The organism is Niallia oryzisoli (assembly GCF_036670025.1).
GTDB classification, from domain to species: domain Bacteria; phylum Bacillota; class Bacilli; order Bacillales; family Cytobacillaceae; genus Bacillus_BD; species Bacillus_BD oryzisoli.
Map to the genome: position 1 here is coordinate 1,915,244 of NZ_CP137640.1, position 57,671 is coordinate 1,972,914.

At 37.8% G+C, this 57,671-nt stretch carries 54 protein-coding genes and 2 other annotated features (2 of these 56 running past the window's edge); of the genes, 44 read left to right on the forward strand and 10 right to left on the reverse strand.

The window, feature by feature from the left end:
• The 18 genes from yfmH to mutL form a co-directional block, all read left to right on the forward strand.
• Positions 1-1,220, forward strand: the 3' portion of a protein-coding gene (gene yfmH, locus R4Z09_RS09655) for an EF-P 5-aminopentanol modification-associated protein YfmH (RefSeq protein WP_338452111.1). 70 nt of this gene lie to the left of the window's left edge; only the last 1,220 of its 1,290 coding nucleotides appear in the window; the start codon falls outside the window, past its left edge; it ends in the stop codon at positions 1,218-1,220.
• 71 nt (positions 1,221-1,291) lie between these two features.
• The gene (gene ymfI / locus R4Z09_RS09660; protein WP_338452112.1) at positions 1,292-2,014 is read left to right on the forward strand and encodes an elongation factor P 5-aminopentanone reductase; all 723 of its coding nucleotides are present in this window, start codon (positions 1,292-1,294) and stop codon (positions 2,012-2,014) included.
• Positions 2,015-2,105: 91 nt separating this feature from the next.
• Complete coding sequence (locus R4Z09_RS09665; RefSeq protein ID WP_338452113.1) at positions 2,106-2,366, forward strand: DUF3243 domain-containing protein; 261 nt, start codon at positions 2,106-2,108, stop codon at positions 2,364-2,366.
• Between the two features lie 359 nt (positions 2,367-2,725).
• On the forward strand, positions 2,726-3,517 hold the full coding sequence (locus tag R4Z09_RS09670; protein ID WP_338452114.1) for a DUF3388 domain-containing protein: 792 nt from the start codon (positions 2,726-2,728) through the stop codon (positions 3,515-3,517).
• Between the two features lie 11 nt (positions 3,518-3,528).
• The gene (locus R4Z09_RS09675) at positions 3,529-4,437 is read left to right on the forward strand and encodes a helix-turn-helix domain-containing protein (protein ID WP_338452115.1); all 909 of its coding nucleotides are present in this window, start codon (positions 3,529-3,531) and stop codon (positions 4,435-4,437) included.
• Between the two features lie 123 nt (positions 4,438-4,560).
• On the forward strand, positions 4,561-5,139 hold the full coding sequence (gene pgsA / locus R4Z09_RS09680; RefSeq protein WP_338452116.1) for a CDP-diacylglycerol--glycerol-3-phosphate 3-phosphatidyltransferase: 579 nt from the start codon (positions 4,561-4,563) through the stop codon (positions 5,137-5,139).
• A gap of 220 nt (positions 5,140-5,359) precedes the next feature.
• Positions 5,360-6,592, forward strand: a complete 1,233-nt coding sequence (locus R4Z09_RS09685) for a competence/damage-inducible protein A (protein ID WP_338452117.1) — start codon at positions 5,360-5,362, stop codon at positions 6,590-6,592.
• 343 nt (positions 6,593-6,935) lie between these two features.
• On the forward strand, positions 6,936-7,985 hold the full coding sequence (gene recA / locus R4Z09_RS09690) for a recombinase RecA (RefSeq protein WP_338452118.1): 1,050 nt from the start codon (positions 6,936-6,938) through the stop codon (positions 7,983-7,985).
• Positions 7,986-8,241: 256 nt separating this feature from the next.
• Positions 8,242-9,804, forward strand: a complete 1,563-nt coding sequence (gene rny, locus R4Z09_RS09695) for a ribonuclease Y (RefSeq protein WP_338453239.1) — start codon at positions 8,242-8,244, stop codon at positions 9,802-9,804.
• An 83-nt stretch (positions 9,805-9,887) separates the two neighbouring features.
• A complete protein-coding gene (locus tag R4Z09_RS09700) occupies positions 9,888-10,685 on the forward strand; it encodes a TIGR00282 family metallophosphoesterase (protein WP_338452119.1) in 798 nt (265 codons plus the stop codon).
• Positions 10,686-10,900: 215 nt separating this feature from the next.
• A complete protein-coding gene (spoVS, locus tag R4Z09_RS09705) occupies positions 10,901-11,161 on the forward strand; it encodes a stage V sporulation protein SpoVS (RefSeq protein ID WP_071395267.1) in 261 nt (86 codons plus the stop codon).
• 505 nt (positions 11,162-11,666) lie between these two features.
• Positions 11,667-13,436 (forward strand): 2-oxoacid:acceptor oxidoreductase subunit alpha, encoded by a 1,770-nt coding sequence (locus tag R4Z09_RS09710; RefSeq protein ID WP_338452120.1) that lies wholly within the window; start codon positions 11,667-11,669, stop codon positions 13,434-13,436.
• Complete coding sequence (locus R4Z09_RS09715) at positions 13,423-14,289, forward strand: 2-oxoacid:ferredoxin oxidoreductase subunit beta (RefSeq protein WP_338452121.1); 867 nt, start codon at positions 13,423-13,425, stop codon at positions 14,287-14,289. The genes R4Z09_RS09710 and R4Z09_RS09715 overlap by 14 nt, the downstream gene beginning before the upstream one ends.
• 214 nt (positions 14,290-14,503) lie before the next feature.
• Complete coding sequence (gene miaB / locus R4Z09_RS09720) at positions 14,504-16,024, forward strand: tRNA (N6-isopentenyl adenosine(37)-C2)-methylthiotransferase MiaB (RefSeq protein ID WP_338452122.1); 1,521 nt, start codon at positions 14,504-14,506, stop codon at positions 16,022-16,024.
• A gap of 24 nt (positions 16,025-16,048) precedes the next feature.
• The gene (locus tag R4Z09_RS09725) at positions 16,049-16,477 is read left to right on the forward strand and encodes a RicAFT regulatory complex protein RicA family protein (RefSeq protein WP_338452123.1); all 429 of its coding nucleotides are present in this window, start codon (positions 16,049-16,051) and stop codon (positions 16,475-16,477) included.
• A gap of 274 nt (positions 16,478-16,751) precedes the next feature.
• A complete protein-coding gene (locus R4Z09_RS09730) occupies positions 16,752-17,294 on the forward strand; it encodes an outer spore coat protein CotE (protein WP_338452124.1) in 543 nt (180 codons plus the stop codon).
• A gap of 154 nt (positions 17,295-17,448) precedes the next feature.
• Positions 17,449-20,109 (forward strand): DNA mismatch repair protein MutS, encoded by a 2,661-nt coding sequence (gene mutS, locus R4Z09_RS09735; protein ID WP_338452125.1) that lies wholly within the window; start codon positions 17,449-17,451, stop codon positions 20,107-20,109.
• A 16-nt stretch (positions 20,110-20,125) separates the two neighbouring features.
• Positions 20,126-22,096: a DNA mismatch repair endonuclease MutL gene (gene mutL / locus R4Z09_RS09740; RefSeq protein ID WP_338452126.1), complete on the forward strand. Its 1,971-nt coding sequence runs from the start codon at positions 20,126-20,128 to the stop codon at positions 22,094-22,096.
• Positions 22,097-22,171: 75 nt separating this feature from the next.
• Here mutL and mreBH read toward each other — a convergent pair whose 3' ends face one another.
• Positions 22,172-23,179: a rod-share determining protein MreBH gene (gene mreBH / locus R4Z09_RS09745; RefSeq protein ID WP_338452127.1), complete on the reverse strand. Its 1,008-nt coding sequence runs from the start codon at positions 23,177-23,179 to the stop codon at positions 22,172-22,174.
• A gap of 318 nt (positions 23,180-23,497) precedes the next feature.
• Between mreBH and miaA the strand changes: the two genes are divergently transcribed.
• From miaA to spoVK, 3 genes are all read left to right on the forward strand, one after another.
• Positions 23,498-24,460: a tRNA (adenosine(37)-N6)-dimethylallyltransferase MiaA gene (gene miaA, locus R4Z09_RS09750; protein ID WP_338452128.1), complete on the forward strand. Its 963-nt coding sequence runs from the start codon at positions 23,498-23,500 to the stop codon at positions 24,458-24,460.
• A gap of 31 nt (positions 24,461-24,491) precedes the next feature.
• Positions 24,492-24,731, forward strand: a complete 240-nt coding sequence (gene hfq / locus R4Z09_RS09755) for an RNA chaperone Hfq (RefSeq protein ID WP_338452129.1) — start codon at positions 24,492-24,494, stop codon at positions 24,729-24,731.
• 263 nt (positions 24,732-24,994) lie between these two features.
• On the forward strand, positions 24,995-25,942 hold the full coding sequence (spoVK, locus tag R4Z09_RS09760; protein ID WP_338452130.1) for a stage V sporulation protein K: 948 nt from the start codon (positions 24,995-24,997) through the stop codon (positions 25,940-25,942).
• Between the two features lie 65 nt (positions 25,943-26,007).
• Here the strand turns inward: spoVK and R4Z09_RS09765 are convergent, their stop codons facing one another.
• Genes R4Z09_RS09765 through R4Z09_RS09775 form a run of 3 tightly spaced genes read right to left on the reverse strand, consistent with a single transcriptional unit; the run spans position 26,008 to position 29,196 of the window.
• Positions 26,008-26,877, reverse strand: a complete 870-nt coding sequence (locus R4Z09_RS09765; RefSeq protein WP_338452131.1) for an STAS domain-containing protein — start codon at positions 26,875-26,877, stop codon at positions 26,008-26,010.
• Positions 26,878-26,923: 46 nt separating this feature from the next.
• Positions 26,924-28,795, reverse strand: a complete 1,872-nt coding sequence (locus R4Z09_RS09770) for an ATP-binding protein (protein ID WP_338452132.1) — start codon at positions 28,793-28,795, stop codon at positions 26,924-26,926.
• Positions 28,792-29,196, reverse strand: coding sequence for an ATP-binding protein (locus R4Z09_RS09775; protein ID WP_338452133.1), 405 nt, complete (start codon positions 29,194-29,196; stop codon positions 28,792-28,794). Before R4Z09_RS09775 ends, R4Z09_RS09770 begins: the two co-directional genes overlap by 4 nt.
• 271 nt (positions 29,197-29,467) lie before the next feature.
• Between R4Z09_RS09775 and R4Z09_RS09780 the strand changes: the two genes are divergently transcribed.
• Positions 29,468-30,316 carry a 2OG-Fe(II) oxygenase gene (locus R4Z09_RS09780; protein ID WP_338452134.1) on the forward strand — a complete coding sequence of 283 codons (849 nt, stop codon included), beginning with the start codon at positions 29,468-29,470 and terminating at the stop codon, positions 30,314-30,316.
• A 59-nt stretch (positions 30,317-30,375) separates the two neighbouring features.
• Here R4Z09_RS09780 and R4Z09_RS09785 read toward each other — a convergent pair whose 3' ends face one another.
• A complete protein-coding gene (locus tag R4Z09_RS09785; protein ID WP_338452135.1) occupies positions 30,376-30,813 on the reverse strand; it encodes an Rrf2 family transcriptional regulator in 438 nt (145 codons plus the stop codon).
• A gap of 166 nt (positions 30,814-30,979) precedes the next feature.
• On the opposite strand from R4Z09_RS09785, the gene hmpA reads away from it, so the two are divergent.
• A complete protein-coding gene (hmpA, locus tag R4Z09_RS09790) occupies positions 30,980-32,212 on the forward strand; it encodes an NO-inducible flavohemoprotein (protein WP_338452136.1) in 1,233 nt (410 codons plus the stop codon).
• A gap of 57 nt (positions 32,213-32,269) precedes the next feature.
• Here hmpA and R4Z09_RS09795 read toward each other — a convergent pair whose 3' ends face one another.
• Positions 32,270-32,968 (reverse strand): Crp/Fnr family transcriptional regulator, encoded by a 699-nt coding sequence (locus tag R4Z09_RS09795; protein WP_338452137.1) that lies wholly within the window; start codon positions 32,966-32,968, stop codon positions 32,270-32,272.
• 230 nt (positions 32,969-33,198) lie between these two features.
• On the opposite strand from R4Z09_RS09795, the gene R4Z09_RS09800 reads away from it, so the two are divergent.
• The 4 genes from R4Z09_RS09800 (at position 33,199) to hprK (ending at position 35,967) form a co-directional block, all read left to right on the forward strand.
• Entirely contained in the window at positions 33,199-33,513 is a 315-nt protein-coding gene (locus R4Z09_RS09800; protein WP_338452138.1) for a thioredoxin family protein, read from the forward strand.
• 224 nt (positions 33,514-33,737) lie between these two features.
• Positions 33,738-33,998 carry a metal-sensitive transcriptional regulator gene (locus R4Z09_RS09805; protein ID WP_338452139.1) on the forward strand — a complete coding sequence of 87 codons (261 nt, stop codon included), beginning with the start codon at positions 33,738-33,740 and terminating at the stop codon, positions 33,996-33,998.
• Positions 33,999-34,123: 125 nt separating this feature from the next.
• Positions 34,124-34,915, forward strand: a complete 792-nt coding sequence (locus R4Z09_RS09810; RefSeq protein WP_338452140.1) for a hypothetical protein — start codon at positions 34,124-34,126, stop codon at positions 34,913-34,915.
• A gap of 116 nt (positions 34,916-35,031) precedes the next feature.
• Positions 35,032-35,967, forward strand: coding sequence for an HPr(Ser) kinase/phosphatase (gene hprK / locus R4Z09_RS09815; protein ID WP_338452141.1), 936 nt, complete (start codon positions 35,032-35,034; stop codon positions 35,965-35,967).
• Positions 35,968-36,093: 126 nt separating this feature from the next.
• Here hprK and R4Z09_RS09820 read toward each other — a convergent pair whose 3' ends face one another.
• Positions 36,094-36,915 carry a YitT family protein gene (locus R4Z09_RS09820; protein ID WP_338452142.1) on the reverse strand — a complete coding sequence of 274 codons (822 nt, stop codon included), beginning with the start codon at positions 36,913-36,915 and terminating at the stop codon, positions 36,094-36,096.
• A 205-nt stretch (positions 36,916-37,120) separates the two neighbouring features.
• Positions 37,121-38,377, reverse strand: coding sequence for a DUF445 domain-containing protein (locus tag R4Z09_RS09825; protein ID WP_338452143.1), 1,257 nt, complete (start codon positions 38,375-38,377; stop codon positions 37,121-37,123).
• Positions 38,378-38,919: 542 nt separating this feature from the next.
• Here R4Z09_RS09825 and R4Z09_RS09830 point away from each other — a divergent pair.
• The 9 genes from R4Z09_RS09830 to R4Z09_RS09870 all read left to right on the forward strand — a co-directional run bounded on the left by R4Z09_RS09830 (position 38,920) and on the right by R4Z09_RS09870 (position 48,294).
• Complete coding sequence (locus tag R4Z09_RS09830) at positions 38,920-40,131, forward strand: ABC transporter substrate-binding protein (RefSeq protein ID WP_338452144.1); 1,212 nt, start codon at positions 38,920-38,922, stop codon at positions 40,129-40,131.
• Between the two features lie 94 nt (positions 40,132-40,225).
• Positions 40,226-41,089, forward strand: a complete 864-nt coding sequence (locus R4Z09_RS09835) for a branched-chain amino acid ABC transporter permease (RefSeq protein WP_338452145.1) — start codon at positions 40,226-40,228, stop codon at positions 41,087-41,089.
• Positions 41,090-42,079, forward strand: a complete 990-nt coding sequence (locus R4Z09_RS09840; protein ID WP_338452146.1) for a branched-chain amino acid ABC transporter permease — start codon at positions 41,090-41,092, stop codon at positions 42,077-42,079.
• 13 nt (positions 42,080-42,092) lie between these two features.
• Positions 42,093-42,863, forward strand: a complete 771-nt coding sequence (locus R4Z09_RS09845) for an ABC transporter ATP-binding protein (RefSeq protein ID WP_338452147.1) — start codon at positions 42,093-42,095, stop codon at positions 42,861-42,863.
• Complete coding sequence (locus R4Z09_RS09850; protein WP_338452148.1) at positions 42,856-43,554, forward strand: ABC transporter ATP-binding protein; 699 nt, start codon at positions 42,856-42,858, stop codon at positions 43,552-43,554. The genes R4Z09_RS09845 and R4Z09_RS09850 overlap by 8 nt, the downstream gene beginning before the upstream one ends.
• Before the next feature lie 228 nt (positions 43,555-43,782).
• Positions 43,783-44,535, forward strand: coding sequence for a DeoR/GlpR family DNA-binding transcription regulator (locus tag R4Z09_RS09855; RefSeq protein WP_338452149.1), 753 nt, complete (start codon positions 43,783-43,785; stop codon positions 44,533-44,535).
• Entirely contained in the window at positions 44,532-45,461 is a 930-nt protein-coding gene (pfkB, locus tag R4Z09_RS09860; RefSeq protein WP_338452150.1) for a 1-phosphofructokinase, read from the forward strand. Before R4Z09_RS09855 ends, pfkB begins: the two co-directional genes overlap by 4 nt.
• 23 nt (positions 45,462-45,484) lie before the next feature.
• Entirely contained in the window at positions 45,485-47,359 is a 1,875-nt protein-coding gene (locus R4Z09_RS09865) for a fructose-specific PTS transporter subunit EIIC (RefSeq protein WP_338452151.1), read from the forward strand.
• Between the two features lie 164 nt (positions 47,360-47,523).
• On the forward strand, positions 47,524-48,294 hold the full coding sequence (locus R4Z09_RS09870) for an alpha/beta hydrolase (protein WP_338452152.1): 771 nt from the start codon (positions 47,524-47,526) through the stop codon (positions 48,292-48,294).
• A gap of 29 nt (positions 48,295-48,323) precedes the next feature.
• On the opposite strand, the gene R4Z09_RS09875 is transcribed toward R4Z09_RS09870, so the two are convergent.
• A complete protein-coding gene (locus R4Z09_RS09875; protein ID WP_338452153.1) occupies positions 48,324-49,592 on the reverse strand; it encodes an MFS transporter in 1,269 nt (422 codons plus the stop codon).
• 195 nt (positions 49,593-49,787) lie between these two features.
• Positions 49,788-50,035 (forward strand) — a binding site (T-box leader).
• A 37-nt stretch (positions 50,036-50,072) separates the two neighbouring features.
• Positions 50,073-50,310 (forward strand) — a binding site (T-box leader).
• A gap of 64 nt (positions 50,311-50,374) precedes the next feature.
• On the opposite strand from R4Z09_RS09875, the gene trpE reads away from it, so the two are divergent.
• The 8 genes from trpE (at position 50,375) to cdaS (ending at position 57,493) form a co-directional block, all read left to right on the forward strand.
• Positions 50,375-51,787: an anthranilate synthase component I gene (gene trpE, locus R4Z09_RS09880; protein ID WP_338452154.1), complete on the forward strand. Its 1,413-nt coding sequence runs from the start codon at positions 50,375-50,377 to the stop codon at positions 51,785-51,787.
• Complete coding sequence (locus R4Z09_RS09885) at positions 51,784-52,371, forward strand: aminodeoxychorismate/anthranilate synthase component II (RefSeq protein WP_338452155.1); 588 nt, start codon at positions 51,784-51,786, stop codon at positions 52,369-52,371. Before trpE ends, R4Z09_RS09885 begins: the two co-directional genes overlap by 4 nt.
• Positions 52,368-53,390, forward strand: coding sequence for an anthranilate phosphoribosyltransferase (gene trpD / locus R4Z09_RS09890; protein ID WP_338452156.1), 1,023 nt, complete (start codon positions 52,368-52,370; stop codon positions 53,388-53,390). The genes R4Z09_RS09885 and trpD overlap by 4 nt, the downstream gene beginning before the upstream one ends.
• Positions 53,391-54,185: an indole-3-glycerol phosphate synthase TrpC gene (gene trpC / locus R4Z09_RS09895; RefSeq protein ID WP_338452157.1), complete on the forward strand. Its 795-nt coding sequence runs from the start codon at positions 53,391-53,393 to the stop codon at positions 54,183-54,185.
• A complete protein-coding gene (locus R4Z09_RS09900) occupies positions 54,182-54,805 on the forward strand; it encodes a phosphoribosylanthranilate isomerase (RefSeq protein WP_338452158.1) in 624 nt (207 codons plus the stop codon). Before trpC ends, R4Z09_RS09900 begins: the two co-directional genes overlap by 4 nt.
• Positions 54,802-56,001: a tryptophan synthase subunit beta gene (gene trpB / locus R4Z09_RS09905; RefSeq protein ID WP_338452159.1), complete on the forward strand. Its 1,200-nt coding sequence runs from the start codon at positions 54,802-54,804 to the stop codon at positions 55,999-56,001. Before R4Z09_RS09900 ends, trpB begins: the two co-directional genes overlap by 4 nt.
• Position 56,002: 1 nt before the next feature.
• Positions 56,003-56,782, forward strand: a complete 780-nt coding sequence (gene trpA, locus R4Z09_RS09910; RefSeq protein WP_338452160.1) for a tryptophan synthase subunit alpha — start codon at positions 56,003-56,005, stop codon at positions 56,780-56,782.
• A gap of 99 nt (positions 56,783-56,881) precedes the next feature.
• On the forward strand, positions 56,882-57,493 hold the full coding sequence (gene cdaS, locus R4Z09_RS09915; protein ID WP_338452161.1) for a sporulation-specific diadenylate cyclase CdaS: 612 nt from the start codon (positions 56,882-56,884) through the stop codon (positions 57,491-57,493).
• A 56-nt stretch (positions 57,494-57,549) separates the two neighbouring features.
• On the opposite strand, the gene R4Z09_RS09920 is transcribed toward cdaS, so the two are convergent.
• Positions 57,550-57,671: the end of an AI-2E family transporter gene (locus R4Z09_RS09920; protein WP_338452162.1), read on the reverse strand. It continues 976 nt past the right edge of the window; 122 of the gene's 1,098 nt are visible here — the last part of the coding sequence; its start codon lies beyond the right edge, outside the window — the gene reads right to left on this strand; it ends in the stop codon at positions 57,550-57,552.

Here is a 57,671-nt window from a genome sequence, read left to right on the forward strand (position 1 = left end):
TATATATCCTGCCAAAAAAAGGTTTCAATAAAACATATGCTACCTTTACAACGAAATATGGCTCCATTGATAATCATTTTATACCACTAGGGAAAGATGAATATTTAAAGGTACCAGATGGAATTGCCCACTTTTTAGAGCATAAGCTTTTTGAAAAGGAGCATGGTGATGTTTTTCAGCAATTTAGCAAACAAGGGGCTTCTGCCAACGCATTTACCTCTTTTACAAGGACAGCTTATTTATTTTCTAGCACCTCCGATGTAGAGTTGAACCTAGAAACGTTAATGGATTTTGTGCAGGAACCTTATTTTAGTGAAAAAACGGTTGAAAAGGAAAAAGGGATTATTGGTCAAGAAATAACGATGTACGATGATAACCCTGACTGGCGCCTGTATTACGGGGTGATTCAGAATATGTATCACAAGCATCCGGTCAGTATTGATATTGCTGGAACTGTTGAGTCGATTTCACATATTACAAAGGATTTATTGTATGAATGCTATGGAACTTTTTATCATCCAAGCAATATGCTTCTCTTTGTCGTCGGTCCGGTTGATCCGAATAAAATCATGACGCAAATTAAAGATAACCAAAGTAAAAAACAGTATGACCGTGTACCGGAAATTAAAAGGCAGTTTGAAGCAGAGCCGAAAGAGGTTGCTGAGAAAAAACAAGTACTAAAAATGAATGTCCAAACATCAAAATGTCTTGTTGGAATAAAAGCGGAAAATATCAATCAGAGCGGTACAGAAATGTTAAAGCATGAGCTGACACTCAACATGATGTTTGACGTTTTATTTGGAAAAAGCTCGGAGAACTATCATGAATTATATTCAGCTGGATTAATTGATGACTCATTTTCATATGATTACAGTCAGGAACAAGGCTTTGGTTTTGCAATGATTGGCGGTGATACGAACGATCCTGATCGTTTAGCTAAAGACTTGGAAAAAATGCTGTTATCCGCAAAACAAGGAAGTATTTTTACAGCTGAAAACTTAGAGCGGACAAAAAGAAAAAAAATTGGTACATTCCTGCGGGCTATTAATTCACCAGAGTACATTGCGAATCAATTTACCCGTTATGCTTTTAATGAAATGAACCTATTTGATGTGGTCCCAACGTTGGAGCGTATTACAGTTGATGAAATGAAAACAGCAGCAGCGAATTTTATAGCCGAAGAACGGATCACTGTTTGTCAAGTAGTTCCGAAAAAATAACGCCGCTTAGCCGGCGTTTTTTTGATACAATAATTGAAAAAGGAAAAGTTTGTTGGGGAAGTGATTTTTGCATGAGGAAGTACGTTTTAATTACCGGGGCAAGCGGAGGAATTGGACGTGCAGTTGCCTTTGAATTAGCCAAGGATGGTTATTCGCTTTATTTACATTATAATCAAAATGTCCAATCGATAAGAGAGCTTTTAGACGAATTGTCGATTTATGATGGAGAATATATTCCGATTCAAGCAGATTTGTCAAAACAAGATGGCTATAAAAAACTGTCTGAGAATATTTTTTCAATCGATGCGATTATTCATAACAGCGGCATTAGTCATTATGGATTGTTTGTTGATACAAATTTAGAAGTGGTGGAAAATTTAATGGCGGTTCATGTGACTTCACCGATTATGTTAACGAAAGAGCTGCTTCCGAAAATGATTAGACAGCAGTCAGGTAATATTTTGTTCATTACTTCCATCTGGGGGCAAACGGGTGCTGCTTGTGAGGTGATCTATTCAACTGTAAAAGGTGCGCAAATTTCATTAGTAAAATCCTTAAGTAAGGAATTGGCGCTCAATGGGATTCGTGTGAATGGTGTGGCCCCTGGAGCTGTCAATACTTCTATGCTGGCTAATTTTACTGACGAGGAACTGGATATCATCAAGGAAGATATTCCGATGGGGCGCCTGGCAGAGCCGAAAGATATTGCAGAAAGTGTCTCTTTTTTACTGTCAGACAAAGCAGGATATATTACAGGACAAATTTTAAGTGTAAATGGCGGATGGTATATGTAAAAATGATTTTTTATACACAAATAAATCATGTATATTTTGAATCTGAACTATGCAAAATATAAAAGTAATACATCATAGGAGGTTCAAAATTATGTCTATATTAGAAAATTGGCAGCAATGGAAAGACTTTTTAGGTGATCGTTTAAATCAAGCAGAGCAGCAAGGGGTGGATAAAAATACGATTAACGATCTAGCCTACCAGGTTGGGGATTATCTAGCTAAACAAGTAGATCCAAAAAATGAACAAGAAAGAGTCTTGGCTGATTTGTGGTCTGTTGCATCACCTGAGGAACAACAAGCAATTGCAAGTATTATGGTCAAACTTGTAGAAAATAATGGTACAGGCAGCTAATAACATAATGACCTAATACCCTTGATTTTAATAGGTATGAGAGAGGATACTGTGTTCAGAAGGAACCACTAGCCTCTCTTTTTCATTTTTACGAACGTAATTATATTTATATAATAATTAACCGTTAATTATTTGAATATTTATACAGGGGTTTCACTGCAGTTTTTAGCGAATTTAGCAAGACTTACCGCTTTTTTCTTTCATCTTCTATTAAAATCAGATATGATAGAAGTTGGGAGTTCAAAGACTAATCATTTCGATTGGTTTTGCAGTGGGTAATGCCTTCAAACTTTCCTACGGATTGAATGTCCTTTTATTTTAGGTAAATGCTTTAACCTATAGAAGGAGGGGGTTATGGTGTGGAGAAAGAAGAGTGGTATTTAGAATATGAAATCCAATCGAATCGACCTGGCCTGTTAGGTGATATTGCTTCACTTTTAGGAATGATGTCCATTAATATTGTCACGATTAATGGAGTTGAAGAAGGCAGGCGAGGTTTACTTATTTTAGCAAAAGATGATAAACAAATTGAAAGACTTGAGTCTATCTTACATACTATGGATACAATAAAATTAATCAAGTTAAGAAAACCAAAGCTGCGTGACCGCCTTGCGGTAAGACATGGCCGATACATACAAAGAGATGCAGATGATAAAAAAACATTTCGATTTGTCCGAGATGATCTTGGCATCTTAGTTGATTTTATGGCGGAATTATTTAAGCAACGGGGCCACAAATTAATCGGTATCCGGGGGATGCCTCGAGTTGGAAAAACGGAATCCATTGTTGCGTCTAGTGTTTGTGCAAACAAGCGGTGGTTATTTGTCTCATCGACTTTATTAAAGCAAACAATCCGAAATCAATTAATCGAAGATGAATATAACAAAGATAATCTATTCATTATTGATGGAATTGTCTCCACCAGGAGGGCAAACGAAAGACATTGGCAGCTCATTCGGGAAATCATGAGATTACCGGCAGTAAAAGTGATTGAGCATCCAGATATCTTTGTCCAAAACACTGAGTATACACTCGATGATTTTGATTATATCATTGAGCTTCGTAACGATCCGGATGAAGAAATCACATATGATATAGTGGAAAAAAACACTCTATTTTCTTCTGCTGAATTTGGAGAGTTTGACTTTTAGGTAGTTGGAAGGTGTTACAATTGACAGAATTGGGTAATCGCTTAAAGGAAGCACGGATAGAAAAAGGTTTGAGCTTAGATGATTTGCAGGAAGTAACGAAAATTCAAAAACGATACTTAATTGGCATTGAAGAAGGCAATTATGGTGCGATGCCGGGGAAATTTTATGTGCGTGCCTTTATTAAGCAGTATGCCGAGGCGGTTGGTCTTGAACCCGAGGTGCTTTTCGAGGAGTATAAAAATGACATCCCAAGTATATTAAGTGAGGATATTCCCGGACAGCTCTCCCGGGTTCAAACAAAAAAATCACTTTCTGACAGCAGCTCAAAGGTATTAGATGTTCTGCCGAAAATTTTAATTGGTGTTCTTGTCATTGGCGCCTTTGTTTTCATCTGGTATTTAGCACAAAAATATTCTGGAGACGATGGGGGTCAAACGACACCAAAAGAGAGCAAGCAGGAAATTACATATGAAGAGTCAGAAGATCTTACTACTGAACGTCAAGCTGATGAAAGTGATAACGCAAAAGATGCAGAGGAAGAAAAAAGTGCAGCAAAAGAGGAGGACGAAAAGCCTGCCCAAGCTCCTCAGGAATTAAAGGTCGTTGAAGCAAATGGAGATCAGTCTGTTTATGAACTGACCAATACAGAAAAATTTGAGTTGAAGGTAGTTTCAACTGGTGAAACTTGGGTAAATATTAAAAATAGTAAAGGCTATTCGTTTTTTCAGGGTATGCTGAAAAAAGGTGAAACAGAAAGTCAAGTCTTTGATATGTCGCAAGAGACTGAAGTCGTTGTTGTGGCTGGTAATTCAACAGCAACTGAAATTTATATAAACGGTCAAAAACTGGAATATGCTATATCACCTGCTGAAGTTGTTCGTCAAGATATTATTATTCGCTATGTGAAAGTGAATCAATAGTCATCATGAAAGTGAATCAATAGTCATCATGAAAGTGAATCAATAGTCATCATGAAAGTTGATGACTATTTTTTCACGTAAATGATTGTCTTAAGTCGCTCATATGTTTTGGAGGGAAAGTTAATGAATTTGCCAAATAAGATTACAATATCACGTATTTTATTAATTCCTATTTTTCTTATCATTATGGTTGTCCCTTTTTCATGGGGAGAGATTTCTCTATTAGGAACAACGATGCCAGTCACTCATTTAGTTGGTGCTTTAATTTTTATTATCGCTTCTACAACAGATTGGATTGACGGCCACTACGCCCGTAAATACAATATGGTTACGAATTTGGGGAAATTTCTTGATCCGCTGGCGGACAAGCTGTTAGTATCGGCTGCTTTGATTGTCCTAGTCGAACTGGGCTTGGCTCCATCGTGGATTGTCATCATTATTATCAGCCGTGAATTTGCGGTCACTGGTCTGCGTCTTGTATTGGCCGGTGAAGGAGAAGTGGTAGCTGCAAATATGCTGGGTAAGATTAAAACCTGGACACAAATCGTTGCAATTTCTGCCCTATTGCTTCATAACATTCTTTTTGAACTGATGGCGATTCCTTTTGATATGATTGCGCTCTGGGTTGCCTTATTCTTTACAGTTTGGTCAGGATTGGACTACTTTGTGAAAAACAAAGAACCTTTTATTAACTCGAAGTAATAAGAAGAGCGGAAGTGCCTTGCCCATTTAAGGAACGCAGACTAAAACCACCACGTCCTGTCAAGCGGAGCCTGATTGATTTTCTAAGGGCTGAAGCCCCAAGAAAAATCTTATGGCAACGTCTGCATGACCCGCATCCTGCGGGCCTCAAGCTTAAGACCTCGAGCAGCTAGGCACTGGAGCTGGACAATAAACCTATACTAGATAAAGGGGTATATTTATGCATGCAGAAATCATTGCTGTTGGCTCTGAGTTGTTATTGGGCCAAATAGTTAATACGAATGCTCGTTTCCTATCAAGAACGTTTGCGGATATGGGAATTAACGTATTTTATCATACCGTAGTAGGTGATAATGCCGGCAGATTAAAGGCTGCGATTGAGATAGCCGAAAACCGTGCTGATATGATTATTTTTACAGGCGGTCTCGGACCGACAAAAGATGATTTAACGAAAGAAACGATTGCTGCCCATTTACAGAGACCGCTAGTAACAGATGAGCGAGCGATGGAATCAATAGAGGCATACTTTAAACGTGTCGGCAGAACCATGTCCGAGAATAATCGAAAACAAGCATTGGTTATTGAAGGTTCTGAAGTATTGCCAAATGACCATGGAATGGCTCCGGGAATGATTTTTTCTACTGAAAATCATATTTATATGTTATTTCCAGGACCGCCAAAAGAAATGGAGCCGATGTTTTTAACCTATGCCCGTCCAAACATCATGAATAAGCTTCAAGTCCAGGAAAAGATTATCTCTCGGGTGCTGCGATTTTTTGGCATCGGAGAATCACAGCTGGAAACGGAGATTGATGATTTAATTGACGCGCAAACCAATCCAACGATCGCTCCGCTTGCCGGAGATGGTGAAGTGACGCTCAGGATTACTGCCAAGCATCAATCGGAAGCAGCCGCCGCGCAATTAATAGATGATACAGAAAAGTTAATTCTCGACCGGGTTGGAGAATATTTCTATGGATATGATGAAACATCTCTTATGAGTGAACTTGCTAGGCTATTAAAGGAAAAGAAGCTGACGATAGCGGCAGCAGAAAGCTTAACAGGAGGAATGTTCGAAAAAGAATTAACGTCAATACCCGGTGCAGGATCACTCCTCATGGGCGGGGTTGTTTGTTATCATCCGCAAGTGAAGCAAAACGTATTGCATGTAAAGGAAGAGACCATTGCTCATCATGGAGTAGTGAGTACCGAATGTGCTGCAGAGCTTGCTGAAAATGTTGCTTCTTTAATGAATGCAGATATTGGCATTAGTTTTACAGGTGTTGCCGGCCCTGATGAGTTAGAAGGCAAGCCGGCTGGTACGGTGTTCATTGGGATTAAAGTCAAAGACCGTCCGGTCCAAGTGGAAGAATTAAAGCTTGCTGGCAACCGGACATCCATCCGCATCCGTACGGTTCAACACGGATGTAACTTCTTATTAAAATGTATTTAAAGTCTTAAGAACTGAATAGGTAATCTACTATTTCCAAACTCCTTTCATGTTGAAAGGAGTTTTTTTAGTTGACTATAGATAAAAAGGCTGATAGTATTATTATTTTCAAAATTAAGTTTTCGTTCAAATTGTTAATTTTCAGCGCTATTGACTAGTGGAAAAAGGACAATTTAGTAATAAATTTAGCCATTTTCAAAGAATTATAGCTTTAAAAAATAACGAATAAACGTTCGATATTTTGATAGACAAAATTGAAAAAACAAGCTATAGTTAAGATAGATTTTGAGATGAGACAGCCATATGGCTTTAGATAGTTGTTTTTATTCAAAAGGAGGAAAATGCAGTGAGTGATCGTCAAGCAGCCCTTGAACAGGCGTTAAAGCAAATAGAAAAACAATTTGGTAAAGGTTCGATTATGAAGCTGGGAGAACAAACAGACAGGAGAATATCTACTTGTTCAAGTGGATCCTTGGCTCTAGATACAGCCCTTGGGGTAGGAGGATATCCGAGAGGACGTATTATCGAAGTGTACGGTCCGGAAAGTTCAGGTAAAACGACCGTAGCCCTTCATGCAATTGCAGAGGTTCAAGCAGCAGGTGGTCAGGCGGCTTTTATTGATGCTGAGCATGCACTTGATCCAATTTATGCAGAAAAGTTAGGTGTAAATATTGATGAACTCTTGCTATCTCAGCCGGATACAGGAGAGCAGGCATTAGAGATTGCTGAAGCTCTCGTAAGAAGCGGGGCTGTGGATATTATTGTTATTGACTCTGTAGCGGCCTTAGTGCCAAAAGCAGAAATTGAAGGAGAAATGGGCGATTCTCACATGGGGCTGCAGGCCCGCTTGATGTCTCAAGCGCTCCGTAAGCTTTCTGGAGCCATTAATAAATCGAAGACCATTGCGATCTTTATTAACCAAGTAAGGGAAAAAATTGGCGTTATGTTTGGAAACCCTGAAACAACTCCAGGCGGCCGTGCGTTAAAGTTCTACTCTTCTGTCCGTCTTGAAGTTCGCCGTGCTGAAGCCATAAAACAGGGAAATGATATTGTCGGAAATAGAACGAAAATAAAAATTGTCAAAAATAAAGTGGCTCCGCCGTTCCGTACAGCGGAAGTAGATATCATGTATGGTGAAGGTATTTCAAAAGAAGGTGAAATCATCGACATCGGTTCAGAACTGGATATCGTTCAAAAGAGCGGTTCCTGGTATTCTTATAATGATGAGCGCCTTGGTCAAGGAAGAGAAAATGCCAAGCAGTTTATTAAGGAAAATAAGGAAATTGCTTTTGAAATTCAACAAAAAATTCGTGAACATTATGGTCTTGACGGTGATGCAGTGGTTCCGCCATTGGCTGAAGCACCGGAGCAGGATGAGTTTGATTTAATTGATTAATTTTATGCAGGCAAAGTCTGATATGACTTTGCCTTTTTGTGATTGGTTAGAAACTTTTTGATATTTAAAATTAGCAAAAGCTGTAAGGACAACCACTTGACATTAAAAATACTCAGCTTTACAATTAGAAATGTATATTTTACTTTTCTATGAGTATTAAAAGCCATTGAGCTGTATATTGAATTCTGAACAATGTACATGTCGACACTTTAGAAACGTAACTCAAAACAAGTTCATAGCAGAAGGAGGTGAAATGATGGACCTATTAGCTGCAATCATCTCCATTTTGCTTGGCCTTATCGTCGGTGTAGTTGTTGGCTATTTTGTTCGTAAATCCATTGCTGAAGCAAAGATTGCAGGAGCACGAAATGCAGCAGAACAAATAGTAGAAGATGCGAAACGTGATGCGGATTCTTTAAAGAAAGAAGCCATGCTGGAAGCAAAGGACGAAATTCATAAGCTTCGTAATGAAGCAGAACGTGAGATTCGTGAGCGCAGGAATGAACTGCAAAAACAAGAAAATCGTTTACTGCAAAAAGAGGAAAATCTTGACCGTAAAGACGAAACGTTAGAAAAACGTGAAGCACTTTTAGAGAAAAGAGATGATTCTCTTAACAAAAGACAACAGCATATTGAAGAGATGGAAAGCAAAGTGGACGAGATCGTAAAAACACAACAAACGGAGTTAGAACGAATCTCGGGCTTAACTCGTGAAGAGGCAAGGACCATCATTTTAGAGCGGGTCGAACATGAATTAAAACACGATGTCGCTGTAATGATAAAAGAAAGCGAGATAAGAGCAAAAGAGGAATCTGACAAGAAGGCAAAAGACATCTTGTCACTGGCTATCCAACGATGTGCAGCTGATCATGTTGCTGAAACAACTGTATCGGTTGTAAATCTTCCAAATGACGAGATGAAGGGTCGGATTATCGGCAGGGAAGGCCGAAACATTCGGACATTAGAAACCCTTACTGGTATTGACCTGATTATTGATGATACACCGGAAGCAGTTATCCTTTCCGGATTTGATCCAATTAGACGGGAGACTGCCCGCTTAGCGCTTGAAAAGCTTGTCCAAGACGGCAGAATACATCCTGCACGTATTGAAGAAATGGTGGACAAGGCACGGCGGGAAGTTGATGAACATATTCGTGAAATTGGAGAACAAACAACTTTTGAAGTCGGCGTACATGGACTGCATCCAGATCTTATTAAAATTCTTGGCCGCTTGAAATTCCGTACAAGTTACGGTCAAAATGTATTAAAGCATTCAATCGAAGTCGCACAGTTGACAGGAATGCTTGCAGCGGAGCTTGGTGAAGACGAGACATTAGCGCGCCGTTCAGGGTTGCTCCATGATATTGGTAAAGCAATTGACCATGAAGTGGAAGGCAGTCATGTTGAAATCGGGGTTGAACTTGCTACGAAATATAAAGAGCACCCTGTAGTTATTAACAGTATTGCATCCCATCATGGTGATACAGAACCAACTTCGATTATTGCTGTTCTCGTTGCTGCTGCTGATGCATTATCTGCAGCTCGACCTGGAGCAAGAAGAGAAACACTTGAGAACTACATTCGACGTCTTGAGAAGTTAGAGGAAATCTCTGAATCTTTTGATGGAGTTGAAAAGTCATTTGCTATTCAAGCCGGCCGTGAAGTGCGGATTTCAGTAAAACCGGAACAAATTGACGATTTAGAAGCACATCGTCTTGCTCGTGATATACGTAAAAAGATTGAAGATGAGCTTGATTATCCAGGCCATATTAAAGTCACGGTCATTCGTGAAACCCGAGCAGTTGAATATGCAAAATAAAGCGGTGTATTTACACCGCTTTTATTTTATGTAGATAAATACGTTTTATGAACAAATAAATTATATTAAAGAAAGGTTTTTATATGAATATATTATTTATCGGAGATGTTGTAGGCTCATTAGGACGTGATATGGTAAGTGAATATTTACCGAAGTTAAAAGATAAATACCGCCCCCATATAACGATAATAAACGGCGAGAATGCGGCCGGGGGAAAAGGTATAACTGAAAAGATTTATCGCGGCTTTCTAGAGGCAGGTGCTCAGGCTGTGACCCTAGGGAACCATACTTGGGATAATCGTGAAATCTTTGAATTCATTGACGGAGCAAAGTACCTTGTTAGACCGGGTAATTTTCCAGAAAATAATCCGGGTAAAGGGATTGCCTATGTAAAAATGAATAATGATGAAATAGCTGTCATCAGCTTGCAGGGAAGAACCTTTTTGCCTCCGAATGATTGCCCTTTTAAAAAAGCTGATCAATTGATTAAAGAGGCAAGAGAGAGAACACCAATTATTTTTGTTGATTTTCACGCAGAAGCAACAAGTGAAAAACAAGCGATGGGATGGTATTTGGACGGAAGAGTTTCCGCATGTATTGGAACACATACGCATGTTCAAACGGCCGATAATCGGATCCTTCCAAAAGGAACAGCCTATTTGTCAGATGTAGGTATGACGGGGCCCTATGATGGGATCTTAGGAATGGACAGGGAAGTTGTCCTTAAAAGATTTTTAACCAATATGCCGGCCCGTTTTGAGGTTCCAAAAGCGGGAAGATCGCAGCTAAGCGCCGTATTAATTGAAATTGATAAAAATAGCGGTAATGCAAAAAAGCTGGAACGAATATTAATCAATGACGATCACCCATTTTATTCATAATTGCTATACAAGAAACATACTATTTACCGTCCCCCTTTTTTAAAAGCGTGGCGGAAAATGGTATGTTTCTTTTTTTACTTGAATGTTGCACCTCTTTTTTTCGACCAGGCCGGAATAACTGATTTGTTTCATGAATATAGTAGCATTGGAATGATATAACCTAGATTGTTCGTTACACGAACATATGGGAGGGACCAAACAAGGAGGAGCTAGGAATGGAAATATTAAAAGTTTCAGCAAAGTCTAATCCTAATTCTGTAGCTGGTGCGCTTGCTGGGGTTCTACGTGAAAGAGGTGGAGCAGAAATTCAAGCAATTGGTGCGGGTGCATTAAATCAAGCGGTTAAAGCGGTAGCCATTGCAAGAGGATTTGTTGCACCTAGCGGGGTGGATTTAATATGTATCCCAGCCTTCACCGATATTTTAATTGATGGTGAAGAAAGAACAGCGATCAAGCTGATAATTGAGCCAAGATAAAACAGCATGAAAATAAGTAGAACCTGCTTGCTCAAGGCAAGCGGGTTTTTCGAATGAAGCGAAGAAAATTTTATTCATTGCACGGAAAAATTCGTGAATATTGGAATTGTTTATTGTTATATAAATATAATGTTTGCGTTATAATGATTTATTGAAGCAGTAAATAATAAAAGTGAAATTCTTGAAAGTATGAAACCGTTTTAAATTGTAAAAAAATGTTGTCGTTTTTGCATGAATCTATGCATAATTTTGATAAAGTAATATAACTTTTTTAAATCTTTTAAAAAATATTCATATTTTCGTCAAAATTTCGTCGTAAAAGGTTGCTTTTTTTATGTTATAGGTCTAGAATTGAAATCGTTTAGTACTATCCGATTTTCCAAATATAATGAAAATTCCTAGAAGAATATTTAGTCAGGCATTTTCTTAGAGAATTTAATCGACTGGTGCTATACTTTTATGTACATAGTGACATAATTTTTTACGTATCCAAAGGGGTGGAATTATGGTTAATCAGCTTTCATGGAAGGTTGGCGGGCAACAAGGAGAAGGAATCGAGAGTACAGGAGAAATATTCTCTATCGCATTAAACCGATTAGGTTATTATTTATATGGATATCGCCACTTTTCATCGCGGATTAAAGGTGGTCATACAAATAACAAAATTCGAGTAAGTACGACAGAAGTTCGCACAATATCTGATGATCTTGATATTTTAGTAGCTTTTGATCAGGAAACAATCGATGTAAACTATAAGGAATTGCATGATAAAGGTATTATGATTGCAGATTCTAAGATAAATCCAAAGAAACCGGATGATACAAAAGCATCATTGTATGCGGTTCCATTTACAGATATTGCTACTGATTTAGGTACATCATTAATGAAAAACATGGTAGCTGTTGGGGCAACTTGCGCAATCCTAAATCTTAATATTAATGTATTTGAAGAAGTAGTGCAAGAGATTTTCGGTAAAAAAGGCCAACAGGTTGTTGCGAAAAATATGGAAGCAATCAAAGCTGGTTATGATTACTTGAAAAATCAATTAACAGATGAATCAGAAGTAATGGAACTAGCTGAAGCAGATGGTCAAAACAGACTATTTATGATTGGAAATGATGCCATTGCATTAGGTGCACTTGCAGGCGGCTGCCGCTTTATGGCTGCATATCCAATTACACCAGCTTCAGAAATAATGGAATATTTAATTAAAGAACTGCCTCCACTTGGCGGTGCAGTTATTCAAACAGAGGATGAGATTGCAGCGGTTACAATGACGATCGGAGCAAATTACGGCGGTGTTCGTGCTCTTACTGCATCTTCAGGTCCCGGACTTTCTCTTAAAATGGAAGCGATTGGTTTATCTGGTATTACAGAAACACCACTTGTTATTGTTGATACTCAACGCGGTGGTCCATCTACTGGTATGCCGACAAAACAAGAGCAATCTGATTTAATGGCGATGATTTATGGTACACACGGTGAGATTCCAAAAATTGTAATGGCGCCAAGTACAGTTCAGGAAGCATTTTATGATACAGCTGAGGCCTTTAACTTAGCAGAAGAATATCAATGTCCAGTAATTGTTTTATCTGATCTGCAGTTATCATTAGGTAAACAAACGGTTGAACCGCTTGATTTTAATAAAGTTGAAATTCGACGCGGTAAATTGATTACTGAGGGAATTCCTGAACAAGAAAATAAAGGTTACTTCAAGCGTTATGAAGTAACAGAAGACGGAATTTCTCCACGTGTTATTCCAGGTGTGAAAAATGGTATCCACCACGTAACTGGTGTAGAACATGATGAAACTGGTAAGCCTTCTGAAGCAGCTCTTAACCGTAATTTGCAGATGGATAAGCGCTTTAGAAAATTGGAAAATATCAAGTTTAATACTCCTGTATACAAAAATTGTCCGCATGATGAAGCTGATTTATTGCTAATCGGTTTTAACTCAACACGTGGTGCGATTGAAGAAGCAGTATTACGTCTTGAAGAGGATGGCATTAAAGTGAACCATGCTCATATTCGCTTAATTCACCCATTCCCAACAGATGAAGTGTTACCTTTAATAAAAAATGCAAAAAAAGTAGCGGTTATTGAAAACAATGCAACAGGACAATTAGCAAATATTATTAAAATGAATGTTGGATACGCAGAAAAAATTAGCAAAGTCTTAAAATATGATGGAAACCCATATAAACCATATGAAGTTTATGCAAAATGCAAAAATATACACGAAGAGCAAGGAGTTGTTCTAAATGGCAACATTTAAAGATTTTCGAAATAATGTGAAACCAAACTGGTGTCCTGGCTGCGGAGACTTCTCCGTACAGGCTGCCATTCAAAGAGCAGCAGCAAATGTTGGTTTAGAACCAGAAAATTTAGCCGTTATTTCTGGAATCGGCTGTTCAGGACGTATTTCGGGGTATATTAATTCATATGGTGTACACGGAATTCATGGCCGTTCTTTACCAATTGCTCAAGGTGTTAAGATGGCAAACCGTGATTTAACAGTTATTGCTTCCGGCGGTGATGGGGACGGCTTTGCAATTGGTATGGGACATACGATTCATGCGATCAGAAGAAATATTGATATTACTTACATCGTCATGGACAATCAAATTTATGGTTTAACAAAAGGACAAACTTCCCCTCGCTCACAAGCAGGATTTAAAACAAAATCAACACCAAAAGGTTCAATTGAACAAGCAATTGCACCAATGGAAATGGCCTTAACAGCAGGGGCAACATTTGTTGCACAAAGTTTCTCTACTGACTTAAAGGATTTAACAGCACTTATTGAAGCTGGAATCAAACATAAAGGATTTTCTTTAATCAATGTCTTCAGCCCATGTGTAACTTACAATAAGATTAACACATATGATTGGTTTAAAGAGAACTTAACTAAATTAAGCGATATTGATGGCTATGATCCATCTAACCGTGAAGCAGCAATGCAAACATTGATGGAGCGTAACGGTCTTGTAACAGGCTTAATTTATCAAAATACAGAGCGTAAATCATATCAAGAATTATTACATGGCTTTTCTGAAGAACCATTAGCAAAAATGGATTTAAATTTAGACAACGCACACTTTGATAAACTAGTAGCAGAATTTAAATAATAAATAAAAATAAATAAGCAAGTGATTTATATTCATAAATCACTTGCTTATTTTGTTAATACATACATTATTTTGTCAAACAGGCAATGATACTAGAGCTTTTTCTTGATTGTAAATCAGGATGTCTATTGTTTTCATCCATGTAAGGCATTATACTATTATAATGTGCATTACTCTATCTTTTTATGCAAAGATAGCGAAAGGAGAAAAATAGATGAATGAAAAGCAACGCCTAGAAGGACAACAAGTAGTTACGGCAAATCCTTCGGACAAAAAATCCGCCAAGGATTACAGCAAATATTTTGAAACAGTTATTACAGCACCGTCTTTAAAAGATGCGAAAAAACGTGGTAAAGAGGACGTTCAATACCATAAGGATTTTGAAATTGCAGAAGAATTTAAAGGGATGGGTCAAGGACGTAAGTTTTATATCCGTACCTACGGTTGCCAAATGAATGAGCATGATACAGAAGTTATGGCAGGTATTTTCCTTGCCCTTGGCTATGAGCCTACTGATACGGTTGAGGATGCAAATGTCATATTACTAAATACATGTGCCATCCGTGAAAATGCTGAAAACAAAGTGTTTGGTGAACTAGGTCATTTGAAACACCTTAAATTGGAAAAACCAGATTTATTGCTTGGTGTCTGTGGTTGTATGTCACAGGAAGAATCAGTTGTGAACAAAATTTTAAAAACATATCACCATGTTGATATGATTTTTGGTACTCATAATATACACCGTTTGCCTCATATTTTACAGGAAGCCTATATGTCAAAAGAAATGATTGTTGAAGTTTGGTCAAAAGAAGGCGACGTCATTGAGAATCTTCCGAAGGTTAGACGAGGGAACATTAAAGCATGGGTGAATATTATGTACGGCTGCGATAAGTTTTGTACGTACTGTATTGTACCGTATACGAGAGGTAAAGAAAGAAGCCGTCGTCCAGAGGATGTGATTCAAGAAGTACGTCACCTAGCAGCTCAAGGTTATCAGGAAATTACACTTCTTGGTCAAAACGTCAATGCATATGGAAAAGATTTTACAGATATCGAATATGGTCTTGGCGATTTAATGGATGAAATTAGAAAAATTGATATTCCTAGAATTCGTTTTACAACAAGTCATCCACGTGATTTTGATGATCATCTGATAGAAGTATTGGCGAAGGGCGGAAATCTTGTTGAGCATATTCATCTGCCTGTCCAATCAGGTTCGACAGATGTATTAAAAATTATGGCCCGTAAATATACTAGAGAGCATTATTTAGAATTGGTAGGGAAAATTAAAGCGGCCATTCCAAATGTTGCGCTGACAACAGATATTATTGTTGGCTATCCAAATGAAACAGATGAGCAATTTGAGGAAACCTTATCACTCTATCGTGAGGTTGGTTATGAGGCTGCATATACGTTTATTTATTCACCGCGTGAAGGGACACCAGCAGCGAAAATGCAGGACAATGTTCCGTTGGAAGTCAAAAAAGATCGATTGCAGCGCTTGAATGCAGTTGTGAATGAATTGTCAGCAGCTGCATTGAAGAAATATGAGGGCCAAATTGTGGAAGTCCTTGTTGAAGGAGAAAGCAAAAATAATTCAGATGTCTTGGCTGGTTATACACGCAGAAATAAGCTTGTGAATTTCACAGGACCAAAAACAGCCATTGGAAAAATTGTAAAGGTAAAAATTACTGAAGCAAAAACATGGTCTTTAAATGGAGAAATGGTGGAATAATTAGAACCGATTGAGGTGAACAGGATGGGGAAATATACAAAGGATGAAATCGTTGCGAAAGCAAAGGATTTAGCTAAAATGATTGCTGAAACAGACGAAGTCGATTATTTTAAACGCGCTGAGGCGCAAATTCACGAAAATGAAAAGGTACGTAACAGTATTTCATCTATTAAAGCTCTGCAAAAACAAGCAGTAAATTTCCAACATTACGGAAAAGTTGAAGCATTAAGAAAGACAGAGGAAAAAATTACTGCTCTTGAACAGGAATTGGATGAAATCCCGGTTGTCTATGAATTTAAACAATCGCAAGCAGATGTTAATGATTTGTTGCAGTTAGTTGCTACAACGATTTCTAATGCCGTAACCGATGAAATTATTGAGTCAACAGGTGGAAATATACTAAGCGGGGAAACAGGTGCGGAAATTCAAAATAAAAACTGTTCCCATCATTAAGGTTATTTATTCCGATAAAAGTCCGGATTCGTTTTCCGGGCTTTTTTCTTTTTTCGACAAACGATGTTTCAATTTTATCGAAAAATGCTCTTCTATCCCTTAGCGAAAATAAGGCGAAATCAGGATGATGAACAAGAATGGAACCTTCTCTTTTAGTAAGCATACAATGCATCATGCCTATAGTTTTTCTGATATTCATCGTAAAAATAATCGCACACCGGCCTAATAACACGCATAGGATGAATTGAAAATAAATGAGGAGGTTTCGCTCGCAATGGGAGATTACAGAGAGATAATCACAAAAGCGGTCGTTGCGAAAGGACGTAAATGTACGCAGTCTAATCATACGATCAGCCCTTCACACCAGCCGTCAAGCATTCTTGGCTGCTGGATTATTAACCATACGTACGAGGCGAAAAAGGTAGGAAAGACGGTTGAAGTTAAGGGTTATTATGATATTAACGTTTGGTACTCTTTTAATAGAAATACAAAAACAGAGGTAGTAACTGAACGTGTCGAATATTGTGATGTCATTAAATTGAAATACCGTGATCCAGATAGCCTGGATGATCAAGACGTCATTGCCAGAGTACTGCAACAGCCAAACTGTGTTGAATGTGTAATTTCTCCAAAAGGAGATAAAATTATTGTCCATGTTGAAAGAGAATTTATGGTTGAAGTGATTGGAGAAACAAAAGTATGTGTAGCTGTTTATCCAGAACAATTTGATAATGATGATGATTGGGGATTCGATGTAGAGGATGAGGATTTTGAAGAGCTTGATCCTGAATTCATCCACGGTAATAAAGATAAATAATGGTTAACTAGGAAGGTTTTACTTCCTAGTTTTTTTTTGCCTGAAAAAGGGATGGAAAGTTAACTCCTGCCATAGAAAAACCTCCCATGCGAGAAATTTTTCTAGTATGTTATAATAGAGTAATGATAAAAATGTTTAGTTAATGGAGGATATGATGGTCGTTTATACGCCGATGATACAACAATATTTACAAGTAAAGGCAGACTATCAAGATGCCTTTTTATTTTTTCGACTTGGAGATTTTTACGAAATGTTCTTTGATGATGCGATAAAGGCATCACAAGAGTTAGAGATAACCTTAACAAGCCGCGAGGGCGGGGGCGAAGAGCGTATTCCGATGTGCGGCGTTCCTTATCACTCAGCTTCAACCTATATTGAGCAGCTCGTTGAACGCGGGTATAAAGTAGCGATATGTGAGCAAACAGAAGATCCAAAACAGGCAAAAGGCGTTGTCCGCCGCGAGGTTGTCCAATTGATCACACCGGGTACAATGATGGAAGGGAAAGGGCTGCAGGAAAAGGAAAACAACTATATCGCTTCCATTACTTGCTTTCCTGATGGAACCTATGGATGTGCCTATAATGATTTATCGACGGGAGAGAACAAGGCGACAATATTGAACGGTAGTTTTGAAGAAGTTATCAATGAACTTGCCTTATTAGGTGCAAAAGAGCTGGTTGTAAAATCAAGCTTCGAAGCTGAATGGCAGCGGAAAATTCGGGAACGATTACCGGTAACCATATCATTTGAAGACGATGAAGATATCAAGGGAGATTACCGTCCGCTTTTTCGTGATGTAACAGAGGAAAAGCTGCAAATTACTATGGCAAGACTATTAAATTATTTGTACAAAACACAAAAAAGAAGTCTTGGACATCTCCAGCCTGTTTCCAGCTATCAAATCTATCAACATATGAAAATTGATTATTATTCAAAACGAAATCTTGAACTGACTGAAACAATCCGTTCGAAAGGGAAAAAGGGCTCTCTCCTATGGCTTCTCGATGAAACGAAAACCGCCATGGGCGGGCGGCTATTAAAGCAATGGATTGATCGTCCGTTAATTGAAATGACTGCAATTCAAACTCGTCTTCTGATGGTTGAAACCTTTATGAATGCTTATTTTGAACGCCAGGAATTAAGGGAAAAGCTAAAAGAAGTCTATGATCTTGAACGTCTGGCAGGCCGGGTAGCATTCGGAAATGTAAGTGCACGTGATCTTGTTCAATTAAGACGATCACTTCAACAAATCCCTTTTATTCATCATCTTATTGAGCAGCTTGGCAATGAAGTGAGTAAACAATTTGCCGATCGGTTAGACCCTTGTGAAGAAATCACTGATCTGCTGGAAAAAGCAATTGTTGAAAATCCGCCATTGTCGGTAAAAGAGGGAAATATGATTCAAGATGGTTATCATGAAGAGCTTGACCGTTATCGTGATGCAACGAGAAACGGCAAGACTTGGATTGCCCAGCTTGAACGCGAAGAAAGGGAAAAAACGGGCATTAAATCACTTAAAGTCGGTTACAACCGGGTATTTGGCTATTATATTGAAGTAACAAAAGCGAATTTACATCTACTTGAAGAAGGCAGATATGAACGAAAGCAGACATTAACAAATGCTGAACGCTATATTACACCTGAATTAAAAGAAAAAGAAGCATTAATTTTGCAGGCAGAAGAAAAAAGTATGGATTTGGAATATCAATTATTTTCGGAGATTCGTGAGCATGTGAAAGAATATATTCCAAGATTACAAGCATTAGCTAAAACGATTAGTGAACTTGATGTGCTGCAATGCTTCGCGACGATTAGTGAAGAACGGCATTATGTCAAACCCATTTTCTCAGATGAACGCCGTATCATGATTAAAGAAGGCCGTCATCCTGTTGTTGAAAAAGTAATGAATGCTGACCGATATGTACCGAATGACTGTGTCATGGATAATGAACGGGAAATTCTCCTTATTACTGGACCAAACATGTCGGGAAAAAGTACGTTTATGCGGCAAATTGCCTTAACAGCCATTTTGGCTCAAATCGGTTGTTACGTTCCGGCAACAGAAGCCGTTCTACCTATCTTTGATCAAGTTTTTACAAGGATTGGTGCTGCAGATGACTTAATTTCAGGACAAAGTACATTTATGGTTGAAATGCTTGAAGCAAAAAATGCCATTGCACATGCTACAAAAAATAGTCTCATTTTATTTGATGAAATTGGCCGGGGAACTTCCACATATGATGGGATGGCCTTAGCTCAGGCAATCATTGAATACATTCATGATCGAATTGGAGCTAAAACGTTATTTTCAACACACTACCATGAATTAACCGTGCTTGAGGAAGAATTAGTGCGATTAAAAAATATACATGTCAGCGCCATTGAACAACATGGCAAAGTCGTTTTTCTTCATAAAATTAAAGAGGGTCCGGCTGATAAAAGCTACGGAATCCATGTTGCCCAGCTTGCCCAATTGCCACCAGAGCTAATAAAGCGGGCGAATGAAATTTTAGCATCACTGGAGCAACAAGACATAAAACTGATTGTAAAAGAAACGGAAGCAGAAACGACGCATTCTTCGAGAAACCATGAGGAAGACAAGGATTCAAACGCAGATCAGTCTAATGGTATTGACAATAGGACTGAAACACAGCTATCCTTCTTTACTGATGAATCCGTTCAGCCGAAAAAGCCACAACTGGATCCAAAAGAAAAGCGTGTTCTCGATAAAATCAAAGAGCTAGATATATTAGATATGACTCCGATGCAAGCAATGAATATACTCTATGAACTTCATAAAAAGATAAAAAGTTAACGGAGGTGTGTGAACGATGGGGAAAATTATACAGCTTGACGATGCACTTTCGAATAAAATAGCAGCCGGGGAGGTAGTTGAACGACCGGCATCGGTTGTAAAGGAATTAGTTGAAAATGCCATTGATGCTGGTGCCTCCATCATTGATATCGAAATTGAAGAAGCAGGACTTGCAAAGATTCGCATAAGCGATAACGGGGATGGGATCGAAGAGAAGGATGTACCAATGGCGTTCAAACGTCATGCAACAAGCAAGATAAAAGATGAACATGACTTGTTCCGCATCCGTACATTAGGATTCCGTGGTGAAGCCCTTCCAAGTATTGCATCCGTTTCAAAACTTGAACTCATTACTTCAACTGGCTATGAGGGAACTCGAATTGTACTCGAAGGGGGAAAAATAGTCACATTAGAAAAGGCAGCGGCGCGAAAGGGTTCGGATATTACGATAACCGATCTATTCTATAACACTCCAGCACGATTAAAATACATGAAAACGGTTCATACAGAACTTGGAAATATTACGGATGTAACGAATCGGCTTGCCCTTGCCCATCCGGAAGTTTCAATTCGTTTGTTTCACAATGAACGAAAGCTCCTTCATACAGCCGGAAACGGCGATGTTAGGCAAGTATTAGCAGCTATTTATGGATTGAATATAGCGAAAAAGCTGATCCCGATTCATGTGACATCGCTTGACTATACGATAGATGGCTATATTGCGCTACCTGAAATTACAAGAGCTTCAAGAAATTATATCTCGACTATGATAAATGGCCGTTTTGTTAAAAACTATCCGCTCGTGAAGGCGATTCAGGAAGGGTATCATACTCTGCTGCCAATCGGCAGGTTTCCGATTGCCCTCTTAAATATAATCATGGATCCGATTCTTGTCGATGTGAATGTCCATCCATCAAAATTAGAAGTCCGCATCAGTAAAGAGCAGGAATTGAATGAATTGGTTACCAATAATATCAAAGAGGCATTTAAAAGGAAAGAACTTATTCCGGCCGGTCTAACAAAAAACAAGCCAGAAAAAAAAGCTTCCGAACAAACGGTTATGCAGTTAGATCACATATCGGTACCCATTTTCACCAACAGAGATGAAACGAAACAGGAACCAACTTTTTCTGGAATGGATTTCAAAAGGAGCGATTCTGCATTGTCTGAGACATTCACTGAGCCGCCGTCATTTACAGTAAGAGAAGAGTTTCTCGCTGAAAAAGACATTAGCTTGAAACGGCATGAGCAGCTTACACAGCATCCTGATCATTGGGATCAATTGGACCCTCCGCTTCAAATGGAGTCAAAGGCGGAGGAAGAATGGACGGAAGTCCATACCTCTTATCCTGAAGATCGAGTGATCGTTGCTGATACAACGGTGCCTGATGAAGCAAACACATGCAGAGTACCGCCACTTTATCCCATTGGACAAATGCATGGTACGTATATATTTGCCCAGAATGAACGTGGATTGTATATAATAGATCAGCATGCTGCACAAGAGCGGATTAAATATGAATTTTATAAGGAAAAAGTGGGTATGGTCGCTTCTGAATTACAAGAGCTTCTTGTTCCCATCACATTTGAATATTCAACCGACGAAGTACTTAAAATCGAAGAATATAAAGACGAGCTTGAAAAGGTTGGTGTGTTTCTCGAACCCTTTGGATATAACAGCTACATTGTAAAATCTCATCCGCAATGGTTTCCAAAAGGGGAAGAGAAAGAAGTAATTGAGGATATGATTGAACAGCTGCTTACGATGAAGAAAGTCGATATTAAAAAGCTGCGCGAAGAAGCAGCGATCATGATGAGCTGCAAAGGCTCAATCAAAGCGAACCGCCATTTACGTAATGATGAAATTCAAGCATTATTAGATGAATTAAGACAGACGACAGATCCATTTACTTGTCCACACGGGCGTCCAATTATTATTCATACATCTGTCTATGAACTTGAAAAAATGTTCAAGCGAGTGATGTAGCTCTGGAAGTCAATCGCTTGAACATATGAAAAAAAATGTCCATTCATGGTGCTAGGGCACCACAAATGGACATTTTTAATTTGCCGCATAAAGGAGTTTATTTAAATATTGCAAGGACTTACCGGCACCAATGGCGACACATTCAAGAGGATTTTCCGCTAAGGCAATCGGCACGGCAATTTCCTTTGCCAGCCAATCTTCCATTCCCTTTAATAATGATCCGCCGCCAGTCAGAATAATCCCGCGATCAACAATATCGCCGCTTAGTTCTGCAGGGCTTTCTTCCATGGTTGCTCTGATTGCTTCTAATATTTGAAGCAATGATTCTTTTATAGAATCGCGAATCTCGAACGATGATAACGTGATGGTTTTTGGGAGACCATTTACAAGATCACGGCCTCGCACTTCCATTTTTAATTCTTCATGGTCAACTAAGGCATAGCCGATTTCCATTTTAATATTTTCTGCAGTCCGTTCCCCAATTAAAACATTATATTTTTTTCTCACATATTGAATAATGTCATCATCTAAGCGGTCACCGCCAATTTTAACAGTATGACAGGCAACAACGCCACCAAAGGAAATAATGGCAACCTCTGTTGAACCACCGCCAAAGTCAATGACAACATTGGCTACCGGTTCATCAACAGGCATACCGGCACCAATGGCCGCTGCTACAGGTTCTTCTATAATATAGACCTTTTTTGCTCCTGCATTACGGATCGCATCCTGGATGGCTCTTCGATCAACACTTGTGGAGCCGGAAGGTGTACAAACAACAACATTTGGTTTTCTTAATGAAAATCCAAGAGCTTTTGAAGCTTTTCCAATAATATGACGGAGCATTTCTGTTGTTATATCGTAATCTGCGATGACACCTTCCTTCAATGGACGTATTGTAATAATGTTTTCCGGTGTTTTCCCAACCATTTCCTTTGCTTCGGTCCCAACAGCGATTACTTTTTTTGTTACAGTATCAACTGATACGACACTTGGTTCGTTTATCGCGATTCCTTTATGTTTACTATAGACTAATGTATTAGCAGTACCTAAATCAATCCCTATTTCAGCATTCGAAAACATTTATCTTCACCCAATCCCAATAAAAATTCGCTCACCTATTAACATTAGCATGAAAAATGAGACAGTGTGTGAATGTTATATAATTTTAAATGAGCTGTAATCTTTCAAACATGTGGCTGTTACATGAGTGAAATATTATAGTTAAACAAAATTTGATAGAAAGAAACATGAATCCTTGAAATTAAGTTGAATAGTTCTTTATAAAATGGTCATAATGAATAGATGTTTGACTGCTTTACGAACGAAATATGGTATGATAAGGAAGGTAGCCGAATGTTCTGGCTATACCGTATTTTTACTTAAAAGGTAGTGTAGAGATTGACTGCAAAAAGTAAGCTCTTATGTTTAATTGGCCCGACTGCGGTCGGAAAAACTGAGACCAGTATTAAGCTGGCAAAGGCTTTTAATGGGGAAATAATTAGTGGTGATTCCATGCAGGTATACAAGCAAATGGATATTGGAACTGCAAAAATAAAGCCTGAAGAAATGAAAGGAATTCCCCATCATCTAATTGATATTAAGCATCCGACTGACTCTTTTTCAGCAGCAGAATTTCAACAGCTGGTAAGGGGACAAATTGATGAAATCACAAAGAGAGGAAAACTGCCGATTATTGTCGGCGGAACCGGGCTCTATATTCAAGCAGTCTTATTTGATTATCGATTTTCTGTAGCCCCTACAAATGATCAATTTCGCAAGGATTTAGAGATTCGGGCTGAGAAAGAAGGAAATCTCTATCTGCATGATCAGTTAATGAAACTAGATCCCGAAAGTGCAGCAAAAATTCATCCCAATAATGTACGCCGGGTGATTCGGGCATTAGAAATCTATCATTGTACAGGAAAAACAATGAGTGAATGGCAGGAAACACAAGCGCTTGAGCCTTTATATGATGCAGCTGTTATTGGTTTAACAATGGAGCGTGAAAAATTGTACGACCGAATCAATAAACGTGTTGACATGATGATTCAAGAAGGCTTACTAACAGAAGTAGAACAATTATTTCAACAAGGAATACGCAATTGTCAGTCCATTCAAGCAATTGGCTATAAAGAACTTTATGAATATTTTGAAGGTGTTGTATCTCTTAGCGAGGCTGTCGAAAATTTAAAGCAAAATTCACGCCGTTATGCAAAGAGACAGCTGACCTGGTTTCGAAATAAAATGGATGTAAAATGGTTTGATATGTCAAAAGCTACAGAGCCCCATGAGCGGGAAAAAAAAATAACTGAAATTTTCTCTTATATTGAAGGAAAGCTTAAAATTAAATCGAATACATAATAATAGAGACAAAAGAGGAGGAGCTTTATACATGAAGCAATCAGTAAATATTCAGGACCAATTTTTAAATCAACTCCGTAAAGATGGAACGAATTGTACGGTATTTTTATTAAATGGATTTCAAATTAGAGGTCAAATAAAAGGCTTTGATAATTTTACTGTACTCTTTGAATGTGAAGGAAAGCAGCAGCTTGTATACAAGCATGCGATATCCACCTTTGCTCCGCAAAGAAATGTACATATTGATATAGAAGCACCTCAACAAAAATAACAAAAACAAAAAGGCATTCACATTTCGATGTGGATGCCTTTTATGTTCGAAAGGTATAACTATATGTACAAACGCATTTGTTCATGAACAAACAGCAAACTGAATACAAATAGAATAAGTGCCTGTATTCGATAAACTGCTGTTATGTACATCTAATACGTGAGAGAAGATTGCATCGCTTCCTTCTATAAATTATCAATAGGCATTTATCACATAAACAAAATTCCGTGCGTATACTGTTTATAGAATGTGAGGTGAAGAGTTTGGAACAACCGATGCGAATGAAAAACAATGGACAAATTAGTATCGTTTTAAATTCACAGAAGCGTAGTCCTATAACAGGAGATATTAGTGCAGCTTCTGTTGCTCCAAAGTCAATTCCGCCGGAACATACTGCTTTGAAAGAAATTGAAGCAGAGCTTGCTGGATTAGTTGGTATGGAAGTTATGAAAAAGATGATCAAAGAAATTTATGCATGGATTTATATTAATAAAAAAAGAGAAGAGAGCGGCTTGAAAGCTGGAAAACAGGCTCTTCATATGATGTTTAAAGGGAACCCAGGGACAGGAAAAACGACAGTAGCAAGATTAATTGGTAAGTTATTTCAAAAGATGGGCGTGCTTTCAAAGGGGCATCTCATTGAAGCAGAACGGGCAGATTTAGTAGGAGAATATATTGGCCATACCGCACAAAAAACAAGAGACCTGATCAAAAAAGCGCTTGGCGGCATCCTCTTTATTGATGAGGCATATTCTCTTGGAAGAGGCGGTGAAAAGGATTTCGGTAAAGAAGCTATCGATACACTTGTGAAACATATGGAAGACAAACAGCACGAGTTTATTTTAATCTTAGCTGGTTATTCCCGTGAAATGGATTATTTCCTCACGCTTAATCCCGGCCTGCACTCTCGTTTTCCACTTGTTATCGATTTTCCTGACTACAACATCAACCAGCTCATGGAAATTGCCGATCGGATGCTGAAGGAAAAAGAATATACTTTAAGTCATGAAGCTGAAAAAAAGCTTCGTGAGCACTTACTATGGATCAAAACAACACTAAATCCCAGCAGCTTCTCAAATGGCCGCTATATAAGAAATGTCCTTGAAAAATCAATCCGGACGCAGGCCATGAGATTACTAATGCAAAACAGTTTTGATCGTCATGAGTTGATGACAATCAGGAGCAACGACCTTGTTTTGGAACAAGAATAAGGAGAAAAAATAAAGAGAGTATCCAACAAAAATAGGATACTCTCTCTGTTGTTACCCTTATATGATCAATTGGGTATGCTTTGTTTTCGATGAAAAAAAAGCATGTCCTGCAATGCCTGCTGCAGTGTTGATTTCGTTTTAATTTCATTGTCTATTTCGATTCCCAGTTCAATCATTGTATCGGCAATTTCAGGACCAATGCCGACAATAATTGTTGAACAGCCTAAAAATTTGATGCCCTTGACAATTTTAAATAAATGATTAACGACAGCAGTATCAACATATGGTACACCTGAAATATCAATAATCAGCTTATGGGCTTTTAATTCACTAATTCTTATCAACGTTCTTTCACGAATTTTTTTTGCACGATACGTATCCACATTCCCTACAATCGGAAGGATACAGACCTTGTCCGATAATGGAATAATCGGAACGGATAATTCATCGACTGTTTCACGATGACTTTTTAACAAATGATCTTTATAGCTGACATAGCTGGCTGTATAGACTTCAACAAATTGATCGATGATATCATTAACATATCTTTCAATATCGAAACATTCTTTCATATCTAAATCAATATTTGCTTCTATAAAAAATGATTTCACTGCATTCCATATAATTCCTCGTGTTGATTGAAATAGCTCCCATGCTAAATGAATAGGGAAATCAATTTTAGCATGTTTTTCACTGCTTGTCTTTGCAGCAGCCATAACGTATTCTGCATTCGAGTGTAAAATAAAATTAGGAACAGATTTTAAAAGCGGGTTGCCATCTTCTATTAGTGATGTCCATTCGCCTGTTTCTTTTAGTAATGAAGTCAGATATCCTTTGGAACTTTCAATATAGTTTATCCATTCATTTGTATAAAAGGTTAAATTACTATTAATAAATTTACCTAATTCTAATTTAAGATTGACGGCTTGCTCCATAGAATATCCTCCTGAATTGGGAATCGAATGTTGTTGTGCCCATCAATTATTTGCCTGGGAAGAGATGAATATCCTGTAACGCCTGTTGTAAATCAGATTTTGTTTTAACTTCATTGTCAATCTCAATCCCAAGTTCAATCATGGTGTCTGCAATCTCCGGACTGATGCCTGTCAATATCGTGGAACAGCCGAGTAATTTAATCCCTTTGACAATTTTAAATAAATGATTTACAACGGCAGTATCTACATAAGGAACGCCAGAAATATCAATAATTAATTGATGTGCTTTCAATTCATTAACGCGAACAAGAGTTCTCTCTCTGATTTTCTTTGCCCGATATGTGTCAACATTTCCGACGATTGGAAGTATGCAAACCTTTTCAGTAATCGGTATAATTGGAACCGACAATTCATCAACTGTCTCACGATGACTTTTTAATAATTCTTCTTTATAGTTAACATAGTAAGCGGTATAAGAATCAATATATAAATCTACAACATCATTTACATGACGTTCCAGGATAAAAAACTCTTCCGTTTCAAGTTTAATGCCAGACTCCATATAAAAGGTTTTAATTGCACTCCAAATGATTCCTCGGCTTGATTGGAAAAGTTCCCATGCTAAATGGATTGGGAAGTCCGTTTTAGCACTTTTAACACCTCTCATTTTTGCCTGATCCATTATTTCTTCTGTTTTCATCTCAGTCATATTTTCCGCAAGCAATCGAATAAATGGATTACCAAATTCGCCGTAATAATCTAAATCGCCATTTTCCTGTAATAATGAAGCTATATAGCTTTTATTTTCTTGAAGATATTGAACCCATTGATTTGAGTAAAAAGAGACATTTTCATTTAAAAACTGTGATAATTCAAATCTTGAATCTATTGTGGTGAGCATTTTTTGACCTCCTATAAATGTATCAGCGTGCTTGATCGTTTTGGGAAATGTTAGAATAAAAGAGGTTCCATGGCCTTCCTCACTCGTAACACTTATTTTGCCGTTATTGCTTTGAATGGCGTTAAATACTTGCGCTAACCCCATACCTTTTCCATCTTGTTTTAACGTAAAGAAAGGAGTTCCTAATAACCTTAATTTGTCTTTTGGGATTCCGATACCTGAATCAGATATCGTGATTTTAACATTTTGTGCTTCGTCAGTCTGGTCTATGACCAAGGTCCCGCCTTTTGGCATGGCCTCAATAGCATTTTTGATGATATTAAATAGTGCTTTTTTAATTTGATCTTTTCTGCCGACAATCATGGCATTTTCATTTTCAAAATGCTTGATTACATTAATAGAATAGAGTTGATTCTGGAACAATAGCAGAATAGACTCTATCTCAGCAATGACATTGAAGTTAGTCTGTTTCTCCTGGATAAATTCTGGTTTTGAGACACTCATTAAATCATTTAGAATGTGAATGGCACGTTCTAATTCACTCTGGGCAATTTGTGAATATTCTTCCTTATAGTTTTGGTCCATTAACTGCAAAAAGCCTTTAACTGCAGTTAACGGGTTACGGACTTCATGTGCGATTCCGGCTGCCATTTCTCCAACAGATGATAGCAGATGATTATTCCAGTTGTTATGCTCATATGAGTTTTGCAGGTTTTGGAAATTTAATAGATAGATGTAAATACTATTTAATAGATCGTCTTTATAGGAACGATGAAATAAAAAAAAGTATGGCTGTGAATCGATGGTTACAATGAACTCGTTCGCTTTTCCCATGAAGCATTCATGCAATTTTGTCTTAATTTCAGTATTTTTAACTTGGTGAAAAAGATAAGTTGAATCATTATCTTCGGAAAATAATAGTTTTTTAGCTTCATTATTAGCCCGTTGAATGATACCCTCAGGACTAAGCTCAATCAAACCATATTGTAATTCATTTGTCGTTGGTGATTTAATCATTTATACTTAGCCTTCCCTTCGTTAAACCATTTGACGGCTCTAACCTTTGTGCCTAGATGAATAGTAGTTGTAATTTCAAATTCATCCATTAGACGCTTCACTCCTGATAATCCCAGTCCTAAACCAGTTTTGGAAGGGACTAAATTATTTAATACTTGATCAAGATTTGGGATGCCGGGACCTTGGTCAACAGCAATGATTTCGATTCCATAGGAGGGTATTGGTTTAATAAAAAGCTCTCCTTTACCTGCATAAAAGACAATATTTCGAGTAAGTTCCATGATGGATACGACCAATTTAGTTTGCTGGCTTTTGGTTAAACCATATTCTTCAGAAACTCTTTTTCCTATTGTACTAGCCATGTACACATCATCTTCTCGTTCAATAACAATTCTGTACAAGTTTTCCAATATCCTCCTTAAAGATTTCTGTAATTGTGAAATATGAATATATTAGAAATATTTTAACATATTTTTCAAAAGACATGATATTTTTTTATTATATATAGTGAAATTCTTTTTATAAATAAAAAATATTTAATCATTCATTTTTTTATTATAGAATGTGTTTTAAAATAGTTATTGATATATAATCTTTATTATAAATGAAAGGGTTTACAAATAACGATTCATGAAATAAATATTGAAGATTATCTAATTTTTGAAGGGGAAGATGATCGTGGAAAAAATCAGCATCATCTCAAATGAATTAAAGGAATGGATGCAAAATACGTTAAACAGTGGTGTAGCTCCCGAACTAGTTGTTGACGCTATGATTAAAAAAGGCTTTGACCCCAGATTTTCTTACACGACAATTTTTCGTATGATCCGAAATCATTCCGTTCAAACAACTGACAATTGTCCTTATGTTTATGAGCTGCCGCCGATCGCACGAAAAGGAAGTCTTATTCATACAAGTGATCACGTTCCTATTAAAGTTATAATGAGCATCGAAAAACCTTTCATCTTATTGTTGGATAATCTATTAAGCGAACAAGAATGTGATGAGCTAATCGCTCTTTCAAAAGATCGTTTAAGACGGTCAAAAGTAATTGATTCAGAAACAGGGAAGGAAAAAACAGTCCCAGGAAGAACGAGTGAGGGAACGGAATTTATGGTTTTGGAAAACAGGCTTATAGCGAGAATCGAGAAGCGCATTGCCGAGCTAATCGATTACCCGGTTGAATATAGTGAGAGTCTTCAAGTTCTCCATTACAATCATGGAGAAGAATATAAACCACATTTTGACTTCTTTCAGGAGAATAAGGTGGATGCTTCCAAAGGCGGGCAGCGTATTGCCACACTATTAATTTATTTAAACGATGTCGAAGCGGGCGGGGAGACTGTTTTTCCGAAATTAGGTCTTTCGGTGTCGCCGAAAAAAGGCGCCGCTATTTATTTCCACTATGGGAATAGCAAAGGACAGACAGATCGTTTATCGTTACACAGCAGTACACCTGTTGTAATGGGTGATAAATGGGTTGCAACGAAGTGGATAAGACAAAAGAAAATCTATGAATAAGGCAGTCAGGAATAAAAAACCATTAGTCAATGACAAATGGTTTTTTACTTGATCTTTAATCATTTAGAATCTAGTAATTGATAAAGATCATCTTTATTTTGAATTAAATCCTCTAATGTATATTCCTTTAATACATTGACGAAGGCAAGTAGTGCTTCATTAAGAATATGCTTTAATTTACATGAGGGGGTAATGACACAATACTTGTTTGCCTTATTGAAACAATCAACAATATGAAAGTCTTCTTCTGTCTTTGAAACTACTTCTCCAATATTTATTTCTTCAGGATCTTTTGCCAGTCTAATGCCCCCATGGCGGCCGCGAATCGTTTCAATATATCCAAGTTTCCCCAGTTCATGGGTAATTTTCATTAGATGATTTTTAGAAATTTGATAGGTTTCAGCTACTTCTTTAATCGTGCATAGTTCCAAATCTTTTTTTAAAGCTAGATAAATTAATACACGTAGTGAATAATCCGTATAGTTTGTTAACCTCATCTTGTAACTCCCCTTGATTTGAGTTCATTTCATTATAGCATCAAAGCAGAATAAATGTAATTGTGACAACATTATGAAAGATGTATTTAATATATATCTTTATTTCTACTGTTGTTATATTATTAAAGATGTAAATTAAATATATCTTTAAAAGGTGGATGGAATCATGTTAAGTCAAAAAACAATCGATATTGTAAAAAGCACTGTACCGGTACTAGAAAAATACGGTAAGGACATTACAACAAGATTTTATCAAAGAATGTTTACAAATAACCCTGAGCTATTGAATATTTTTAACCATGCGAACCAAAAACAAGGACGTCAGCAAACAGCGTTGGCAAATGCTGTATATGCGGCTGCAGCTAATATCGATAATTTAGGTGCGATTATTCCGGTTGTAAAACAAATCGGGATGAAACATCGAGCACTTGGGATTAAACCAGAGCATTACCCAATAGTAGGAGAGAATTTATTAGGGGCTATTAAGGAAGTTTTGGGTGATGCGGCTACAGATGACATCATTAAAGCTTGGGCAGAAGCCTATGGGGTTATTGCCGATGCATTTATTGGCATTGAAGCAGACATGTATAAAGAAGCAAAAGAACAGCCAGGCGGATGGGATGGATTTAGAAATTTCATGGTTGATAAAAAAGTGAAGGAAAGCGACGTTATTACTTCATTTTATTTGAAGCCTGAAGATGGTAAAGCCATCGCCTCTTATAAAGCAGGTCAGTACATTACAATAAAGGTTCTTCCTGAAGGAGAAAAATATACAAGCCTTAGACACTATAGTTTGTCGGATGCTCCTGGAAATGATTTCTATCGTATTAGTGTTAAAAGAGAAAATGGGATTGGAGAATGGCCTGATGGAGTAGTATCTAATTTTCTCCATAAATCAGTTCAAGAAGGAGATATTGTACAAATCAGTGCTCCAGCAGGAGAGTTTGTTCTTGAAGAAAAGGAAATCCCAGCTGTCTTAATCAGCGGCGGTGTTGGTCTTACACCAATGGTCAGCATGTTTAAAACGATTGTAAAAGAGCAGCCAGAAAGAAAAGTAACATTTATTCATGGTGCGTTGAACAGTCAAGTACACGCTTTAAAAGATGAAGTAGAAAAGATAGTAAATGAACATGAAAATGCTGAAAGCTTTGTTGCTTATTCTGCACCAACTGAACAAGACCTTGCTGAAAAGAATTTCGATAAACAAGGTTTTATTGATTTGAACTGGCTGCAATCTATTTTAGCAGATAATCAAGCAGACTTTTATTTCTGTGGACCAGTGCCATTTATGAAGATCATGTACCGCACTCTTAAAGATTGGGGAGTTTCAGAAGAAAACATTCATTTTGAATTCTTTGGCCCTGCAGGAACATTAGAAGAGGAAGCTGTCACTGCATAATAAAAAAAGAGAGGGCTGCCCTAATGGGGACAGCCCTCCTGTATTATTGTCTGATGCTTACTCAATATTACAATAAACAGCCGGACAATTTTCACAGTCTATTTCTTTTTTTAAGTATTCAAGGTTATGAACGGTGATTTTTCCTCTTGTTAAGGAGATGATACCTTCTCGTTTTAATTCATTCAAGATTCGATTTGTGCTTTCTCGAGAAGTTCCACAAAAGTCTCCCAGCTTTTGATTTGTTAGCGGAAGATCAATCAGAATTCCATCCATTTGTTGGATACCGTAGCTGTTTGTCATCCGAATAAGTGTTGAAAACAAGGCCCCTTTTTTACCATTCAGTACAAGGTCACGAAACTTCGTTTGCGTTTTTCGGAAATGATCGCTCATCCATTTCATAAATTCATAGGCAAGGGCACTGTTTTGGAAAATTTGCTTTTCTATCACATCTTTTTTGATGACGGAAACTTCTCCCTCTTCCAAAGCGATTGCACTTAGAAGGTATTTAGGTGCATCAGTAAATAAAGTTAATTCCCCGCAAATATCATTCATTCCACATATTCTTAAAACTAATTCTCTGCCGTCAGAGGTTATTTTACTAATTTGCACTTTTCCGGATGTTATTAAGTAAAGTTCTTCAGCAGCTTGTCCCTCTTGGAATAAAAACTGGTCTTTTGCTACTTTTATCGTTCGATCAGCAATGTTAAGCAATTCTTTGATCTCAATCGAATGGGTTGGTTTTATTGTAGTCGGCATAGATCATCCCCGCTTTCAATACTAGAACAATAGTTTTATTATATCATAGGCTAAAATTTTTGATTTCCTAAAATTGATGGAAACTATGCGGTCATTTATGCTCAGCTGTTCGTCATTTTTTTCTTTTATACATAGTTGTGTTACACTTTTCAAAGGATAACATTTTTCTGATGGGTAATGGAAGATGGCTAAAAAGACTTATAGTAAAATAACACTGGAGGATATGACTAATGAAGCAAATCGTAACAGAGCAGGAATATCAAGAAAAAATTAATCAAGATGAATTAACGGTTGGAATTTTCACGACCACTTGGTGCCCTGATTGTAAACGACTAGGAATGTTCATTGATGAAATTATTGAGGAAAATCAAGATAAACAATGGTTTACTATCGATCGTGATGAGTTCCCAGAAATTTCAGAGGAACAACAAGTAATGGGGATTCCGTCATTATTAGTTTTTAAAAACGGTGAAAAGCTTGCGCATTTACATAGTGCAAACGCTAAAACACCGGAGCAGGTAAGAGAATTCTTAAAGACATTATAAAAAATGCCCTTCATGAATGGGGTTATGATGAACAAAGGATGCTATTAAAGGTATCCTTTTGTTTGTATATTGGAAAAAATTTGACATCATACCCTGTGAGGTATAATATTATAATTACTTAAGCGAAATTAAAATACTAAGATAGAGAATTGCAAATTGGTCAGGTTTCACAAATTCCTCTACGAAATATTGGCTTGTCCATGTTAAAGAAAGGTGGATGAATAATGGAATACGATAAAAGTGTTAAGAACCGTTTAAGACGTATTGAAGGTCAGATAAAAGGTGTACTTGGCATGATGGAGCAGGGGAAGGATTGCAGAGATATAGTTACCCAGCTTTCTGCTGCACGGAATGCTCTAGACCGTACGATGGGTGTAATCGTAAGTACTAATTTGGAGCACTGTGTCCGTGTCAATATTGAAAATGGTGAAGGTACGGAACACTTAGTCAAAGAAGCGGTTGAATTGTTAATAAAAAGCCGTTAAATAAAAATTCATCACGATCGAGTGATGAATTTTTTTAATTAACTCGAAAGAAATAGGGGGTTGTCCCTAACACTTCTTTGCCTTTTGAATATCATAATAATAAAAGGCAGGTGAGGAAAGTGTATATGATTGGTTTCTATTCTCCAAAAGCAAAATCAGGTGTAACTGAATTATCATTATCCATTTATAAGTGGTTAAAGGAACACACAAATTTAAAAGTTGCCTTTATTTCTTATGGTTCATTGGAAAAAGAAGAAATCTCGGATGAGCTCATTCATGGCTTTTCCAACTTAACGCTTACACAGCAAAAACAAAAAATCAAAAAAATGAAAAAAGAATTTAATATTATTATTTATGATGCTTCAAGCCAGCTGTCCGAAGGCGTATTAAATCTGCTGCCAATTGTGGACAGGTTGTTTGTGGTAGGGGAAGAACATAAAGATTTTGCGATCAAGCTACATCAGATTATTGAGTTTAACAAAATATTTGATAAAAGAGTGAAGAATTTAATCACCCATCTTCAGGGTAGTAAAACCTTTATCCTGAGTGAAAATAAGGAAAATCGCGTAATTGGTTTTAACTATACAAAAAAAGATTCGAATGATATTGGGCAAATGATTTATACAGATTATGTAACTCATTATGTTAAGGTCAAATTAATTGAAAAAAATGAGAAAATTTTAAGAAAAATTAAACTGATTCCCCAAGAAGTGCTGCATAAAGGTTTATATGACCTAGGAATTGATTATGAAAAAGCATTACTTTTCCACAAATTTGTTGTACTAAGAGCCGCATTAGGACAACCCTACAATGAAGCGGTTGAAACATTGTTTCCGTTCTTAATAAACTCCTCTTTTAACGAACTTTTAGATAAATTTCAAAATGAGTTGTATGCGATTGCAAAACTGAAAATTTAACATTGCTCAAAAAGTGATCGATTTTTTTAACATAATGGAATATTTTTGGTACTGAAGACATTGAATAAGAAACCAAAAATACCATAAAGTAAGGAAAAAGATAGTAGGAGCTTTATATGGGTACAATTACGATACAACAATTAGCAGAAAAGCTGAAACTAGAAATAGTGGCAGGAAATGAAGGGCTTGGACGCATCATTGATAATGATGATATTCATCGGCCTGGTTTAGAGTTAACAGGATATTTCCGGTTTTTTCCGAATGAAAGAATTCAATTGCTAGGCAGACAGGAAATTACTTATTTACATTCACTGACAAAGGAACAACGCGATGAAAGAATCGGCAATGTGATTAAAAAACATCCCCCGTGCATCATCATTACCCATAATCAGGAAGGTCTAAATTATTTGATTAAGCATTGTAACGAAGAAGGAGTAACTCTTCTACGCGCAAAAGAAAAAACAACGAGAGTAATCAGTACGTTAAATAATTATCTCGAAAAGGAATTAGCAAAAAGTATTGGGATTCATGCAGTCTGTATGAACGTGTTTGGAGTTGGCTTATTGATCAGAGGAGAAAGCGGAATTGGGAAAAGCGAGTCAGCGCTGTCATTAATCGAAAAGGGACATCGCCTCATTTCGGATGATTTAGTCATTTTGAAAAAAATTGACTCGGAAACAATTATTGGAACACATAATCAGACGAATCGTGACTTTTTATCCTTACGGGGAATCGGGATGATTAACGTGCCGCGGCTATACGGGTCAGGTGCCTTTCAAGATGAGACGACAATAAAATTAGATATTGTCCTATCTGCGTGGGATGAAAAGAAATATTATGATGCTATCGTACAAGAAAAAGCTATGGTTGAATATCTAGACGTACCAATCCCTCACATTGAAATACCTATACGGCCGGGACGAGACATCGCCGCCCTTATCGAAGTAGCAGCAAAAAACTGGCGCCTGCAGCAGCAAGGCTACACGGCCATTAATGAATTTTCCGAGCGCATCCATAAAATGCAGGGGGACGGTTCTTTTGCTTCCGTTTAGACTGATTCTGCAGCTAAGCGTTGAATTTCAAATGCTTATTATAGTTATATGGATAAGAACGCTCAAGAGAAAGGCGCCTAAAATCTCAGCAATAACCGACATTTAAGGCGCCCTTTACATTATGTATTAATCTCTTCTAAACCTTCCTATTACTTCAAGTGTCTGTGTAATATTTACAAATGCATTAGCATCGATTTCTTTTATTTTATGTTTAGTTTCATTTAATTCATATTTTGTAATCACAGTCGTTAATATTTTTCTTGGCCTATGTGTATAGGCCCCTTCCGCTTCCGATACGGTAATACCCCGTGGATGGAGCTTCAATAATTCTTCACACAATCGTTCCGCCTGGTCGGTTACGATTGTCAAAGTCAGTTTATGTTGATTTGTATAAACCATGTCAACAGCACGGCCTGCTACATAAATAGCGATGATTGTATATAATGTAATGTCCCAGCCAAAAACAAAGCCGGAACTGAATACGACAAGTATGTTTAGGCAAATATTTAAAAATCCAACCTGCATATTGGTCCTTTTAGCCACGGTTAAGCTGATAATATCAGTTCCACCAGTCGAACTGCCAAGTCGGATAATAATTCCCACTGCTAATCCATATATTGCACCTCCAATCACGGAAGATAAGAAGATATCCTCGCTTATGGGAATAATTGGTATGTATTGCATGGCTAAAGATAAAACAGTCACGGTATAGATGGTAAGCAGGACAAATTTCCTTCCTAAATAAATGAGCCCTAAGATGAAGATAGGAATATTGATTGTAAATAAAATAATTCCTGAATTAATCTTCAAAAAATGGTGAATCAGTGCAGCTAATCCGGCAACACCGCCAGATAATAATTTATGCGGCAAAAGAAAAACGTTAAATGCAAATGCAAAAAGGCAGGCACATATTCCTAAACTAATCACTCGAATAACGGTCCGAGACATCTTAAACACTCCAATTCCATTCAATATGATAATTGACTTTTCTGTTAAAAGAACCTTATGGAACCTCAATCATTTTTTCATAAAAAAGAGACGAGAATTCTCGTCTTTTTTAGTAAATCCTTCTATTATAAGTTGTTCATTTTTTCAGTAAATATGCTGTTTTCACGCAAACCTTCATTTTATCATCAGGATTCTTCTTTATGTTTTACAACAGCCGTAAAAGAGCGTGGATTCCAGTGAGGAACAAGCCAATGATAAATCCGCATACTGCCCCGTTGACACGAATCCATTGTAAATCCTTTCCTAAATTATTTTCCACCATATCAATTAATTCTTTATTTGTCAGCTTATCTAAATTTTCCTGAACTAAATCACCAATCTGTGAATGATTCTTTTCAACAAACAAAGCAATTTGATCTTGGATCCAATGATCAATCTGCGTCTGATTCTCCTTTATATAATCGAACATTTGCTCAATTATTGGAATGAGATAAGAATCAATAAAAGCTTCATCATTGACAAACTCTATTGTCTTTTTCTTCATATTCAAAAGAATTTCCGTTATTTTTTGATCGGGCTGCCAGTTTTCCAATGCATTTATACGCCATGCATCAATCATATCAATTAATTTCTTGTTTTCATCTATCCCTTGAATTTCATGCTGAATATACTCAATTAGGGCTTGACGATTTGGGTCCGTCTCATGCTTTAAACTGTTAATGCCGCTTAATAAAACATTTTTAATGATGCTGCCTAGTTTTTCTTCATTTAGGATACTTTGAAGGGATTTTACAGCAAACTGAAGAAAACCTTCTACTTCAATGTTATTTAAAACATTCATCGAAATGGATCCTAATTTATGTTTAGTTTGCGGCTGGTTTAACCAAATCTCTGCCTTTTGCAAAACATAATCCAAAGCTTTCTTATCAAATTGTTCATTCAGTAACTGCGAACTAATATAGTGAAGAACTTTTCTTACTTCTATAGCTGAAAGGGAAGAAATAAGCTGTTTTTTAACAACTGGTGCTAATTTTTCAACATCAATATATTCGATTGCTCGTTTGATCATTTTAATTATGGCTTTCTGGGTCACGTTCGTTTGCAGCTGTTTGGATAATAGTGGCATTAGCTTTTCAGTAAAGGGAATCGCTTGTACTTTTTCTTGAATACTCTCCTTTGAAAGCCAATCCCGTTTAATCGTTTTGACTAAGGCATTGGTAATTCGGTCGCGGTTATTTGGCAAGAGTGCTGTATGTGGAATGGGTATGCCCAGTGGATGGCGAAATAGAGCCGTAACGGCAAACCAATCGGCTAATCCGCCAACAAGACCGGCCTCAAAGCCCCCTTGTAATAAATCAACCCAAAATCTCCCTTGAAATGGAATGGTTGCGATAAAACCAATCCCCATAATAATAAGTGAATACAATGCAATCTGTTTTGATTCCTTCTTTTTTTTGCTCATATTATTTCCTCTTTATTTATTAATATATATTTACTATACCCAAACTGGAATAAATATCAAAGTGTAAATTACATACACCTATTTAATGCAATAAATGGTATATCAAAAAAAGACATGATTACGACAAATAAAAATCTTTTTTATGGATTATGCTTTTAATTCAAGATTATTTCTTTAGTTAAAAATCTATCTCTTATGGTAATAAAACAAATTGTAGATTATTAAACGTAATTTAGTCATGCTAGCATTGAATCTTTTTATTGGTTATTTATAAGTTATCATGGAAAAAGAGGATAAACATAAGGTAAAGTATTGTCATCGTTCGGCTTACTGTTAAATGTTGGTGAAAAGCAAGAAATTTATAATAGGATTATATACCTATTCTAAAATAGTTTTTATAAAATTTTAAATTTTTAGTCTATTCTAAAAATTTAATTGCAAATCGACAGATTTTTAAATTATAATCAGCTTGTAAATATTTTAGAAAAAGAAAGGAGATAATGACTGTTTTTGTAATCGTTATCAAATTATAGGGGGTCCATATGAAAAAGATGAAAAAGAGTGTACTTCTGATGTTAATAGCTTTCATGCTGTTGCTTTCTGCCTGTAGTGGGGGGGCGATTAGCACAACCTCATCAAAGGGGGATAAAGGAGAAGCATCTGACACGATAAAAATTGGTGCGTTGCTGCCTTCAACGGGTGTTTATGCATCATTAGGTGAAAATCTATTAAATGGTATGAATCTATATTTTGAAGAAAATAACTGGGAAGTAGCAGGAAAGAAAATAGAGATTATTCATGAAGACGATGAGGCAGATCCACAAGTTGCTCTAAGAAAGCTCAGAAAGCTTATGGATCAAGATAATATCGATATTCTAACAGGACCAGTCAGCACAGCAGTTGCTTACGCTATCCGTGATGAAGTGGACAATAAAAAACTTCCATTCCTTGTTTCACATGCAGGTGGTAATGATTTAGTTCGCTCAAAGCGCAGCGATTATATTTGGAGATCTTCTTTCAGTTCATGGCAGATTGGCTATTCTATGGGTGAATGGGCATATCAAAATGTTGGAAAGAAAATTTACCTAACAGCTGCTGACTATGCATTTGGACATGAAGTGGCAGAAGCTTTTAAAGAATCTTATACAAAAGCCGGCGGAACGATTGTTGATGAAGTATATCCTCCGCTTGGAAATAATGACTTTTCTTCTTACCTGGCTAAAATGAATCGTGATGATATTGATGGTATTTATGCATTCTATGCAGGCAGTGACGCAGTTCGTTTTGTTCAACAGTATGAAGAATATGGTTTAAAAGGGAAAATTCCTCTAGTTGGATCAGGCTGGCTAAATGCTGAAGATGTACGTCCGCAGCAAAAATTAGCAGCTGAAGGCATCAAGTCAACATTGTTTTGGGATTATCATTTAGATACTGAAAAAAATAAATCATTTGTTGCTGCATATGAGAAAGCATATGACCAGAGACCAAGTATTGAATCATTAGAAGGTTATGATGCAGCAGCGGTAATTGCTAAGGCAATTGAAAGTTTGGACGGAGATGTATCCGATTCCAAGAAAGTTGTTGATGCAATTGCTGCAGTTGAACTTGATAGTCCAAGAGGACCAATTAAGTTTGACCAAGAATCACATAATATTATCCAAAATATCTACATCATGGAAACAGAAGTTGTCGATGGTGCAACTGAAAATAAAGTAATTGACACAATCAAAGAAGTGGCAGATCCAGGAAAATAATAGAGTTACCAGAATAAAAAATAGTTTAAATAGAAAGAGGCCGAAATTCTAGCCTCTTTCTATTTAAATGATGAAATTTTCTAAGGAGGTACTAATGGGTACTTTATTACTGCAATTGATGAATTCGTTAAGCTATGGATTTCTTCTTTTTATCATTACATGTGGGATTTCCATTGTATTTGGTATCCTTGGTGTGTTAAATCTTGCCCACGGGTCTGTGTACCTTCTTGGTTCGTATGTAGCCTATTCATTAATCATGAAAGCAGGCTTACCATTTTGGGTAGCGTTAATCGTCGTACCGCTGCTAATTGCTATCATTGGATATCTTACTGAGATTGTCATCCTCCGTCCTACTTATAAACTGGGACATCTCTCACAAGTACTACTAACCTTTGGATTAGCTTATGTTTTTCACGACATATTCACCATTGTGTGGGGAAAAAACGTATTATCTGTAAACCCTCCTGAAGTATTCAGCAGTTCTGTCGAATTCCTAGGATATGCTATTCCAGCGTATAGGCTGGCATTAATCGTTATTGGTGGAGCTATTGTTATTTTACTTTGGTATATACAAGAAAAAACAAAATGGGGAGCCGTTGTTCGTGCGGGTCTTTCTGATAAAGAAATGGCTGGCGCACTGGGGGTCAATATTCATCTTGTTTTTACAGCGGTGTTTGTGTTTGGAAGTCTATTAGCAGGGCTTGGCGGTGTACTTGGTGCACCTGTTTTGGGGACATACCCAGGAATGGAATTCTCTATCCTTATTCTATCACTGGTTGTTCTTGTTGTTGGCGGCCTTGGATCTGTTACAGGAACGTTTTTGGCAAGCCTATTGGTTGGATTTGTTGAAACCTTCTCAAGATACCTTGTACCAGAACTAAGTTTAATTATTACCTTTGCTTTGATGGCTATTGTATTAGTGGTTCGCCCTCAAGGATTAGTTGGGAGGAAAGCATAGATGAGAATAAAACAACTTTATGGATGGGGATTATTCTTACTTATGGCGTTTGTTCCGTTTGTATTATCACTCTATTACGTTAATATTTTAACGGAAATTTTTATTCTCGCTGTTTTTGCCGTCAGCCTAAATTTATTGGTAGGGCAGACAGGACTTGTTTCATTAGGTCATGCCGCTTTCTTTGGAGCAGGTGCCTATGCAACTGGAATCGTTGCGGCAAATGTTAATGCAAATGTATTTCTAACAATCTTTGTTGGTATGCTGGTTGCGGCGGTCTTGGCATTATTGATCGGCTTTCTATCAATCAAGGCACATGGATTTTACTTTTTGATGCTGACACTTGCCTGCTCACAGATATTCTACTCGATTATTTATCAGTGGACAGATGTAACAGGCGGATCGAATGGGTTATCTGGTATTTCTACACCAGTGCTGTTTGGAAGTTTTGAATTATCCAATCCAGTGTTCATCTATTACTTTATTTTAGTCGTTTTCGGAATTCTATTAGTGTTTATTAATAGACTTCTTCATTCTCCATTAGGGTATGTGTTTATTGGAATTAGAGAAAATGAACAAAGAATGAAATCAAACGGCTACAATACAGTATTTTATAAAAACCTCAGCTTTCTAATTGCAGGTACTTTAGGTGGTTTAGCAGGCAGTTTATATGTTATTTTTAACGGTTTTATTTCGCCGACAGATGTGTATTGGACAATGTCTGGTTCAGTATTGATTATGGTATTAATCGGCGGGGCAGGAACATTATGGGGACCTGTGATTGGAGCGGCCTTTATCGTTTTAATGGAGACCATTATCAGCTCCTATACAGAAAATTGGATGATGATTATTGGACTTATTTTTATTCTGTTTACAATCTTTGCACCTAAAGGGATTGTCGGTATTTTAGGAAATATTAAAGCGCTGTTTACGAAAAAAGATACAAAAGCAATCTTACAGCCTATCAAGCAGCAAACTAAAATGGATGGATAGGATTGGTGAAAGCATGCTAAAGAAGACTATTCTTTCTTTAAACGGGATAGCCAAACAATTTGGCGGATTGAAGGTTATTGAGGACATTACATTGGATATCGTAGTAGGAGAAAAGGTTGGTTTAATTGGACCCAATGGGGCCGGAAAAACAACATTATTTAATATGATTGCCGGTGATCTTGAGCCATCCGGCGGTACCATTTCTTATTTTGGTGAAAATATTAATAAAATACCAAATTTTAAACGAACGCAGTCAGGAATTGTCCGTACCTTTCAAAAAAATAATCTGATGACGGGATTGACTGTAAAAGAAAACCTTATTCTTGTATTACAAAGGATGAGAAAAGAGCACAGACAATGGTGGAAACGGGCAAATAAGAAAAATTATTCAGGACTGTTTGAAACCGCTGATCAATTTTTGGCTGAATGGGGCTTAAGTGAACACTCAAGTAGCCTCGTAAAAGATTTGTCTTATGGTGTACAAAGACAAATTGAAATTATTCTAGCGGTTGCCGGAGAACCCAAATTATTGCTTTTAGATGAGCCGACAGCAGGGATGTCACAATTAGAAACAGATCAAATTATTGGCCTAATTAATAAACTGCCAAAGGATGTTTCTATTATTATGATCGAGCATGATATTGACGTATTATTCGGCAATATGGACCGGGTTGTTGTTCTCCATACCGGTAAATTAATTTGTGACGGTAAACCAGAAGACGTAAGAAACGATCCTGAAGTAAAAGAAATATACATGGGAAAAGAGGGTATGGTTCATGCTTGAATTGAAGAGTGTTCATAGTTACTACGGCGAGAGTCATGTCCTGCATGGGATTAATTTAGAAGTACAAAAGGGGAAGGTTGTGACCCTTTTAGGCAGGAATGGTATGGGGAAAACAACAACAATCCATTCAATTATCGGCTTTGTTAGAAAAAAACAAGGTGAGATATTATTAGAGGGAGAAAATATTGCCAGCCTTGAAAGCCATCAAATAGCAAGAAAGGGAATTGGTATCGTTCCACAAGGACGAAGAATTTTTCCTAATTTAACGGTTACAGAAAATTTGAGTGTATTTGCCAATCATAAAGGAGCCGAATGGACACTCGAAAGAATATTTGATCTTTTTCCACGATTGAAAGAAAGAGAAAAATCACATGCAGGAAACTTAAGCGGCGGTGAGCAATCGATGCTTTCAATTGGAAGAGCCTTAATGCGTAACCCGAAAATCCTTCTTTTAGATGAACCGACAGAAGGTCTGTCTCCGCTCATGGTGGGAGAAGTAATGGAAATTCTATTAAAACTTAAGAGTTCGGGGATGTCGATGCTGTTTGTTGAACAAAATATCAGCACGGCATTAAGTATTGCAGATGATGTGTACATTTTAAGCAAGGGTCAGGTTGTCTACAACGGTCACCCGCAGGAACTGCAGGATAATATGAATATAGCTTACCAGTATTTAGCATTAAGCAGCTAGACTTGTAAGTGGATATAAATATCTAATATATTAGAAACTAGTTAAAACAAACGATAATCGTGCGGTTAATAGCCGGACGATTTTTTTTATTTCCGGAAAATCGATAAAACATTCAAAAACAATCATTTTACTAATTGTTTTTTTGGATGTTTATGAAAGAATTTGATTGATTAATGATATCGGTTGCAGTAAAATGATTTCAGAACATGTAATAAGGGGGCATGCTTTTTGTTAACTCCTGAACGGCATCAATTGATTTTAGACTTGTTAAAAGAGAATAACACCGTGAAATTACAAGAGCTGGTTGAGATAACGAATACATCTGAATCAACGATTCGCAGAGATTTAATTCAATTAGAAGAAGAAAACCAATTGAAACGAATCCATGGCGGGGCACAAAGACTGCAAGGAAAACTGCAGGAGCCAACAATGACGGAAAAATCCTTCAAAAACCTTCAACAAAAACAGCAAATTGCTAAATATGCTGCCAGCCTAGTGGAGGAAGGAGATTCTATTTATTTAGATGCAGGTTCAACTATTAGGGAGATGATTGAATTTCTCCCATCCAAAAATATTGTTGTGGTGACAAACGGGATAACGCATCTAACTCCATTACTCGAAAAACAGATTCCAACCTATGTAATTGGCGGTTACTGCAAACAAAAGACAGATGCCGTTGTTGGAAGAGGTGCGATAGCAAGCCTTGAGCAATACCGCTTTGATAAATGCTTTATTGGTGTTAACGGCATTCATCCCGAACAGGGGTTTACAACTCCTGATCAAGAAGAAGCCATGATAAAAGAAAGAGCTATTGCCCTGTCAAGACAGGCATTTATTGTAAGTGATTATACTAAATTCTCCGAAGTATCCTTTGCGAAAATTATCGATATTGATAAAGCTACGATTATTACAAATGAATTAGACAATGAAACGGAAAGAATCTACACAGGTAAAACAAAAATAAAGGTTGTGACAATATGATATATACTTTAACACTAAACCCATCTGTGGATTATATTGTCAAGCTTGACAGTTCGTTAATAATGGGAGAGCTGAACAGATCAAGTAATGAGACAAAATTCCCCGGCGGTAAAGGGATTAATGTATCAAGAGTCCTAAATAAAATGGGAGTTAAAAGTAAAGCACTCGGATTTGTTGGTGGATTTACAGGCTCCTATATTGAAGAATATCTCCATAACGAAAATATCGCGACAGATTTTGTACAAGTGAAGGAAGATTCGCGGATAAATATCAAGTTAAAAACTGGTGAAGAAACAGAAATAAATGCAAAAGGCCCTGCGATTACTGAGGAGAAGTTTGCGGAATTGAAAGCGATTGTTTCTTCATTAACAGCAGAAGATATTTTGGTATTGGCGGGAAGTGTTCCTTCATCACTGCCGAAATCAACCTATGAAGAAATTGTGAAAATATGTTCTGATAATGGAGTGGCATTCGTGGTAGATGCTGAGGGAGATTTGCTCTTGAATGTATTATCCTTTAAACCCCTGCTCATTAAACCAAACCATCATGAATTGGGGGATTTATTTGGAACGGTTCTTTCAACACCGGAAGAAGTGATCCCATATGCAAAAAAATTAATTGAAATGGGCGCAGAGAATGTCATTGTTTCATTAGCAGGTAATGGAGCTGTTTTTGTGAATCAAAAGACTGTTATCGTGTCAACAGTGCCAAAAGGTGAAGTCAAAAGTTCTGTAGGTGCAGGCGATTCAATGGTTGCTGGTTTTTTGGCAAAGTACACAGAATTAGGAGATTTAACTGCATCATTCCAATACAGTGTGGCGGCAGGCAGTGCAACAGCATTTTCTCTTGATCTTTGCACAAAAGCGCATGTGGAGGAACTGCTTCCACAAGTTCAAATTAGACGAATTTCAAAAGAATATAGATAAAACATCTTGAGGGAGAGATCTCTATGAAAATAACCGAATTATTATCAAAAGAAACGGTTTTGCTGACGATTCATGGCCAAGGCAAGCTAGAAGCGATTGATGAATTGGTCACAAAATTGGATCAGGCCGGTAAATTATCAAATCGTGAACAATTTAAAAGAGCCATTTTAAAACGGGAAGAGCAAAGTACGACTGGAATCGGAGACGGAGTAGCCATTCCGCATGCGAAGGATGCATCAGTTAAAAGCGCAGCGATTGCCTTTGGTAAATCTGTTGCGGGTGTAGAGTACGAAGCGCTCGATGGACAACCTTCCCATTTGTTTTTTATGATTGCTGCACCGGAAGGAGCAAACAATACCCATTTAGAAGCTTTGTCGCGCTTAGCCACGATTCTAATGAAGGACGATGCCCGTCAAAAGTTATTGGCAGCAGAAACGGCTGAAGATGTGTTATCTATTATTGACAGCTATGATTCGGAAGAAGGAGAAGAGGAAGTATCGGTTGCTGATAAAAAGAACTTTATTGTAGCTGTAACAGCCTGCCCGACGGGTATTGCTCATACTTATATGGCTGCAGATTCATTAAAAGCGAAAGCGGCCGAATTAGGTGTGGACATTAAAGTGGAAACAAATGGGTCTAGTGGTGCGAAAAATGTCCTAACCCAAGAGGAAATCGACAAGGCAGTGGCTGTTATTGTTGCCGCTGACACAAAAGTACAGATGGAGCGTTTCAAAGGTAAGCATGTTTTAGAGACAGCTGTTGCTGATGGGATTCGAAAGCCTGAAGAATTGATTAACCGGGCAATGAAGCAGGATGCACCCGTTTATGAAGGTACTTCAGAGAAAGCTGCAAGTTCATCTGAAGAAACCGGAAAACGCAGTATCGGGGGTACCATTTATAAACATTTAATGAACGGTGTTTCGAATATGCTACCATTCGTCGTCGGCGGCGGCATTTTGATTGCGATCTCATTTATGTTTGGTTATAATTCATCAGATCCCAACGACCCTAGCTATAATGCTTTTGCAGCGGCTCTGAATGAAATCGGCGGTGGAAATGCATTTGCCTTAATGATTCCGGTTTTAGCGGGATTTATCGCGATGAGTATTGCAGACCGCCCAGGTTTCGCCCCTGGTATGGTTGCCGGATTGATGGCTGCAAGCGGCGGGGCAGGATTCCTAGGCGGATTAATCGGCGGATTTTTAGCCGGGTATATGGTTGTAGGCTTGAAAAAAGCTTTCGCTAATATTCCAGCCTCTTTAGAAGGAATTAAGACGATACTCCTATTTCCGCTTTTAGGGATTGCACTGACAGGCTTTGCCATGAAGTATATTGTGAACACTCCTGTAGCAGCAGTTAATTCTGCAATTACTGATTGGCTATCTTCGCTTGGTACTGGAAATGCAGTGTTTTTAGGAATTATTTTAGGTCTTATGATGGCGTTTGATATGGGAGGACCGGTGAATAAATCGGCCTATGTATTTGGAACGGGTTTATTAGCAAGTGGTGTGTACGACCCAATGGCGGCTATCATGGCTGCTGGAATGGTTCCGCCGCTTGCGATTGCACTTGCGACAATGATCTTCAAAAACCGCTTTACAAAGCTGGATCGGGATGCTGGTAAAGTAAACTTTATTATGGGTTTGTCGTTTATTACAGAAGGAGCGATTCCATTTGCTGCTGCTGACCCATTACGTGTTATTCCTTCCATCATGGTTGGTTCAGCCATTGCTGGAGCCATCTCAATGGCTTCGGGAATTGGTTTACGTGCCCCGCATGGCGGTGTTTTCGTTATTCCATTTGTTGAGGGAAGTTGGATAATATATTTAGCTGGAATCGTAATGGGTGCTGTTGTATCAGCTGTAATACTGGGCTTATTGAAGAAACCAATCAAATAGACGTGAGAAAAGATCGCCTAAGCGAATTGCTTGGCGGTCTTTTTTTGTTTCTAAAACCAGCTCTCTTTTTAAGAATGTTATGTCTTGATTTAAGGAATGTTATCAATATACACCTTTAATACAATGCATTTATCTTAAGTAACAAAAGGAGTACGTTATTACATATGGCAGAATTTTTATATGAGAAGACTAGGTTGATTTACGATATTAGTGGAGAAGGCACCCCGATTGTTTTTATCCATCCGCCTGCGATGGGGAGAGTGGTCTTTCGATATCAGGAAGAGTTACACCGCCATTTTACGGTGATTCTTCCTGATTTAAGCGGGACAGGAGACTCAATTGGACCTGAGTGTACGGTAACAATTGATGGATATGCGAGAGAAGTAAAGGCGTTACTGGAGCATCTACATATAAAGCAGGCCGTCATTTGCGGTTATTCAGCAGGAGGCTGTGTTGCCCAGGAGTTCGCTCTTCAATTTCCCGACATGACACTGGGTCTAATACTTATCAGCGGGTATTCAGAGGTGCAATCACTGGGGTTTAAATATGAGCATTTAGCAGGGATGTATTTTGTGAAAAAATTTCCTGCTTTGCTTAGATATGTTATTTCTGCAGCTCATACAGATCATTCATCTTACCGCGATGAAATCAATCGGCATATGAAAAAAGCGAATCGCAATATGTGGATTGAGTTTTATGAGCAGTCACTATATTATAACTGTACACAAAGGCTGCCTGAAATTTCAGTGCCAATATTGCTCATGTATGGTTCAAAAGACTTTTCTAATCAACATTTGCGTTCTTTTGAAAAGCTGGCAAACCATCAAGCAGTAATTTTTCCGAAGGTTGCCCATCAATTACCGACAAAAAGAAGTCAATTAGTTAATCAAACGATCACTGGTTTTATAATTGAAAACATAGAAAAATCGCATTGATCATCAATGCGATTTTTCTATTAGGTATTTTAGTGTGCAGGTTCTTCCTTGTCAGGCTTAATGGCAATGAACGATGCAAATGCTGCCAACAAACTGCAGCCGCAAAGAATATAAAATAATAAATGTCCCGTTTTGTCCATTAGAATGGCAAGGACTGGGGGACCAGCGGCTACACCGATAAAGCGCATGGAGTTGTAAATAGATGTAATTGTGCCCCGATGCTCTTTTTCAATACCAACAGTAATAAGCGCATCAAGACACGGCAAAACAGCTCCGATTCCAATACCGCAAAAGAAGAACAAGCTTATCATAAACATTAGTAAATGAGAGAAGCTCAAGACAATAACAGATATTCCTAACAGAGTGCTTCCTGCAAATATAATCCATTTCATCAGCACTTTATTTTCTTTGATGATTTTTCCGGTGATGAAAGAAGTCAGGCATAAGGCCCCTAAAGGAATCGCTAATATCAGGCCTTTTTTTACACCGGTTATTTCATACGTTGTTTCGAGCATTTCTGATAAGTAGAACAGGACTCCAAATAATACAAACATTAAAATAGCTCCAATCAGAAAGATTGCATTAAGCCATTTTCCATTATGGGTAAAAGTTTTTCTAATATTTTGGAAAAACTGTTTGAATGGTATTGGCTTCTCCTTTGATTTGGGTGCTTTTACAAAAAATATCATCAATAAGGTTGAAAATACACAAAAAACAGGGATAGAGAAAAAAGGTAAATACCAGGTAACACCAGCTAAAAGTGCCCCAAGGATTGGACTTAGGACTTTCCCAAATGTATTGGATGTTTCAATGATTCCCAAGGTACTGCTCACATCTTTCTCATTTTTGAACATATCTCCGACTAATGGCATAACAATCGGAAAGGCACCCGCTGCACCGACCCCCTGTAATGCTCTGCCAATTAATATCAGCCAGTATGCATCCGTCATTTTCCATGCCGCCCAGCCGGAAATGAATCCACCGATTCCCGCAATAAGTAGGCTAGGTAGAATGACCTTTTTTCTCCCGATATGATCGGACAGGTAGCCGGCTAGTGGAATTAGGATAATTGCGACAATTGAATAGACAGTAATTATCATGCTTGATTGAAATGGAGAAATGGCTAATTTTTTCTCCATTGTTGGCAGCACCGGGATAAACATTGAATTCCCTAATGTCATTATAAGGGGAATTGATGACATTGAGAGAACCGCCCATTTATGTTTTTGGGCACCACGATCCTTCTTCTTTATGGACTGTTTTAAATCCATTGATAGTAATTCTTCAACATGATCCATGTCGCAAACCGCCTTTAATAAATAGTCACCTTAATAGGATTGCCATTTTTCTCGAAAGTAGCATGGAAAAAATTGAACGGAAATTTACAATGCCAGAAATGAGTCGTAATCAAATAATTATAATTTTTGAATTATTATTTAAAATTTATGGTTGACGAAAGATTGAATAAGTATTAATATAAAAATCAAATAAATCGAACGGCTAGGAAGAAGAGAAGTAACTTTTTGGAACACTATAGAGAGCTGATGGTTGGTGCAAATCAGTGTGGGAAGAAAAGCGAATGGACTTCTGAGCCCCAAACCGAACCTTTTAGAGCAGTAGGCTTTGGCGAATGTCTCATCGTTACAAGAGACAAGTATTAAAACATTTTCGTTTTGATGCTTGTTAAGTGAGCTGTTTAAGCAGCTAATGAAGGTGGCACCACGGGTTTCTCGTCCTTTTTTGACGGGAAGCCCTTTTTGTTTTTCATAAAAAAAATATCTAAATCGTTGAGTAAGAGTAGTACACGTTGTTCTTCGTTACAGAGAGCCGGGAATGGTGTGAACCGGTACGAATACATCGCTGGAATGGACTTACGAGAGGCAGCCTGAAACCCTAGTAGGGCTGAACGGAATTCCACCGTTAAAGGGATAGGGTATAGAAATTTTGTATCCGAAAAGAGAAAGCCTTAAGTGGGCTTTAACAGAGGTGGCACCGCGGTCATAAATCGTCCTCTATTCACATTATTTATATGTGGATAGGGGACTTTTTTATTTTATAAATAAATGGAGGGTAAATTGTTATGAATTCGTTTAGTAGAGAAGAGCTGAGTTTAGATGCATTGATTATTGAGGAAATTGAAGGAGATACGCTGACACCCATATCCATTTACCAAAAATTAAAGGGTAAAAAGAAATTCTTGCTTGAAAGCTCGTTAAAGCATGAGAACTCAGGTCGCTTTTCCTTTATCGGTGCAGAACCATTTATGGAGCTGATAGGTAATGGAAATAGCAGTCAAATTATTATAAATAATGAACATAAATATATAAATCAAAAACCTTTAGAGGTGCTAAAAACATTATTGCCTGAAGAGTCTCCTAAGCCGGAGCCGTTATTTCCATTTATCGGTGGAGCAGTAGGGTATGCCGGTTACGATGCCATCCGTCAATATGAAAAGATCGGTGAGATTCCTAACGATGAATTAATGCTCCCAGATGTCCACTTTTTATTCTTTGAAGTCTTGGTTGTGTTTGATCATCTTGAGCAAAAGGTTTATATAGTTGCATCTCAGCAGCCAAACGGTTCAACTCTTGAAGAACTAGCAAACCAAATTGAGCACATAAATGGACAAATAACAAAGGGAGTGGCTGAAGATGTTGTTAAGGAAGTCAACCTTTCAGCTTTTCAAGCATCCATTCCAAAAGAGCAATTTATGAATCATGTCGAAAAGGCAAAAAAATACATTGAAGATGGCGACATTTTCCAAGTTGTATTATCGCAGCGATTAAAAGCGGAACTAGAAGGAGAACCATTCTCATTGTACCGAAAACTAAGAGTAAAAAATCCTTCACCGTATATGTATTATTTCGATTTTCAAGCTTATTCGATAGCCGGGGTCTCACCTGAGAGCTTGATTAAGGTAAAAGGAAGACAGGTCATCACGAATCCGATTGCCGGTACAAGACCTAGGGGAGCAAATGAAGAAGAGGATAGACGCTTGGCAGAGGATTTACTGGCTGATGAAAAGGAATTGGCTGAGCATAAAATGCTCGTTGACTTAGGCCGAAATGATCTAGGTCGCGTTTGTGAATTTGGTTCTGTCCAAGTGACGAAGTTCCTTGAAATTGAAAAATACAAGCATGTAATGCATCTTGTTTCAGAGGTGGAAGGAAATTTGGTGGAAAATTACTCTCCAATCGATGCCTTAATTTCGTGTTTACCAGCTGGAACAGTCTCGGGAGCCCCGAAAATTAGGGCAATGGAAATTATCAATGAAATGGAGAACAGTAAAAGAGGCATTTATTCGGGCGCAATCGGATATGTTTCAGCAAACGGAAATCTTGATTTTGCTTTAGCGATACGCACGATGGTGATCAAGGGAAAGGAAGCCTATATTCAGGCTGGAGCAGGGATTGTGTATGATTCCATTCCTGAAAAAGAATATGAAGAAACACTTCATAAATTAAGAATGTTTTTGGGAGGGGACAGTAAATGATTTTATTAATTGATAATTATGACTCCTTTACGTATAACCTTTATCAATATCTTGGAGAACTAGGTGAAAATCTTGTTGTAAAAAGAAATGATGGTTTAACAATTAATGAAATTGAAAAACTCAAGCCGGAGGCCATTGTCATTTCTCCGGGGCCAGGCAGACCGGAGCATGCAGGAATTTGTGTTGAAGCAATCCAATCCTTTTACGAAAGAATTCCGATTCTCGGCATATGTCTTGGCCATCAGGCTATCGGATACAGTTTTGGGGCTGTTATAAAAAAGGCTGAAAAAATCATGCATGGAAAGGTTTCACAAATTCGCCATTCAGAAAAGGATTTATTCCATGCCCTGCCCCAGGATATTGAAGTAATGCGTTATCACTCATTAGTGATTCAAAAGGGTAGCTTGCCAAACGAGTTTGAGGAAACAGCCCTTTCGATTGATGATGAAGAGATTATGGCGATTAAACATAAGGACTTTCCGTTATATGGGATGCAATTTCATCCTGAATCAATTGGAACCGGTGATGGTAAGAAAATGTTAGCTAATTTTTTATCCGAAATCAGAAAGGAAGTTGCGATATGAAAGAAATATTAGTTCGTTTAACGGCAGGAGAAGCATTAACAGATCAGGAAATTAAGAAGGCTATGGAGCGTTTATTTTCCGATGATATTACGGACAGTGAAATTTCAGCTTTTCTAATCGGCTTAAAAACAAAAGGGGAAACGGTTGATGAAATAGCAGGGCTTGTAAACGGCATTCGTGCAAATGCATTAAAGTTCAAGAAGAAATTTCCAGATGTTATGGATAATTGCGGTACCGGCGGTGATGGAGTCAAAAGCTTTAATGTAAGCTCAACTTCAGCGTTTGTCATTGCAGCAGCAGGCATACCGGTTGCAAAGCATGGAAACCGCAGTGTATCAAGTAAAACTGGCAGTGCAGATGTGCTGGAAGAGCTGGGAATTGAATTGAACCTCTCCTCTGAAAGAATCGAAGAAATCATTGAAGAAGTAGGCATTGCCTTTTTGTTTGCGCCAAACGTCCATCCGAAAATCAAACGAATCCAAAAGGTTCGCAAGGATTTAGGGATTCCAACCGTATTTAATCTTTTAGGTCCTTTAATGAACCCAGTTGATTTAGATACACAATTTTTAGGTGTGTACCGTCGGGATTTAGCGAAGATGTTTGCGGAAGTCCTTCATGCCTTGGGACGAAAACGGGCTGTTGTCTTAAACGGTGCGGGATCAATGGATGAGGCATCACTTCAAGGTGACAACTATTTAGTTATTCTGGAAAATGGCGTTATCAGTGAAAAAACGCTTCATCCAGAAGAAGTGGGGTTACCGGTTTATCCGAATGAAGCAATTGTCGGCGGTTACGCACGTGAAAATGCCGAAATATTGCGAAATGTCTTAAAAGGGAAAAAAGGAGCCTACCGCGATACTGTATTACTAAATGCCGGCATCGGTATTTATGTTGGAGGTAAAGCAGATAGTATTCAACATGGTGTCGAAATGGCGGAGGAATTAATCGATTCAGGAGCAGCGCTTGAAAAACTAAATCGCTTGATTGAAGTAAGCAAATTAAAGTCAGAGGTGATATAAGTGGCAACGATTTTAGATACCATTTTAGCAGAGAAAAAAGTAGAGGTTGAACATTTATATAGGAATCAAGTAGAGGTTACAGAGGAAAGCAGCCATCCACAGCTTTCTTTTCTGTCGATTCTCAAAAAGGCAGAGGATTTGGCAATCATTGCTGAATTTAAACGGGCCAGCCCATCAAAAGGGGTTATTAACTCAGGATTAGATCCTGCCGACCAGGCTAGCACCTACATTCAATATGGTGCGAGTGCTGTTTCGGTATTGACAGATAAACGTTTCTTTAAAGGAAGTTTCACGGATTTAGAAAAAGTGCGAAATGCCATTAATGCTCCAATTCTTTGTAAGGATTTCGTTGTTGATTCAATCCAAATAGATGTTGCAAAAGCATCCGGAGCGAACATTGTATTACTGATTGCGGCAGCGATGAAGGAGGAAAAGCTGGCTGAACTGTATCAATATGCTAAAGCGAAAAATCTTGATGTCTTATTGGAAGTGCATAATGAAGAAGAATTAGAAACTGCACTTAGAGTCGGAGCGAAAATAATCGGCGTGAATAACCGAAATTTAAAGAACTTTGAAGTGGATCTTTCAGTAACAGAAAAGCTTGGTCCTATCGTTAAAAAGGCAGGGGCTTATTTAATCAGCGAAAGCGGTATTAAAACGATTGACGATGTAAAACGGGTTATCGATGCAGGGGCAAATGGAATATTAGTCGGTGAAACCTTTATGAAAGCAGAAAATCTTGCTCGGACATTACAGGAAATGAAGCTGCCGATTCAAAAGGATGCCAAAATATGAAAGTAAAAATATGCGGCTTGCAAAATGTGGAACCAGCATTATTTGCTGTTAGAAACGGCGCTGATGCAATAGGGTTTGTTTTTGCAGAGAGTAAGCGTCAAATTACGCCCCTAATGGCAAAACAGATTATTTCCGCATTGCCGAAAGAAGTAAAAAAAGTAGGGGTATTTGTTAATCCAACTATGGAAGAAATTGAGAAAATTGTATCTGAAACAGGTATTGATACGGTTCAGCTTCATGGCAATGAAACCCCAGAATTTTGTCAATCGATTCCATATCCGATCATAAAGGCCTTTAGTATAGAGTCTGCCCGAGACTTGGAAAAAATTCATACTTACCCATGTGAATTTGTTCTTTTAGACGGACCAAAAGGCAAATATCATGGTGGAAACGGGATTGCCTTTGATTGGAATATTTTATCCTGCTTTGACTTCAAAGAGAAAAAAGTCATATTGGCCGGAGGGTTAAATCCAGAAAATGCAGCCGCGGCTCTGAAAACCAACGCTTATATGTTAGATGTGTCAAGCGGGGTTGAAAGTAATGGACAGAAGGATCTGAATAAAATAAAGAAATTTTTAGATTGTGTAAAAAATACGCAGCCAATGGAGGAAATCAAATGAGCACATATACAATGCCGGATCAAACAGGTCATTTTGGACAATTTGGAGGCCGCTATATACCAGAAACGCTGATGTCAGCGATTCTGGAATTAGAGGAAGAATACAAGAAAGCTAGACAGGATGAGGATTTCTATAAGCAGCTTAACTACTTGTTGAAGGATTATGTAGGACGCGAAACATCGCTTTATTATGCAAAGAATCTAACCAAAAAGGCAGGCGGCGCGAAAATTTATTTAAAGCGGGAAGATTTAAATCATACAGGTGCACATAAAATCAATAATACGATCGGTCAGGCGCTTCTTGCCGTCCGGATGGGAAAAAGAAAAATTATTGCCGAAACAGGAGCTGGACAACATGGAGTGGCAACAGCAACGGTTTGTGCACTCTTAAATTTAGAATGTATGATCTTTATGGGGGAAGAGGATATTAAGCGCCAGCAGCTGAACGTTTTTCGGATGGAGCTTTTAGGTGCAAAAGTGGTTAGTGTGACATCTGGCAGCAGAACATTAAAGGACGCCACTAATGAAGCCCTACGTTACTGGGTTGCAAATGTCAATGATACGCACTATATTATCGGCTCTGTTATGGGTCCGCATCCTTTCCCTATGATCGTCCGCGATTTTCAAAGTGTCATAGGAAAAGAAACGAAAGAGCAATATGTTGAAAAAGAGGGAAAACTCCCAGATGCATTGATTGCTTGTATTGGCGGCGGCAGTAATTCAATGGGGATGTTTTATCCTTTTATAGAGGATAGCGATGTGAAGTTGTATGGAGTCGAAGCTGCCGGACAGGGAATTGATACTAATTACCATGCTGCATCTCTGACAAAAGGAAAGCCGGGTGTACTGCACGGGGCATCCATGTATTTGCTGCAAAATGAAGATGGGCAAATTCAAGAGGCGCATTCCATTTCAGCCGGCCTTGATTATCCGGGGGTTGGACCAGAGCATAGCTACTTGAAGGATCTAGGCCGTGTCAAATATGATTCAATTACTGATGCAGAGGCTTTAGCCGCCTTGCAAACATTATCTCAAGTTGAGGGGATCATCCCAGCCTTAGAAAGTGCACATGCTGTTGCCTATGCGATGAAGCTGGCGCCAACGATGAAACAGGATGAAGGAATTGTTGTTTGCTTATCAGGCAGAGGAGATAAAGATGTTGAAGCTGTAAAAGCTTATTTGGAAGGGGAAAACTAAGATGAATCGTTTGGAAAAAGCATTGCAAAACGTAAAGCTTGGACACGAAAAGGGATTTGTTCCTTATATTATGGCAGGAGATGGCGGGTTAGACGTACTTGAAAGCCAGATTCGCTTTTTAGAAGCTTGCGGCGCAACAGCTATTGAAATCGGTATTCCTTTTTCCGATCCGGTTGCAGATGGTCCGGTTATTCAGCAGGCAGGAATTAGGGCGCTAAAAGCAGGAACGACTGTTAAGAACATTATCGATACAATTGAATCCTTCCGTGCTGAAGTGGAAATTCCGCTTATTTTTATGACTTATATGAATCCGATTTTAGCCTATGGCAAGGAAGTCTTTATTGCAGATTGTAAAAAAGCAGGTATTGATGGTTTAATTCTCCCTGATTTACCAATTGAAGAAGAGGAAATCCTTGCGCCAATCGCAGAAAACGCAGGTATCGAGATTATACGCTTAGTGACATTAAATAGTTCAGACGAAAGAATTAAAACCATTTCTAATAAAGGCTGTGGTTTCTTATATGCTGTAACAGTAAATGGAATTACAGGAGCAAGACAAGGTTTTCATGAAGAACTTCATAAACACTTGCAGCGCGTAAAAGACATTTCCCCTCTGCCAGTTTTTGCTGGGTTTGGAATCTCAACCCCAGAGCATATTAAAGAGATGACACAATTTTGTGATGGCGTCATAGTCGGGAGTAAAATTGTTGACCTTTTTTACCAAAAGGATGAGGCAAAAATAAAAGAATTAATTCAAACGGCTAAATCAGTATCCGTTTAATTTTACTTAATCGTTGTAATTTACGAGGGTTGGGGAATAATAAGTAGAGAAATTAACTAGTGGTTATCAACATAGAGACAGCAAGGGATGCCAAAAGGAATGACAGCAATGGAACAGAAAGATCAATATATGGAACATTTACATCGTTACATGGGGCATATTGAGTCCCAAGTAAATAAAATTAATGCAACGATTCATGAGCATGACTGCTGCATTTTATCGGATCTTGATCAAATGCAAAGGCTTGTAACTGAAGCGCAAAATCTCGCTGCTGTTTATTATCTGCAATCATATTTAGCACCCTATACGAAGCAATATATTAATTTATCACTGGCAGCGCAGCACCTTTCAGAAAAACGGCATGGTGCGTTAATTGCCGTGGAACGATCAGACCGATTAGATCCATATATCCATAATGGAACGTTGATTGAGGCAGACATCAGCCATATTTTACTTGAAACGGTGTTTTATCCAGGGAATCCATTACATGACGGAGGAGTTGTCATTCGTGATGGCACGATTTATTCGGCAGGTAATATTTTTCCTGTAACAGATATTACGTATCAGCATCGCAAGCTTGGAACGAGACACCGTGCTGCGATCGGACTATCTGAAATAACGGATGCAGTGGTTATAGTGGTATCTGAAGAAACCGGCCGAATATCCTTTGCATTAAATGGGCAATTATTTGTCGTCCGAGCAAGCGTATAAGAAATTAGGAGGATGATTTAATAAAAAAAACAGCCACAGGATTGTGGCTGTTTTTTTTATCCATCCGTATCGATGGTCGTTTTTCTTAATTGTAAAAAACGGACAAAGTTAAGGATAATTGTTTTTGTGACTGCATAGAAGGGAATGGCTAGTATCATTCCTAGGATACCGGCTAAAT

What these genes read in the sequence shown, in the direction of transcription:
- pfkB (WP_338452150.1), top strand. Translation starts at nt 44,532, where the DNA reads ATGATATATACTTTAACACTAAACCCATCTGTGGATTATATTGTCAAG.
- R4Z09_RS09875 (WP_338452153.1), bottom strand. Translation starts at nt 49,592, where the DNA reads ATGGATCATGTTGAAGAATTACTATCAATGGATTTAAAACAGTCCATA.
- R4Z09_RS09805 (WP_338452139.1), top strand. Translation starts at nt 33,738, where the DNA reads ATGGAATACGATAAAAGTGTTAAGAACCGTTTAAGACGTATTGAAGGT.
- R4Z09_RS09765 (WP_338452131.1), bottom strand. Translation starts at nt 26,877, where the DNA reads ATGGAGCAAGCCGTCAATCTTAAATTAGAATTAGGTAAATTTATTAAT.
- R4Z09_RS09885 (WP_338452155.1), top strand. Translation starts at nt 51,784, where the DNA reads ATGATTTTATTAATTGATAATTATGACTCCTTTACGTATAACCTTTAT.
- R4Z09_RS09840 (WP_338452146.1), top strand. Translation starts at nt 41,090, where the DNA reads ATGAGAATAAAACAACTTTATGGATGGGGATTATTCTTACTTATGGCG.
- R4Z09_RS09725 (WP_338452123.1), top strand. Translation starts at nt 16,049, where the DNA reads ATGGGGAAATATACAAAGGATGAAATCGTTGCGAAAGCAAAGGATTTA.
- R4Z09_RS09835 (WP_338452145.1), top strand. Translation starts at nt 40,226, where the DNA reads ATGGGTACTTTATTACTGCAATTGATGAATTCGTTAAGCTATGGATTT.
- mutL (WP_338452126.1), top strand. Translation starts at nt 20,126, where the DNA reads ATGGGGAAAATTATACAGCTTGACGATGCACTTTCGAATAAAATAGCA.
- R4Z09_RS09785 (WP_338452135.1), bottom strand. Translation starts at nt 30,813, where the DNA reads ATGAGGTTAACAAACTATACGGATTATTCACTACGTGTATTAATTTAT.
- ymfI (WP_338452112.1), top strand. Translation starts at nt 1,292, where the DNA reads ATGAGGAAGTACGTTTTAATTACCGGGGCAAGCGGAGGAATTGGACGT.
- hmpA (WP_338452136.1), top strand. Translation starts at nt 30,980, where the DNA reads ATGTTAAGTCAAAAAACAATCGATATTGTAAAAAGCACTGTACCGGTA.
- R4Z09_RS09795 (WP_338452137.1), bottom strand. Translation starts at nt 32,968, where the DNA reads ATGCCGACTACAATAAAACCAACCCATTCGATTGAGATCAAAGAATTG.
- rny (WP_338453239.1), top strand. Translation starts at nt 8,242, where the DNA reads ATGGACCTATTAGCTGCAATCATCTCCATTTTGCTTGGCCTTATCGTC.
- R4Z09_RS09800 (WP_338452138.1), top strand. Translation starts at nt 33,199, where the DNA reads ATGAAGCAAATCGTAACAGAGCAGGAATATCAAGAAAAAATTAATCAA.
- R4Z09_RS09715 (WP_338452121.1), top strand. Translation starts at nt 13,423, where the DNA reads ATGGCAACATTTAAAGATTTTCGAAATAATGTGAAACCAAACTGGTGT.
- R4Z09_RS09730 (WP_338452124.1), top strand. Translation starts at nt 16,752, where the DNA reads ATGGGAGATTACAGAGAGATAATCACAAAAGCGGTCGTTGCGAAAGGA.
- trpD (WP_338452156.1), top strand. Translation starts at nt 52,368, where the DNA reads ATGAAAGAAATATTAGTTCGTTTAACGGCAGGAGAAGCATTAACAGAT.
- R4Z09_RS09865 (WP_338452151.1), top strand. Translation starts at nt 45,485, where the DNA reads ATGAAAATAACCGAATTATTATCAAAAGAAACGGTTTTGCTGACGATT.
- R4Z09_RS09870 (WP_338452152.1), top strand. Translation starts at nt 47,524, where the DNA reads ATGGCAGAATTTTTATATGAGAAGACTAGGTTGATTTACGATATTAGT.
- R4Z09_RS09780 (WP_338452134.1), top strand. Translation starts at nt 29,468, where the DNA reads ATGATCGTGGAAAAAATCAGCATCATCTCAAATGAATTAAAGGAATGG.
- cdaS (WP_338452161.1), top strand. Translation starts at nt 56,882, where the DNA reads ATGACAGCAATGGAACAGAAAGATCAATATATGGAACATTTACATCGT.
- R4Z09_RS09820 (WP_338452142.1), bottom strand. Translation starts at nt 36,915, where the DNA reads ATGTCTCGGACCGTTATTCGAGTGATTAGTTTAGGAATATGTGCCTGC.
- R4Z09_RS09850 (WP_338452148.1), top strand. Translation starts at nt 42,856, where the DNA reads ATGCTTGAATTGAAGAGTGTTCATAGTTACTACGGCGAGAGTCATGTC.
- R4Z09_RS09685 (WP_338452117.1), top strand. Translation starts at nt 5,360, where the DNA reads ATGCATGCAGAAATCATTGCTGTTGGCTCTGAGTTGTTATTGGGCCAA.
- R4Z09_RS09700 (WP_338452119.1), top strand. Translation starts at nt 9,888, where the DNA reads ATGAATATATTATTTATCGGAGATGTTGTAGGCTCATTAGGACGTGAT.
- R4Z09_RS09665 (WP_338452113.1), top strand. Translation starts at nt 2,106, where the DNA reads ATGTCTATATTAGAAAATTGGCAGCAATGGAAAGACTTTTTAGGTGAT.
- miaB (WP_338452122.1), top strand. Translation starts at nt 14,504, where the DNA reads ATGAATGAAAAGCAACGCCTAGAAGGACAACAAGTAGTTACGGCAAAT.
- hfq (WP_338452129.1), top strand. Translation starts at nt 24,492, where the DNA reads ATGAAGCAATCAGTAAATATTCAGGACCAATTTTTAAATCAACTCCGT.
- R4Z09_RS09845 (WP_338452147.1), top strand. Translation starts at nt 42,093, where the DNA reads ATGCTAAAGAAGACTATTCTTTCTTTAAACGGGATAGCCAAACAATTT.
- mreBH (WP_338452127.1), bottom strand. Translation starts at nt 23,179, where the DNA reads ATGTTTTCGAATGCTGAAATAGGGATTGATTTAGGTACTGCTAATACA.
- trpE (WP_338452154.1), top strand. Translation starts at nt 50,375, where the DNA reads ATGAATTCGTTTAGTAGAGAAGAGCTGAGTTTAGATGCATTGATTATT.
- R4Z09_RS09900 (WP_338452158.1), top strand. Translation starts at nt 54,182, where the DNA reads ATGAAAGTAAAAATATGCGGCTTGCAAAATGTGGAACCAGCATTATTT.
- trpA (WP_338452160.1), top strand. Translation starts at nt 56,003, where the DNA reads ATGAATCGTTTGGAAAAAGCATTGCAAAACGTAAAGCTTGGACACGAA.
- spoVS (WP_071395267.1), top strand. Translation starts at nt 10,901, where the DNA reads ATGGAAATATTAAAAGTTTCAGCAAAGTCTAATCCTAATTCTGTAGCT.
- R4Z09_RS09710 (WP_338452120.1), top strand. Translation starts at nt 11,667, where the DNA reads ATGGTTAATCAGCTTTCATGGAAGGTTGGCGGGCAACAAGGAGAAGGA.
- trpB (WP_338452159.1), top strand. Translation starts at nt 54,802, where the DNA reads ATGAGCACATATACAATGCCGGATCAAACAGGTCATTTTGGACAATTT.
- mutS (WP_338452125.1), top strand. Translation starts at nt 17,449, where the DNA reads ATGGTCGTTTATACGCCGATGATACAACAATATTTACAAGTAAAGGCA.
- R4Z09_RS09830 (WP_338452144.1), top strand. Translation starts at nt 38,920, where the DNA reads ATGAAAAAGATGAAAAAGAGTGTACTTCTGATGTTAATAGCTTTCATG.
- pgsA (WP_338452116.1), top strand. Translation starts at nt 4,561, where the DNA reads ATGAATTTGCCAAATAAGATTACAATATCACGTATTTTATTAATTCCT.
- hprK (WP_338452141.1), top strand. Translation starts at nt 35,032, where the DNA reads ATGGGTACAATTACGATACAACAATTAGCAGAAAAGCTGAAACTAGAA.
- R4Z09_RS09825 (WP_338452143.1), bottom strand. Translation starts at nt 38,377, where the DNA reads ATGAGCAAAAAAAAGAAGGAATCAAAACAGATTGCATTGTATTCACTT.
- R4Z09_RS09810 (WP_338452140.1), top strand. Translation starts at nt 34,124, where the DNA reads ATGATTGGTTTCTATTCTCCAAAAGCAAAATCAGGTGTAACTGAATTA.
- R4Z09_RS09770 (WP_338452132.1), bottom strand. Translation starts at nt 28,795, where the DNA reads ATGATTAAATCACCAACGACAAATGAATTACAATATGGTTTGATTGAG.